Source organism: Pseudoxanthomonas sp. 134C1 (assembly GCF_057773065.1).
On record NZ_JBYMTH010000005.1, the window covers coordinates 114,850 to 171,010 of the forward strand.

Annotated in this window: 53 protein-coding genes (2 of these 53 running past the window's edge); 26 read left to right on the forward strand and 27 right to left on the reverse strand. The window is 67.4% G+C overall.

The genetic code is table 11. The features are described 5' to 3' along the window. The 3 genes in view from AC3DEZ_RS11790 to AC3DEZ_RS11800 are tightly spaced (each overlapping or abutting the next) and all read right to left on the reverse strand, a layout consistent with a single transcriptional unit that may run on beyond the window. Positions 1-145, reverse strand: the 5' portion of a protein-coding gene (locus AC3DEZ_RS11790; protein ID WP_447102032.1) for a chaperone modulator CbpM. The gene continues 131 nt to the left of window position 1, outside the view; the window shows 145 of its 276 coding nt (coding positions 1-145); its start codon is at positions 143-145; its stop codon lies beyond the left edge, outside the window. Next, positions 142-1,056, reverse strand: a complete 915-nt coding sequence (locus AC3DEZ_RS11795; RefSeq protein WP_488388375.1) for a DnaJ C-terminal domain-containing protein — start codon at positions 1,054-1,056, stop codon at positions 142-144. Before AC3DEZ_RS11795 ends, AC3DEZ_RS11790 begins: the two co-directional genes overlap by 4 nt. Next, the gene (locus AC3DEZ_RS11800) at positions 1,053-3,356 is read right to left on the reverse strand and encodes an FdhF/YdeP family oxidoreductase (RefSeq protein ID WP_488388376.1); all 2,304 of its coding nucleotides are present in this window, start codon (positions 3,354-3,356) and stop codon (positions 1,053-1,055) included. Before AC3DEZ_RS11800 ends, AC3DEZ_RS11795 begins: the two co-directional genes overlap by 4 nt. 187 nt (positions 3,357-3,543) lie before the next feature. Here AC3DEZ_RS11800 and fdhD point away from each other — a divergent pair, with 187 nt between their 5' ends. From fdhD to AC3DEZ_RS11815, 3 genes are read left to right on the forward strand one after another with little or no spacing between them, the layout of a single operon-like run. Continuing rightward, positions 3,544-4,383: a formate dehydrogenase accessory sulfurtransferase FdhD gene (fdhD, locus tag AC3DEZ_RS11805; protein WP_488388377.1), complete on the forward strand. Its 840-nt coding sequence runs from the start codon at positions 3,544-3,546 to the stop codon at positions 4,381-4,383. Between the two features lie 33 nt (positions 4,384-4,416). Further along, a complete protein-coding gene (locus tag AC3DEZ_RS11810) occupies positions 4,417-5,352 on the forward strand; it encodes a Dyp-type peroxidase (RefSeq protein ID WP_488388378.1) in 936 nt (311 codons plus the stop codon). 47 nt (positions 5,353-5,399) lie between these two features. Beyond that, positions 5,400-6,566 carry a M23 family metallopeptidase gene (locus AC3DEZ_RS11815; protein ID WP_488388379.1) on the forward strand — a complete coding sequence of 389 codons (1,167 nt, stop codon included), beginning with the start codon at positions 5,400-5,402 and terminating at the stop codon, positions 6,564-6,566. Positions 6,567-6,710: 144 nt separating this feature from the next. Here AC3DEZ_RS11815 and AC3DEZ_RS11820 read toward each other — a convergent pair whose 3' ends face one another. Then, positions 6,711-7,151, reverse strand: coding sequence for a cupin domain-containing protein (locus tag AC3DEZ_RS11820; protein WP_488388380.1), 441 nt, complete (start codon positions 7,149-7,151; stop codon positions 6,711-6,713). A gap of 78 nt (positions 7,152-7,229) precedes the next feature. Between AC3DEZ_RS11820 and AC3DEZ_RS11825 the strand changes: the two genes are divergently transcribed. Then, positions 7,230-7,859 (forward strand): TetR family transcriptional regulator, encoded by a 630-nt coding sequence (locus AC3DEZ_RS11825; RefSeq protein ID WP_488388381.1) that lies wholly within the window; start codon positions 7,230-7,232, stop codon positions 7,857-7,859. A gap of 3 nt (positions 7,860-7,862) precedes the next feature. On the opposite strand, the gene AC3DEZ_RS11830 is transcribed toward AC3DEZ_RS11825, so the two are convergent. From AC3DEZ_RS11830 to AC3DEZ_RS11865, 8 genes are all read right to left on the reverse strand, one after another. Then, positions 7,863-8,399, reverse strand: coding sequence for a DUF4199 domain-containing protein (locus AC3DEZ_RS11830; protein WP_488388382.1), 537 nt, complete (start codon positions 8,397-8,399; stop codon positions 7,863-7,865). A gap of 116 nt (positions 8,400-8,515) precedes the next feature. Next, positions 8,516-8,965, reverse strand: coding sequence for a response regulator transcription factor (locus AC3DEZ_RS11835; protein ID WP_488388383.1), 450 nt, complete (start codon positions 8,963-8,965; stop codon positions 8,516-8,518). Between the two features lie 48 nt (positions 8,966-9,013). Continuing rightward, complete coding sequence (locus tag AC3DEZ_RS11840; RefSeq protein WP_488388384.1) at positions 9,014-9,580, reverse strand: alpha-ketoglutarate-dependent dioxygenase AlkB; 567 nt, start codon at positions 9,578-9,580, stop codon at positions 9,014-9,016. A 1-nt stretch (position 9,581) separates the two neighbouring features. Next, complete coding sequence (locus AC3DEZ_RS11845; RefSeq protein ID WP_488388385.1) at positions 9,582-12,818, reverse strand: error-prone DNA polymerase; 3,237 nt, start codon at positions 12,816-12,818, stop codon at positions 9,582-9,584. Then, positions 12,815-14,236, reverse strand: coding sequence for a Y-family DNA polymerase (locus tag AC3DEZ_RS11850; protein ID WP_488388386.1), 1,422 nt, complete (start codon positions 14,234-14,236; stop codon positions 12,815-12,817). Before AC3DEZ_RS11850 ends, AC3DEZ_RS11845 begins: the two co-directional genes overlap by 4 nt. A gap of 9 nt (positions 14,237-14,245) precedes the next feature. After that, entirely contained in the window at positions 14,246-14,875 is a 630-nt protein-coding gene (gene imuA, locus AC3DEZ_RS11855; protein WP_488388387.1) for a translesion DNA synthesis-associated protein ImuA, read from the reverse strand. Next, positions 14,875-15,486, reverse strand: coding sequence for a transcriptional repressor LexA (lexA, locus tag AC3DEZ_RS11860; RefSeq protein ID WP_488388503.1), 612 nt, complete (start codon positions 15,484-15,486; stop codon positions 14,875-14,877). The genes imuA and lexA overlap by 1 nt, the downstream gene beginning before the upstream one ends. Positions 15,487-15,562: 76 nt before the next feature. Continuing rightward, complete coding sequence (locus AC3DEZ_RS11865) at positions 15,563-16,489, reverse strand: LysR family transcriptional regulator (RefSeq protein ID WP_488388388.1); 927 nt, start codon at positions 16,487-16,489, stop codon at positions 15,563-15,565. A 104-nt stretch (positions 16,490-16,593) separates the two neighbouring features. On the opposite strand from AC3DEZ_RS11865, the gene AC3DEZ_RS11870 reads away from it, so the two are divergent. Then, positions 16,594-17,229, forward strand: coding sequence for an NAD(P)-dependent oxidoreductase (locus tag AC3DEZ_RS11870; RefSeq protein WP_488388389.1), 636 nt, complete (start codon positions 16,594-16,596; stop codon positions 17,227-17,229). Positions 17,230-17,282: 53 nt separating this feature from the next. Then, a complete protein-coding gene (locus tag AC3DEZ_RS11875; protein ID WP_488388390.1) occupies positions 17,283-18,218 on the forward strand; it encodes an MBL fold metallo-hydrolase in 936 nt (311 codons plus the stop codon). Between the two features lie 718 nt (positions 18,219-18,936). On the opposite strand, the gene AC3DEZ_RS11880 is transcribed toward AC3DEZ_RS11875, so the two are convergent. Beyond that, positions 18,937-21,312 (reverse strand): Tex family protein, encoded by a 2,376-nt coding sequence (locus AC3DEZ_RS11880; RefSeq protein WP_488388391.1) that lies wholly within the window; start codon positions 21,310-21,312, stop codon positions 18,937-18,939. 160 nt (positions 21,313-21,472) lie between these two features. Here AC3DEZ_RS11880 and pip point away from each other — a divergent pair, with 160 nt between their 5' ends. Together pip and AC3DEZ_RS11890 are read left to right on the forward strand one after the other, a co-directional pair. After that, positions 21,473-22,426, forward strand: coding sequence for a prolyl aminopeptidase (gene pip, locus AC3DEZ_RS11885; RefSeq protein WP_488388504.1), 954 nt, complete (start codon positions 21,473-21,475; stop codon positions 22,424-22,426). Positions 22,427-22,432: 6 nt separating this feature from the next. Then, the gene (locus AC3DEZ_RS11890) at positions 22,433-22,918 is read left to right on the forward strand and encodes a DUF7004 family protein (protein WP_488388392.1); all 486 of its coding nucleotides are present in this window, start codon (positions 22,433-22,435) and stop codon (positions 22,916-22,918) included. A 94-nt stretch (positions 22,919-23,012) separates the two neighbouring features. Here the strand turns inward: AC3DEZ_RS11890 and AC3DEZ_RS11895 are convergent, their stop codons facing one another. From AC3DEZ_RS11895 to AC3DEZ_RS11935, 9 genes are all read right to left on the reverse strand, one after another. Then, positions 23,013-23,690, reverse strand: coding sequence for a YiaD family glycine zipper/OmpA-like lipoprotein (locus tag AC3DEZ_RS11895; protein ID WP_447102011.1), 678 nt, complete (start codon positions 23,688-23,690; stop codon positions 23,013-23,015). A gap of 123 nt (positions 23,691-23,813) precedes the next feature. Continuing rightward, positions 23,814-25,292, reverse strand: coding sequence for a WS/DGAT/MGAT family O-acyltransferase (locus AC3DEZ_RS11900; protein WP_488388393.1), 1,479 nt, complete (start codon positions 25,290-25,292; stop codon positions 23,814-23,816). 60 nt (positions 25,293-25,352) lie between these two features. Then, positions 25,353-26,771: a cryptochrome/photolyase family protein gene (locus tag AC3DEZ_RS11905; RefSeq protein ID WP_488388394.1), complete on the reverse strand. Its 1,419-nt coding sequence runs from the start codon at positions 26,769-26,771 to the stop codon at positions 25,353-25,355. An 8-nt stretch (positions 26,772-26,779) separates the two neighbouring features. Next, positions 26,780-28,177 carry a replicative DNA helicase gene (locus AC3DEZ_RS11910; protein WP_447102008.1) on the reverse strand — a complete coding sequence of 466 codons (1,398 nt, stop codon included), beginning with the start codon at positions 28,175-28,177 and terminating at the stop codon, positions 26,780-26,782. Positions 28,178-28,428: 251 nt separating this feature from the next. After that, the gene (gene rplI, locus AC3DEZ_RS11915; RefSeq protein ID WP_447102007.1) at positions 28,429-28,878 is read right to left on the reverse strand and encodes a 50S ribosomal protein L9; all 450 of its coding nucleotides are present in this window, start codon (positions 28,876-28,878) and stop codon (positions 28,429-28,431) included. Positions 28,879-29,005: 127 nt separating this feature from the next. Then, a complete protein-coding gene (rpsR, locus tag AC3DEZ_RS11920; protein WP_079726029.1) occupies positions 29,006-29,236 on the reverse strand; it encodes a 30S ribosomal protein S18 in 231 nt (76 codons plus the stop codon). Between the two features lie 11 nt (positions 29,237-29,247). Then, the gene (gene rpsF, locus AC3DEZ_RS11925; protein WP_488388395.1) at positions 29,248-29,676 is read right to left on the reverse strand and encodes a 30S ribosomal protein S6; all 429 of its coding nucleotides are present in this window, start codon (positions 29,674-29,676) and stop codon (positions 29,248-29,250) included. 553 nt (positions 29,677-30,229) lie between these two features. After that, positions 30,230-31,993 (reverse strand): DUF885 domain-containing protein, encoded by a 1,764-nt coding sequence (locus AC3DEZ_RS11930; protein WP_488388396.1) that lies wholly within the window; start codon positions 31,991-31,993, stop codon positions 30,230-30,232. A gap of 77 nt (positions 31,994-32,070) precedes the next feature. Next, the gene (locus AC3DEZ_RS11935) at positions 32,071-32,409 is read right to left on the reverse strand and encodes a HesB/IscA family protein (protein ID WP_488388397.1); all 339 of its coding nucleotides are present in this window, start codon (positions 32,407-32,409) and stop codon (positions 32,071-32,073) included. A gap of 111 nt (positions 32,410-32,520) precedes the next feature. Here AC3DEZ_RS11935 and asnS point away from each other — a divergent pair, with 111 nt between their 5' ends. The 16 genes from asnS (at position 32,521) to AC3DEZ_RS12015 (ending at position 46,197) form a co-directional block, all read left to right on the forward strand. Continuing rightward, positions 32,521-33,921 (forward strand): asparagine--tRNA ligase, encoded by a 1,401-nt coding sequence (gene asnS, locus AC3DEZ_RS11940; protein ID WP_488388398.1) that lies wholly within the window; start codon positions 32,521-32,523, stop codon positions 33,919-33,921. A 19-nt stretch (positions 33,922-33,940) separates the two neighbouring features. Continuing rightward, positions 33,941-34,246, forward strand: coding sequence for a hypothetical protein (locus AC3DEZ_RS11945; RefSeq protein ID WP_183641680.1), 306 nt, complete (start codon positions 33,941-33,943; stop codon positions 34,244-34,246). Continuing rightward, positions 34,243-34,551, forward strand: coding sequence for a hypothetical protein (locus tag AC3DEZ_RS11950; protein ID WP_488388399.1), 309 nt, complete (start codon positions 34,243-34,245; stop codon positions 34,549-34,551). The genes AC3DEZ_RS11945 and AC3DEZ_RS11950 overlap by 4 nt, the downstream gene beginning before the upstream one ends. A 15-nt stretch (positions 34,552-34,566) precedes the next feature. Next, the gene (locus AC3DEZ_RS11955) at positions 34,567-35,199 is read left to right on the forward strand and encodes an FMN-binding negative transcriptional regulator (protein ID WP_488388400.1); all 633 of its coding nucleotides are present in this window, start codon (positions 34,567-34,569) and stop codon (positions 35,197-35,199) included. Between the two features lie 246 nt (positions 35,200-35,445). Further along, complete coding sequence (locus tag AC3DEZ_RS11960) at positions 35,446-36,234, forward strand: SDR family oxidoreductase (RefSeq protein WP_488388401.1); 789 nt, start codon at positions 35,446-35,448, stop codon at positions 36,232-36,234. A 70-nt stretch (positions 36,235-36,304) separates the two neighbouring features. After that, the gene (locus AC3DEZ_RS11965) at positions 36,305-37,732 is read left to right on the forward strand and encodes an aldehyde dehydrogenase (RefSeq protein ID WP_488388402.1); all 1,428 of its coding nucleotides are present in this window, start codon (positions 36,305-36,307) and stop codon (positions 37,730-37,732) included. A 120-nt stretch (positions 37,733-37,852) separates the two neighbouring features. Further along, a complete protein-coding gene (gene can, locus AC3DEZ_RS11970; protein WP_447101998.1) occupies positions 37,853-38,527 on the forward strand; it encodes a carbonate dehydratase in 675 nt (224 codons plus the stop codon). Beyond that, the gene (locus tag AC3DEZ_RS11975) at positions 38,520-38,951 is read left to right on the forward strand and encodes a RidA family protein (protein WP_488388403.1); all 432 of its coding nucleotides are present in this window, start codon (positions 38,520-38,522) and stop codon (positions 38,949-38,951) included. The genes can and AC3DEZ_RS11975 overlap by 8 nt, the downstream gene beginning before the upstream one ends. A 1-nt stretch (position 38,952) precedes the next feature. After that, positions 38,953-39,483: a 3-hydroxyanthranilate 3,4-dioxygenase gene (locus AC3DEZ_RS11980; protein WP_488388404.1), complete on the forward strand. Its 531-nt coding sequence runs from the start codon at positions 38,953-38,955 to the stop codon at positions 39,481-39,483. 7 nt (positions 39,484-39,490) lie between these two features. Further along, positions 39,491-40,501: an amidohydrolase family protein gene (locus AC3DEZ_RS11985; protein WP_447101995.1), complete on the forward strand. Its 1,011-nt coding sequence runs from the start codon at positions 39,491-39,493 to the stop codon at positions 40,499-40,501. 2 nt (positions 40,502-40,503) lie between these two features. Further along, positions 40,504-40,881 carry a 5-carboxymethyl-2-hydroxymuconate Delta-isomerase gene (locus AC3DEZ_RS11990; protein ID WP_488388405.1) on the forward strand — a complete coding sequence of 126 codons (378 nt, stop codon included), beginning with the start codon at positions 40,504-40,506 and terminating at the stop codon, positions 40,879-40,881. Next, complete coding sequence (gene kynU, locus AC3DEZ_RS11995; RefSeq protein WP_488388406.1) at positions 40,878-42,152, forward strand: kynureninase; 1,275 nt, start codon at positions 40,878-40,880, stop codon at positions 42,150-42,152. Before AC3DEZ_RS11990 ends, kynU begins: the two co-directional genes overlap by 4 nt. Positions 42,153-42,165: 13 nt before the next feature. Continuing rightward, positions 42,166-43,536: an FAD-dependent oxidoreductase gene (locus tag AC3DEZ_RS12000; RefSeq protein WP_488388407.1), complete on the forward strand. Its 1,371-nt coding sequence runs from the start codon at positions 42,166-42,168 to the stop codon at positions 43,534-43,536. Further along, entirely contained in the window at positions 43,533-44,972 is a 1,440-nt protein-coding gene (gene sbcB, locus AC3DEZ_RS12005; protein ID WP_488388408.1) for an exodeoxyribonuclease I, read from the forward strand. Before AC3DEZ_RS12000 ends, sbcB begins: the two co-directional genes overlap by 4 nt. After that, positions 44,969-45,655, forward strand: coding sequence for a DUF2461 domain-containing protein (locus AC3DEZ_RS12010; protein WP_447101990.1), 687 nt, complete (start codon positions 44,969-44,971; stop codon positions 45,653-45,655). The genes sbcB and AC3DEZ_RS12010 overlap by 4 nt, the downstream gene beginning before the upstream one ends. Positions 45,656-45,657: 2 nt before the next feature. Next, positions 45,658-46,197 (forward strand): DUF2939 domain-containing protein, encoded by a 540-nt coding sequence (locus AC3DEZ_RS12015; protein ID WP_488388409.1) that lies wholly within the window; start codon positions 45,658-45,660, stop codon positions 46,195-46,197. Positions 46,198-46,290: 93 nt separating this feature from the next. Here the strand turns inward: AC3DEZ_RS12015 and AC3DEZ_RS12020 are convergent, their stop codons facing one another. The 5 genes from AC3DEZ_RS12020 to AC3DEZ_RS12040 form a co-directional block, all read right to left on the reverse strand. Beyond that, on the reverse strand, positions 46,291-47,019 hold the full coding sequence (locus AC3DEZ_RS12020; RefSeq protein ID WP_488388410.1) for a spermine/spermidine synthase domain-containing protein: 729 nt from the start codon (positions 47,017-47,019) through the stop codon (positions 46,291-46,293). Further along, positions 47,016-47,933 (reverse strand): 5'-nucleotidase, encoded by a 918-nt coding sequence (locus AC3DEZ_RS12025; protein WP_488388411.1) that lies wholly within the window; start codon positions 47,931-47,933, stop codon positions 47,016-47,018. Before AC3DEZ_RS12025 ends, AC3DEZ_RS12020 begins: the two co-directional genes overlap by 4 nt. A gap of 62 nt (positions 47,934-47,995) precedes the next feature. Then, positions 47,996-48,490 (reverse strand): hypothetical protein, encoded by a 495-nt coding sequence (locus tag AC3DEZ_RS12030; RefSeq protein WP_488388412.1) that lies wholly within the window; start codon positions 48,488-48,490, stop codon positions 47,996-47,998. A 127-nt stretch (positions 48,491-48,617) separates the two neighbouring features. Beyond that, positions 48,618-49,388, reverse strand: a complete 771-nt coding sequence (locus AC3DEZ_RS12035) for an NAD kinase (RefSeq protein ID WP_488388413.1) — start codon at positions 49,386-49,388, stop codon at positions 48,618-48,620. 205 nt (positions 49,389-49,593) lie between these two features. Then, positions 49,594-54,705, reverse strand: coding sequence for an NAD-glutamate dehydrogenase (locus AC3DEZ_RS12040; protein ID WP_488388414.1), 5,112 nt, complete (start codon positions 54,703-54,705; stop codon positions 49,594-49,596). A gap of 316 nt (positions 54,706-55,021) precedes the next feature. Here AC3DEZ_RS12040 and AC3DEZ_RS12045 point away from each other — a divergent pair, with 316 nt between their 5' ends. Together AC3DEZ_RS12045 and AC3DEZ_RS12050 are read left to right on the forward strand one after the other, a co-directional pair. Continuing rightward, positions 55,022-55,693, forward strand: coding sequence for a TetR/AcrR family transcriptional regulator (locus AC3DEZ_RS12045; RefSeq protein ID WP_488388415.1), 672 nt, complete (start codon positions 55,022-55,024; stop codon positions 55,691-55,693). Between the two features lie 15 nt (positions 55,694-55,708). Then, positions 55,709-56,161: the 5' portion of an efflux RND transporter periplasmic adaptor subunit gene (locus AC3DEZ_RS12050; protein WP_488388416.1), read on the forward strand. It continues 750 nt past the right edge of the window; the window shows 453 of its 1,203 coding nt (coding positions 1-453); it begins with the start codon at positions 55,709-55,711; the stop codon falls past the right edge of the window.

Genomic DNA, 56,161 nt, shown 5'->3' on the forward strand with positions numbered 1-56,161 from the left:
GATAGGCGCGGGCCACATCCACTTCGGTCAATTCGACATGCGCCGCGCCCTGCGCCGGCGTGATCCATGCTTTCTCGATCCAGACGGTCAGGGTTTCGCGCCGGATGCCGGATTGGACCAGGAAGTCTTCGATATCGACGTTCATGCCGGATGCTCCTCGCGCGGCGTGTGGGTCCGGCCCGCGCTCCATTGCGAAACGAAATCCTTCAACTCGGCATCGCCGCCCTTGGGCAGCACGATGCGCAGGCGGACATACTCGTCGCCACGGCCTCCGCCGCGACGCGGCATACCGTGGCCCTTCACCCGCAGCCGGCTGCTGCCGTCCGAGCCGGGCGGCACGGTCAGTTCGACATGGCCGGTCGGCGTGGGCACGCGCACCGGTCCGCCCAGCACCGCTTCGCGCAGCGAAATGGGCAACTCCAGGCCCAGATCCTCGCCATTCTGGCTGAAACGCGGATCCGGCAGCACCTCCAGTTCGATCAGCGCGTCGCCGGCCCGCCCCTGCTCGCCGCCTGGCGTCCCCTTGCCGCGCAACCGCAACGTCTGTCCAGGCACGACACCTGCCGGCACGGTGACGTCCAGGGTTTCCCCGCTCGGCAGCGTCAATCGCGTGCGGGTGCCGCTGATGGCGTCGGCGAGGCTGATCGGCAACCGGTAGTGCATGTCCTGGCCGCGCCGGTGCGCACGCGCCTGTGCGCTCCTGCGCAGCAGTTCGGCGAACGGATCGTCGCCTTCGGCGAAATCCGCGTAGCCGGCATAGTCGGCGTCATCTCCGTAGGACGCACCGTGATCGGCGCCGGCATAGTCGCGGTAGTAACGGTGCCGTGGTCGCTCGGCGCCGGTTTCGTCGATCTCGCCGGCGTCGTAGCGTTTGCGCTGTTCGGAATCCCCTAGCAGGCGATAGGCGACCGCCACATCCTTGAAACGTTCCTCGGCGGCCTTGTCGCCGGGATTGAGATCGGGGTGCAGTTTGCGCGCCAGCCGGCGATAGGCCTTCTTGATGTCATCGGCCGAGGCGGACGGATCCACGCCCAGCACTTCATAGGGATTGCTCACAGGTCCGCCTCCGTGGACGCCGCGATGGATTCCATCGCGATCACCCGGACCGGAATCGACTTGGCGGCGGGCGTGCCGCTGATGCGGTCGTAATGGTCCAGCGGCAGCAGCGGATTCAGTTCCGGGTAGTAGCCGGCCACCGCGCCGCGCGGCATCGGGTAGTCCAGTACGGTCAGTCCTTCCACCCGGCGCGTGTGGCCGTCGTTGCTGAAGGTTTCCAGCGCCACGCGCGCTTCCTTCGCCAGCCCGCGGGCGCGTCGGTCTTGCATGTTCATGAACAGCACCATGCGATCGTTGTACACGCCGCGATAGCGATCGTTGTAGCTGTAGATGCTGGTGTTGAATTGATCGTGCGAACGCACGGTCGCCAGCCTCAGCATCGATGGGTCGTCGATGGGATCGTTGACCTCCAGCCCTTCCAGCAACAGGAAGTTGGCCTTACCGTTGGGTGTCAGCCAGACCCGCCGGCGCGGCGCGACATCCAGGTGGAATCCCTTCGGATCGCGGATCCGCTCGGCGAACCCGCTGTAGATCGCGGGATACACCGCCGCGATCCGATCCCGGATGAGTCCGTAGTCCATGCTGTATTCCTCCCACGCAATCCGGCTGTCCAGCAGCGTCGCCCGCGCCATCCGGCAGACGATCTCCACTTCCGGCAGCACGTCCGCGCTGACCGGTTCCAGTACCCCGCGCGAAGCGGTGATGTTGGACATCGAATCCTCGATGGTGACGAACTGTTCGCCTGCCGAGGTCCGGATGTATTCCGAACGCGCCACCACCGGCAGGATCAGCGCATCCCTGCCATGCACCAGGTGGCCCCGGTTCAATTTGGTGGCGATGCCGACCGTCAGGTCGAGCTTGCGCATGGCCGCATAGGTGCGGTCCGTGTCCGGTACCGCCCGCACGAAATTTCCGCCCAGGCCGATGAACACCTTGGCGCTGCCATCCATCATTGCCTCGATGGACTCGATCGTGTGGTGGCCATGCCCACGCGGCGGTTCGAAGCCGAACACCTCGCGCACCTTGTCCAGATACGCAGGCGAAGGCTTCTCGTCGATACCGACCGTGCGGTCGCCCTGCACGTTGGAATGCCCGCGGATCGGCGAGATGCCCGCGCCCGGCCGGCCGAAATTGCCGCGCAGGAACAGCAGGTTGGCGACCTGCTGGACCAGTCGCGAACCCTGCTGGTGCTGGGTCAACCCCATGCCGTAGCAGATGATGGTCGCCCTGGCGCGGATGTAGATTTCGGCACAGCGGCGGATCTGTTCCTCCGATACGCCGGAGACCCGGACGATGTCGTCCCAGTCCTGCGCCAGCGTGTCGGCGCGGACGGCCTCCAGCCCTTCGGTGTGCTCGCGCAGGAACTCGTGATCGAGCACCGTCTCGCCGGCCGCCTCCCGTTCGAACACGACCTTCATCATCCCCTTCAGCAGGGCCAGATCGCCGCCGATCCGGATATGCACGAACTCGCTGGCGATCTCGGTGGACCCCAGCGTCGCCATCTGCACCACGTCCTGCGGCTCGGTGAACCGGATCAGGGCGCGCTCGGGCATGGGGTTGACCGCGACGATGGGAATGCCGCGTTTCCGCGCCTCGACCAGATGGGTCATCATCCGCGGCGAGTTGGTGCCGGTGTTCTGGCCCATCACGAAGATCGCGTCGGCGTGTTCGAAATCCTCCAGCACCACCGTGCCCTTGCCCACCCCGATGGCCGGCGGCAGGCCGCGGCTGGTCGGCTCGTGGCACATGTTGGAGCAGTCCGGGAAATTGTTGGTGCCGAACTGGCGGACGAAGATGGCGTACAGGAACGCCGCCTCGTTCGGCGTGCGGCCGGAAGTGTAGAACTCCGCCTGGTGCGGGCTTTCCAGCGCCCGCAGATGACGGCCAATCAAGGCGAACGCGCTGTTCCAGTCGCAGGGCACGTAGTGATCCGTCGCGGCGTCGTAGCGCATCGGTTCGGTCAGCCGGCCCTGCATCTCCAGCCAGTAATCCGACTGCTCCATCAGTTCGGACACGCTGTGCCGGGCGAAGAACTCGCGGGTGACGCGCGCCTTGGTGGCCTCGAAGGCGAGCGCCTTCACCCCGTTTTCGCAGAACTCCAGCTTCTTGGTGTGGTCGGCATCGGGGAAGGCGCAACTGGGACACTTGAAGCCGCCGGGCTGGTTCATCGCCAGCAGCGCACGCGATCCCTTGGCGACGACGCTCTGTTCCAGCAGCACCTTGGCGGTGGCCGCCGCCGCGCCCCAGCCACCGGCGGGCTGTTCGTAGGGCTTGTAGCGGGGAGGCTTCTGCTCGCTCATGACCGGAGGCTCCCTTCATGCACTGACGCGACCAGTTAAGCACTTTAGGGCGTCGCGCTCCACCTCGCCGTGAGGGTCGATGGAATCGCCAGTGGCCTCGCAGGCGCGGTGGCGGATGAGCTACGCTGCCGCACGCCCACCAGCCGTGGCGCCGCGCCCACCCACCATCCACCGGAGATGGAGAGCCATGCCCGATCCTGGCGAATCCCAGCCGCCGTCCGCGCCCGGAGGCGTGGCCCGGCGCATCCAGCGCCGGCACGGTGAAATCGCGGAAACGGTGATCGACCAGGTGGCCGAGGAAGTGCCCGTCGCCATGCTTTACAACGGGCGCGCGTTCGCGGTGATGATGGCCACGCCTTGCGATCTGGAGGACTTCGCGCTGGGGTTCTCGCTTGGTGAAGGACTCATCGCGCATGCCGGCGACTTGCTGGATGTGGACGTGCACACAAGGGTGGAAGGCATCGAACTGGCGATGACGGTGTCCGCGGATGCGGCCGGCGCCCGTTTCCGCGACGAATCGGTCCGCGAGCTGCCGGGACGCGGCGGCTGCGGACTGTGCGGCACCCGCGAACTGGAAAACCTCCTCCACTCCCCTGCCCCGATCGCCAACGCGACCAGGTTCGACGCCGACGCCCTGCGGCGTGCGCTGGCCGCGCTGGCGCGCCACCAGCCCCTGAACGCGGCCACCGGCGCCACCCATGCCGCCGCCTGGGCCGACGCCGAAGGCCGGATACACCGGGTCCGCGAAGATGTGGGCCGACACAACGCGCTGGACAAGCTGATCGGCGCAATGACGCGCGCGGGCGACGATCCGGCCGCGGGCATGCTGCTGATTTCCAGCCGGGCCAGTTACGAGATGGTGGTCAAGGCGGCCCGCGCCGGCATCGGTTTCATCGCCGCCGTCTCCGCGCCCACGGCCCTGGCCATCGAGCTGGCGCGCGGCGCCAATCTCTGCCTGGTTGGCTTTGCCCGCGCGGACGGCTACAACGTCTATACCTTTCCGGAGCGATTGCGGGCATCCCCGTGACGCTCGCTTCCATCCCTTCACCCAGGAGATTCCGTGCAAGCCGTTCTCGCCCAGTCCGTGGCCGCCCCCGTGACCCGTGCGGCCATCTTCCTCGTCGTCACCCTGGCGCGTGGGCCGCAACACGCGCAGGCCTGCCGCGCGCTGTGCGGCGACATGGCGGGGTTGGTGCGCGCCATCGGTTCGCGCGCGCCGGAGGCCGGCCTGTCGTGCGTGATGGGGTTCGGCTCGGACATCTGGGATGACCTGTTCGGCACGTCCCGTCCGCGCGAACTGCACCCTTTCCGCGAGATCCACGGTCAGCATCACGCCATCGCCACACCGGGTGATCTGCTGCTGCACATCCGCGCCGCGCGCCAGGATCTGTGCTTCGAACTGGCGACCCAGGTCATGCGGCGGCTGGGCGATACCGTCACCGGCGCGGACGAGGTGCATGGCTTCAGCTATTTCGACAACAGGGATCTGATTGGCTTCGTCGACGGCACCGAGAATCCCGTTGGCCAGGCCGCGCTGGACGCCACCCTGGTCGGCGTCGAGGATCCCGCCTTCGCCGGCGGCAGCTACGTCATCGTGCAGAAGTATCTGCACGATCTGCGCGGCTGGGATGCGATCCCGGTGTCCGAACAGGAGAAGATCGTCGGCCGCACCAAGCTGTCGAACATCGAACTGGACGACGCGACCAAGCCCGGCTACGCCCACAACGCCCTGACCTCGCTGGTCGAGGACGGCCGGGAGCTGGAAATCCTGCGCGACAACATGTCTTTCGGCGATGCCGCCAAGGGCGAGTTCGGCACGTACTTCATCGGCTACGCATGCTCGCCCTCACGCATCGAGAAGATGCTGGAGAACATGTTCATCGGCAATCCGCCGGGCAACTACGACCACCTGCTGGATTTCAGCCGGGCGGTGACGGGATCACTGTTCTTCGCACCTTCGGCCGGGTTTCTGGAGGAGGCGGCGGGAGCCGACTGAATGAAGGACGTTTGCTTCCGTTGCACAACCTTCGACAGGAACATCGCATGAAACGCTGGATCATCGCTTCGCTCGCGCTTCTTTGGTTTGGCATTTGCGTGCATGCACAGGCCCGGGAAGCGCTGGCGCCGGTGGAAGTCCGCGTCCCCTTTGCGCCCAACCCCGTCGCCGGGAGCGACGGCAAGGTTCATCTGGCCTATGAACTTCATGTCACCAACTTCTATGCCGATGCCGGAGCGCTGCGGCCGCTGGGATTGAAGGTGTTTGGCGACGATGCCGCCACGCCACTGCTCGACGCGGGAACCGCGGTGCTGCCGGAGATGACGAAACCCATGCCCGCCGATGGCGCCACGGTTTCCATTCCTCCCGGCAAACGTGTCGTCATGCTGGTCTGGCTGACGTTGCCGGCTGGCGCCGCACCCCCTCACCAGTTGCATCACCGGATGGAGTTTTCGACCGAAAAGAACGCCCTCCAGGTGCTCGATGGCGCGACCGTTGATGTGGGTTCTGCAACCGCGATCACGCTCGGCGCGCCGCTGTCCGGCGGTCGCTGGTTGGCCCATGAGGGTCCGGGAAGGATGCAGTCGCATCACTGGGGAAGTCTGGTGGCGGTGAATGGCGCATTGACCATTCCGCAACGCTATGCCATCGACTTCGTTGGCGTGGATGACAAAGGCCACGTCCTGCGTTCGAACGGGAAGAACATCCAGGAATCGACCTATGCGGACTGGTTCGGCTACGGGAAAGACGTGCTTGCCGTGGCCGACGGCGTGGTGCGCGACACACGTGACGGCGAGATGGAACATCGCCCGCTGAGTCCCCAGCCGGAGCCCCCGTCACTGACCGCCAACGGCCTGTTCGGCAACTACGTCGTCCTGGAGCTGAAGCCCGGCGTGTTCGCCAGCTATGCCCACCTGCAACGTGACAGCGTCAGGGTCAAGCCGGGAGACCACGTGCGTCGGGGCGACGTGCTGGGGCGTGTGGGCCAGTCCGGGAACTCGGCGGCGCCGCACCTGCATTTCCAGCTTTCCAATCGCGCCACTTTCGAAGGCTCGGAGGGCGTTCCCTATGTATTCAACCGTTTCGATACGTTCGGCACGGAGACCGAAGGGCAACTTTTTGGGCAAGGGGAACCCTGGAAAGCCGCCCCCGTTGAACACCATCGGGCACGACTGCCGCTGAATGATGTCGTGGTCCAGTTTTCCGACCGCTGATCCGGTTTCGGACGGCTCCGTCGGCTGACCGCCGTGAAGCCCTCCGCGTGATTGCCCACCCGGGCGACCCGAAAAGAATGGAATGCGAGGCTGGACCATGCTCGCCCTGTACCCGGCTGCGCGCATGGCCTGTGCCCCGAAGCTTCAGGATGCGGGATGGAAAACCCGGCCCCCGGACTGTTCATCCTCTCGATGGTGGGCGGCAGGTCCATGTCGCTGGTCTTCCGTACCGATTCTCGGCGTCACGCTCAGCATCCGCCCCGGCGCGATCACCTGCAAGCGATGCCAGGTGCCTTTCGGGATGACGCAGGCGCCGGGCGCGGTCACTCTGGCTGTGGTTTCTTCCGCACTTTCCAGGGCCGGGGCCAGCGTCACCGCGATCCCGCCTTCCAGCACGTAGAGGATCTTGTCTCCGCCCGGGTGGCGTTCCCAGAACCCCGCGTCCACCGAGTGGTCGTCGACGGTGTCGATCAACGCCACCAGCCATTCGGGATCGGCCCGGCTCAGCTGGTCCAGCGGGAGGTCGGACGCGCGACGGGCAGCGTCGAAACCGACCACGCGCTCCTGTGGGTCAAACGTCAGCATGGTTTGTGCGCCTGGTGAAAGCATGCATAGAATGTGAGCCATCGCTCGCCTTGTCTACTCGCTTTCCCCTCCATCGCCATGGCCCGGAAACCCGCGACGAAACCGCGTAAAACCGCGACCCAGGAGCGTTCGCGCGCGACCGTGGACGCGCTGCTGGAGGCCACCGCTCGCATTCTGGTCAAGGAAGGCTACGACCGCGCCAGCACCAACCGCATCGCCCAGGCCGCCGGAGTGAGCATCGGCTCGCTGTACCAGTACTACCCGAGCAAGGAAGCACTGGTGGCCGGCGTGATCGGCCAGCACATGCAGGAAATGATGCAGCGCATCCGCGATGCTTTGGCCCGGGTGGCGCGGGAACCGCTGGAACCGGCCACCCGCGAGCTGGTGCGGGTGATGATCGACGCGCATCGCATCAATCCCCGCCTGCACCGGGTACTGGTCGAACAGACCCCGCGCATCGGATTGCTGGAGAACATCGAAGCCATCGATCGCGAGGTCTACGCGCTGGTCCGCCTGTATCTGGAAAGCCACCGGCAGGAACTGCGCATCCAGGATCTGGACACGGCGACCTTCATCGCCGTGTCCACGGTGGAAGCACTGACCCACGCCGCGGTGGTGCTGCGGCCGGAAATGGTGTCCGGCGATCGCGCGGACGCCTATATCGACGAGGTCACCGCCCTGCTGGTCCGCTACCTGCGCAAGGCGTGAGCTTCACGCCTGCCGCGCCGGCAGCACGCGCGGATTGCGCAGGATCGCGGCCGAGATCAGCGAGACCAGCAGGCCGACCGGGAAGATTTCGATGAAAGTCATCGGCAGCCGGATCAGCGGATTGGCGTACTGCACCTTGAATGCCTCCATGTCGGCGGCCAGTTTCGCCAGCGCCTCGGGGCTCGCGCCCTTGACCTTCTGCGCCTCGATCGTCGCTCTGGCATAGGTGCCGGCGAAATCCAGGCCGCTGATCGCCAGCGCCGCCTCCCAGGACAGCATGTAGATCACGCTGGCGACGAAGCTCACGCCCAGCCCCAGGCCGAACCCCGGCCAGAACCGGATCACCCCGCCCAGTTCGCGATCGCGGTGGCGCTTGATCGCCAGGAACACCAGGCTCAGCGCGACCAGCATGGTGAGGTAGCCGATCGCCATGCTGTAGCCGGACGGGGCGGCGTCCTGCACGGTCAGCACGATGAGGGACAGAACGCCGCCGGCAATCAGGCCGGCGAGCAGACCGTAGGACAGGATCCTGCGCAACATGGGGCACCTCTCGGGTCGGAGTTGGCGTCATTGGGCGGCCCGGCCCGGTCTGCGGCAATCGGCCAAACGGGTGATTCGGCCCGTTTCCGCCCAAGGATGGCACGCACTCCGCCTGTTCAGGGAACCAGCCCCAGTTCGCGTCCGCGTCGTACCGCCTCGGTGCGCCGGCGCGCGCCCAGCTTTTCGTACAGCCGCGCCACATGGGTCTTCACCGTGCTGGGCGCGATGTGCAGTTCGCGGGCGATTTCCTTGTTGGAGCGTCCCGCCGCCAGTTCCAGCAGCACCGCCCGCTCGCGATCGCTGATGCCCAGGCTTTCCTGCGCCCTCGGGTTGCCGTCGAAGGCCGGCGGGCGATGGCGACCGGCGAACAGGCGGGCGCCGACGAACACGCCCAGCGCGAGGAAGGCCAGCGCGATCAGGCCGATGTAGAAATCGTCCCAGTGGGTGCGCGCCAGCCGCTGGTAGTCCAGCCATTGCAGGCCGAGCGCGGCCAGCGCCAGGGCGACGCCGTATACGGCGGTCCGTTTCCCGTTCGGCGATGGAGTCCTGGCGTATCGGCGGCCCATGCCGGCGGATTCTCCGGCAATGCCGGCCCCGGCGAAAGGCGGCATGGGCTAGGGCCGGACCCGGAACACCGCGCTGATGCGCGGCGCCTGCGGGCGGCGGGTCTTGGGAATGCCGTGTTCGTGGGTGAGCTGGGAGGCGTGGCTCATGCTGAGCAGGCTGCCCGGCAGCAGGTCGATGGCGATGGCCTTGTGGCCCTCTCCCTTGCGCCTGATCAGCATGCGGCGCGGCGCGCCCAGCGAGACCAGGGTGATCGGATGCCCTTCGCGCAGGATATGCAGCTTGTCGCTGTGCATGGCGACGCTGTCGTGCCCGTCGCGGTAGAGATTCATGCCCACCCGGCTGTAGGGCGCGGGCACCACCATCCTCACCCGCGCCAGCATCTCGGCCAGCGGCAGATCCGCAGGCAGGTCGTCCAGATCGTAGCTGGCGAGCAGGCGCGGCACGTCCACCACCTTCTCGTACATGGGCCGCTGGAGACGGGTCCAGCCGGCGCCCGCCTGCAGGGCCTGGAACCAGCGCCACGCCCGCGCTTCATCGATGAAATCCGGCCAGTAGCGGATGCCACCCTGGGCGTCTTCGACCAGTTGCTGCATGGGCGTGGCGAACAGGTCCATCTCAATGGAAGTCCCGCGAGGTGGTGACCAGATCGCCCAGCCAGTCACTCCTGTCGGAAAGATGGGCCGCGATCAGATGCTGCACGCCGTCCACATGCTCCCAGCGCCCACGCACCGACAGCAGGCGCGCGCCCAGCAGCGCTTTGCGCTGGCGCGCGGCCAGATGCGGCCAGACCACCACGTTGACCACGCCGTGCTCGTCTTCCAGGGTCACGAAGATGACCCCGCTGGCGGTGCCCGGCCGCTGGCGCTGGGTGACGATGCCGGCGGCGTGCACGCCGCGGCCATGCGGCATGTCCTGCAACTGGCGCGAATCCAGCACGCGCTCGCCCTGCAACCGCGGACGCAGCAGCGCCAGCGGATGCGTGCGCAGGGTCAATCCCAATGCGCGGTAATCCGACAACACGTCCTCGCCGGTGCGTGGCGCGGGCAGCACGATGGCGTCCTCGTCCGGACTGCCGGGCAGCAGTGGCCGCTGGCGCTCGATGCCGGCCACCGCCCAGCGCGCGGCATGGCGGTTTCCGGCCAGCGCTTCCAGCGCGCCGGCTTCGGCCAGCGCATGCCGGGCCTTCTCGTCCAGCCCCGCGCGCAGGCACAGATCGCGCACATCGCGGAACGGCTGCCGCGTGCGGGCCGCGACGATCGCATTCGCCATCGCCTCCGACAACCCGCTGATCTGGCGCATGCCCAGCCGGATCGCCGGCTGGCCGGCGTCATCCTCGTCGCCCATGCGGAAACGCCCGCCTTCCAGCGTGCAGTCCCGGTCGCTGTGCAGCACGTCGACCGGCCGCACCTCGACCGGCAGGCGCCCGCCCCGCCCGCGTCGCGCGTCCTGCACGATCTGGCTGGGTGAATAGAAACCCATCGGCTGCGCATTGAGCAGCGCGCAGGTGAACGCGGCCGGCTCGTGCCGCTTCAACCAGCTGCTGATGTAGACCAGTTTGGCGAACGAGGCCGCGTGGCTCTGCGGGAAGCCGTAGGAACCGAAGCCCTTGATCTGTTCGAAGATCTGGTCGATGAATTCGGAGGAGTAGTTCTTCTTTTCCATCCGTTCGCGGATTTTCGCTCGGTGCGGCTCCATGTCTCCCCCCCGTCCCCAGGCCGCCATCGAACGGCGTAATTCGTCCGCTTCGGCTTCGGAATAACCCGCATGGATCATCATTTCCATCACCTGTTCCTGGAACAGGGGGATGCCCAAGGTCGGCCCGAGAATCTCTTCGATGCCCTCGGAGGGATAAACCACAAGTTCCTTTTCCTGCCGTCGTCGCAGATAGGGATGCACCATGTCGCCCTGGATCGGGCCGGGCCGGACGATGGCGACCTCGATGACCAGATCGTAGAAATTCTCCGGTTTCAGCCGCGGCAACATGCTCATCTGCGCACGCGATTCGATCTGGAATACGCCGACGGTATCGGCGGCCTGGATGAGGTCGTAGGTGCCGGCGTCGTCGCCAGGTATCCGAGCCAGGTCAATGACGCGACCACGATGTTTCTCGATCAGCTTCACCGCCTTTTGGATGCAGGTCAGCATGCCCAGCGCCAGGCAATCGACCTTCAGCAGCCCCATGGTTTCCAGATCATCCTTGTCCCACTGGATGATGGTGCGTTCAGCCATGGCCGCGTTCTCCACCGGCACCAGCGTGGACAGCGGCGTGTCTCCGATCACGAAACCGCCAACGTGCTGGGACAGATGGCGCGGATGCCCGCGCAACAGCGCGGTTACCGCCAGCACCCGCGCGATCAGCGGATTGTCCGGATCGAAACCGGCCTCGCGCAGGCGCTGCTCCATCGGCGTGTCGCCGTTTCCCCAGCCGTAGCAGTCGGCCAGCAGCGCAATCTGATCCGGTGGCAGGCCGAATGCCTTGGCCACATCGCGCACCGCGCTCTTGCCGCGATAGCGGATCACGGTGGCTGCGATGGCGGCGCGCTCGCGACCATACTTGTTGTAGACGTACTGAATCACCTCTTCACGCCGCGCGTGCTCGAAGTCCACGTCGATATCGGGTGGCTCGTTGCGTTTCTCCGACAGGAAGCGCGCCATCAGCAGGCGGGTCTCGTCGGGATTGACCACGGTGATGCCCAGCGCGAAGCAGACCGCCGAATTGGCCGAGGATCCACGTCCCTGGCAGAGGATGTCCTCCGATTTTGCAAAACGGACGATATCCTCGACGGTCAGGAAAAAAGCCTCGTAATTTTTACTGGTGATCAGTGCCAGCTCTTTCTCGATATCTTCCCTGACCTTTCCCGGCACGCCTTTCGGCCAGTGTTCGCGTATCCCACGCTCGGTCAGCTCGCGCAGCCAACTGGCTGGCGTGTGACCATCCGGCACGAGTTCGTTTGGGTAGCTGTATTTCACTTCCCTCATGCCGAAGATGCAGCGCCGCGCCAGTTGCACGGCCGCCTCCAGCAAGGCAGCCGGATGGATGTTCCCCAGCGCCCTGCGCGTGCGCAGATGGCGCTCGCCATTGCGGAACAGATGCTCGCCGCACTCACTCAAAGGAAGCCCGTGACGGATCGCGGTCATGGTGTCCTGCAGGGCGCGTCGGCGGCGCACGTCCATGTGCACGTCGCCGGCCGCCACCGGCGTCATGCCCTGTGCCGTCGCCAATGCCAGCAGTTGTTGCAGGCGGGCATCGTCGTCCTCGTCGCGGTGCAGTTCCACCGCCAGGAAGGCGCGTTCGCCGAATACCCGTTGCAGCCACCTTCCCTGTTCCGGCTCCGGCGCGCGTGCCGGCAGCCACAGCGCGAACAGGCCGCACGCCCCTTCGGCCAGCACGCTTTCCACGTCCTGGCGGGTGAGCCGGTAGCGTCCCTTGGTGGTGGCGCGGCGGCCCACGGTGATCAGCCGGCACAACTGCATGTAGCCGCGATGGTTTTCCACCAGCAGCACCAGCCGCAGGCCGTCGAGCAACTGGAACTCGCTACCCACCACCAGTTTCAAATCGGTGGCCTCCGAGGCTTCCAGCGCCCGCACGATGCCGGCCAGCGAGCATTCATCGGTGATCGCCAGTGCCTGGTAGCCGCATTGCCTGGCACGTGCGAACAAGGCCTCCGCACTGGCCGCGCCACGCAGGAAGGAGAAATCCGACAGGCAATGCAGTTCGGCATAGGCTGGCAAGCCGTCGTCGCTGACGGTGTCGTCGTTGGCCGCCGCCAGTCCCAGCCGTTGCGCGACCTCCCACGCACGCGGCGGACGGCCACCGGGCGAATCGGTGTCGCGTTCCTGCTCGCGGCTCATGCGAACCACCCGTGCAGCATCCAGTGATCGCGCTCACCCGGCGCCGCGAACGCCCAGGCGCGCTGGCCCTGCGAGGTTTCCAGCACGTAATAATCGCGGCGGGCATCGTCGCCATCCCACCAGCCGCTTTCCAGCCGTTCCGGTCCGGACAGGATGCGCGGACGCGGATCCCGCAATGGGATCGGCTGCGGCAGCAACCAGGCCGGGCGCGGTGGACGCGCGGGCGCCGGCGCGATATCCACGCGCTCGTCTCCACGCAGTCGCCGCCACGCCCGCTCCGGACGCGGATCGCCGGTGGGCGTCACCTGGTGGACCGCGTCGTCGCCCAGCCGCGCGCGCAGGCGTTCGCGCAGTTGCGGCCAGGGCAATGCCTGCTGCGCGCGCAGGTCGAACAGATCCCGGGTCGCCGGCACGAACGGCGGCAGTTCGCGCGCCAGCAGACGCATTGCCACCACCGGCACGGGAATGGACACGCGTTCGAGCCGGTTGCGGGTCAATTCGAACAGCATCGCCGGCTCGCGTTCGGCCGACAGCAGCCCCACCTCCACGTCGGTGTGGCCTTGTTCGTACTCCAGCCGCAGCAGGAACCGCTGCACGCCGCCGTCGCGGATGGACAGGTAGGTGCACAGATCGCCGATCAGGCGACGCAGCGGGAACAGCAGCGCGGTGTGGCTCTCCACTTCGTAACCCAGTTCCACCCGCTCGTCGAAATGGTCCGGCGGCGCGTAGTACGACAGCGGTTCGTCCGCCTCGCCGTACAGGCGATCCAGGTGTTCCAGCACGGACAGGCCGAAGCGTCGACGCAGGCTGTCGCGCGGCAGTCCGCGCAGTCCGCGCAGATCGCGGATGCCCATGCGATGCAGGCGCTCGCCGGCATCCCCGGGCAGCACGGCGCGCCGGATCGGCACCCGGTCCAGCACTTCGCCCATGGCCGGCGCCTGCATCAGCGCCAGGCCGTCGCGCAGGCCGGCGAACACGCGCGCCGCGCGCGGCGTCGGCGCCAGCGCGATGCGATGGCCGAATCCGAGTCCATGCAGTTCCTCGCGCAGGCGCGCCTCAAACCGCGGCCAGGGTCCCAGCAGGCGGAAACTCGCGCGCACTTCCATGACCAGGCAACCGGGCCACTGCGCGCTCACCAGCGAACTGTGGCGGTAGGCCCACGCGGCGAGGAAACGATGCCAGCGCGCTTCCGCCTGCGGGTCGTATTCGGCCAGCGCCAGATCCGGCGCCAGCGCGTGCGCGGCGGTCAGGCGCATGCCTGCCCGCAGGCCCGCCCGCGCGGCGGCGGTGTTGACGGCATGCAGCGTGCGCAACTGCGACGGCCCGGTCACCAGCGCCAGCGGCGCATCCGGATCCGGCGAACGGCGGAGGACGGCGTCCAGCGCCAGTTGCGGCAACAGCAGGCAGGCCCAGAGCATGCGCGCGCCTCAATGGCCCGTCCACGCGAACGCCTGCGCGGGCGGATGCCCGCCACGGCACTTGCGCACCTGCCAGGCGCCCGCCCGGCCGCCGCGCTCGCACGTGTATTCCAGCCGCAGCGCCGCTGGCGAGGGATTGAGCGCATGCCGGCGATCCCGCAGCGCGAAGCCCAGGCAATCGCCACTGCCGGCCGCCACCTGCAGGCGCCGCAAGGCGCGTCCATCGGCGGTCGGCGGCCAACCGATCACCGCGGCGCAGGCGCCGCTGCGCAGGCATTGTTCGAAGGCCCACAAGGCATCGCGCGGCATGGCCTCGACCAGGTGCAGATGCGCCAGCGCCACGCCTCCCGTCTGCCAGGCCGGCGCATAGGCAAGATAAGGCGGTGCGATCAGCACCACTTCGCCTCCCGCCTGCGTCATCCGCGCCAGCGTGGGCATCAGCAAACCGATTTCCCCCACGCCGTCGGCCGGCAGCAGCAGTTCGGTGAGCGCGCCACGCGGCCAGCCGCCCTGCGGCAGCAGGCGATCCAGTTCGTGGTGGCCGGTGCTCTCGCTGTCGGCGGGAGCGACGGCGCTGCGGCCCGCGTGCCACAGGGTCTGCGCGGCCAGCAGGGACTCCAGGGCGACGACACTGCCCATCAGTCCCGCCGGATCAAACCGCAGTACAGCCCCTCGATGGCGAAATCCTCGTCCGGATCCGGATCGATCGGCGCATGATCGGCGCTGCGTGGCAGCAGCCGCAGTTCGGTGGCGGTGCGGTGCAGCCGCTTGATGGTGATGCCGGCGTCGCCGAGCCTCGCCACCACTGTCTGCCCGTGGTGCGCGTCGGGCGTGATGCGCACGCCGACCAGATCACCGTCGAGGATGCCGTCGTCGCGCATCGAATCGCCCTGCACGCGCAGCAGGTAATCCGGACGCATGCGGAACAGCGCCGCGTCCAGGTGCAGGATCGTTTCGGTCTCGCCGTCGTTGAGGATCGGCTGGCCGGCCGCGACCCGCCCCACCAGCGGCAGGCTGATCACGTCGTCGCGATCCGGACGCGCCTCGACCAGCCGGATGCCGCGCGGCCGGCTGGGATCGCGGATCAGGTAGCCCTTCTTCTCCAGCGCTTCCAGATGCTTGAACACCGCGCTGACATGGCCGATGCCGACCGCCGCGCCGATTTCCTGCAAGGTCGGCGCGCTGCCGGTCTCGGCCAGGTGCAGGCGCACGGCGTCCAGGATGGCGGCTTGGCGATGGGTCAGGGTCAGGCTCACACAAGAATCTTTTCACCTAATCAGGTGAAAGCCAATAGTGAAAACCTGAACCGGCCTCCGGCGCCCTTCCTCAGGCGGCCCCGGCCGGGAACAGCGCCTGGTCCCACTCCGGTTCCTCGCCGAAGCGCCCGGCCAGGAAGTCCAGGAAGGAGCGCACCAGCGGCGGCATCAGCCGGCGGGTGGCGTAGACGCCGAAGATGCCCATCGGCGGAATGGCGTAGTCCGGCAGCACCGCGACCAGCTCGCCGCGCGCCAGATAACCGGCCGCCTGGTAGGTCGGCAGCATGGCGATGCCGCCGCCGCTGCGCACCGCCTGCAGCAGCACGCTGGCCTCGTTGGCGCTGATGCCGCCGCCCACGGCCACCGCCACGTCGCGGCCTTCACGGCGCAGGTGCCAGAGGCTCTTGCCGACGAAGTGATGGGTCAGGCAATCGTGCGCCGCCAGTTCCTCCGCGCGCACCGGCGTGCCGCGCCGGGCCAGGTAATCCGGCGAGGCGCACAACAGCGAGCGGCAGGTGGTCAGCCGGCGGGCGATCAGGTTCGGGTCCAGTTCGTGGGTGATGCGGATGGCCAGATCCACCCGCTCCTCGATCAGGTTGACCGTGCGATCCAGCAGCAGCATGTCGATGCGCACGCCCGGGTGCTGGCCGACGTAGTCCACCACCGCCGATGCCATCTGGCTCTGCCCGAACGAGGTGCTGCAGGTCAGGCGCAATTGCCCGTGCAGCGGCGTATCGGTGTCGCTGGCGACCGCGGCCTGCAGATCGGCGCCGAGTTCGAGCAGCTTGCGGCAGCGTTCCAGCGCCTGCTCGCCCGGCGTGGTCAGGCTGATCCGGCGGGTGGTGCGGTGGAACAGGCGCACGCCCAGCCACTCCTCCAGTTCGGCCAGATAGCGGGTGACCATCGCCCGCGACATGTCCAGCGCCTCGGCCGCCGCCGTCAGGCTGCCGCGCTCGGCGACCTCGACGAACACCCCCATTGCGCTCATCCGGTCCATGACTTGCTCGATTCATGCAACAAACAAGTGCCTTATACGCGGTTTTTCGTCCGCTTTCAGCGCCTTAGAGTGGCTCCACTTTCCCACCGGACCCGGAGTCCTCCATGAAAATCGCCCTCGCCGCCGCCACCGGCAAAATCGGCCGCCAGATTGCCGCGCATGCCATCGCCCGCGGTCATGACGTCACCGCCATCGTCCGCCGTGACACCGATCTGCCGCCGGAACTGGACGGCGCCCGCATCGTCATCGCCGCGCTGGACGACCACGACGCCCTGGTCGCCGCCGTGCGCGGCCACGACGTCCTGGCCAGCGCCTACGGTCCGCAAGCCGGTGCCGAATCCACCCTGGTGGACGTCGGCGACGCACTGATCGCCGCCGCCCGTGAAGCCGGCATCCCGCGCGTGGTGGTGGTCGGCGGCGCCGGCAGCCTGGAAGTGGCGCCGGGCGTGCAGCTGGTCGACGTGCCGGATTTCCCGGCCGCCTACAAGCCGGTCGCGCTGGCGCACCGCGACGCGCTCAAGCGCTACCAGGCCGCCGACGATCTGGCCTGGACGTTCTTCTCGCCCGCCGCTGAAATCGGTCCGGGCGAAGCGCGCGGGCAGTTCCGCACCCAGATCGGCGCGCTGCTGGCCGATGCCGATGGCAAGAGCGCGATCAGCCATGCCGACTACGCCGACGCCTTCGTCGCCGAACTCGAGCAGGCGCGTCATCCACGCCAAATCATCACCGCCGCCTACTGATCCCTGTGCGAAATGTCCTTCATCCGCGGCCAACGACCAGGAGACGAATCCCCATGCCATCCGTACTGAAACCCTTGAGCGCACTGGCGCTCGCCCTGTCGCTGGCGGCCTGCGGCGGCCAGGCGCCATCGAGCGCCGACACTCCCGTTTCTGAAGCGCCCAAGGCCGCCGAACCGGTCGCCGAACCGCTGAAACTGGAGATCTACAACCCCGGTCCGGCCGGCGTCTTCGCGGTGTCCTCGGTGCTGGTGACCGGCCGCGAGGACGCGGTGCTGATCGATGCGCAGTTCTCCACCGTCGACGCGGCGAAGCTGGTCGATCGGATCAAGGCATCCGGCAAGCGCCTGACCATGATCTACATCAGCCACGGTGATCCCGATTTCTATTTCGGCCTGGAAACGCTGAAAGCCGCTTTCCCGGACGCGAAGATCCTGGCTACCCCGCAGACCATCGCCCACATCCGGGAAACCGGTGCGGGCAAGCTGGCGCATTGGGGCCCGATCCTGGGCGCGGGCGCGCCGAAGCAGATCGTCATGCCCGAGCCGCTGGCCGGCGATCGCCTGGATCTGGAAGGCCGGGAATTGCAGATCATCGGCCTGGACGGCCCCACACCGGATCGCAGCGTCGTCTGGATTCCCTCGATTCGCGCGGTGGTCGGCGGCATCCCGGTGATCGCGGGCGAACATGTCTGGATGGCCGATACGCAGACGCCGCAATCGCACGCCGACTGGCTGGCCACGCTGGATCGGATCGCCGCGTTGAAGCCGGAGACGGTGATCCCCGGCCACTTCGAACCGGGTGCGCCGCAGGGTCCGGACGCGGTGCGCTTCACCGGCGACTACATCCGCGCCTACGACGAGGAAGCGGCGAAAGCGAAGGATTCGGCCGCATTGATCACGGCGATGAAGGCGCGCTATCCGCAACTGGGCGGCGTGTCCTCGCTGGAACTGAGCGCCAAGGTCAGCAAGGGCGAGATGCGCTGGCCTTGAACGGCGGCGCTCTTCTCCCGGTTGCGGAAGAAAGTGGCGCGAAGCGCTGGATAGGTGCCTTTCACGCAATGCCGCTTCGCCCGTTTGCCCCCATCCGCCTTCGGCACCTTCCCCCGCATGCGGGGGAAGGGAGCATCCAGCACTTGGTCGCAAGACCATCTGATTGCGGACGCACGCGGATCGCGTCAGGCATATCCACGCAACATGGCAATCCAGCTCTTCCCTCGCTTGCGGGGGAAGGGAGCATCCAGCACTTGGTCGCAAGACCATCTGATTGCGGACGCACGCGGATCGCGTCAGGCATATCCACGCAACATGGCAATCCAGCTCTTCCCTCGCTTGCGGGGGAAGGGAGCATCCAGCGCTTGGTCGCAAGACCATCTGATTGCGGACGCAGGCGGATAGCGTCAGGCATATCCATGCAACATGGCAATCCAACTCTTCCCTCGCTTGCGGGGGAAGGGAGCATCCAGCGCTTGGTCGCAAGACCATCTGATTGCGGATGCACGCGGATAACGTCAGGCATATCCATGCAACATGGCAATCCAACTCTTCCCTCGCTTGCGGGGGAAGGTGGCGCGAAGCGCCGGATGGGGGCGCTTTTCGCGCGGTGCCACCTCCATTGGCTTGTCCCATCCGCCTTCGGCGCCCGTATCAGGTGCGGGGCAGGCTCCTCCGTCGCAAGCAGGGGAAGGATTCATCTGTCCCCATCGCGGGTTCAGTCCTTCCCGCGTGCCCGTGCGAAAGCCGCTGCCAATGCGTTGTCGGCCGGAGGTGCGGACGGACGCGCTGCGCCGCCCTGCCCGCGCCCGCCACCGTCGCGGCCGTTGCGCGGACCATTTCCCCCCCCGCTGTTCCCGCGCGGTCCCTGGGCGCCGCGCGGCTCCTCGCGCACGGGTGGCGGCGTGTCGTCCAGCCGACGGGTCAACGCGATGCGCTTGCGCGGGATGTCCACTTCCAGTACCCGCACCTTGACGATGTCGCCGGCCTTGACCACTTCGCGCGGATCCTTGACGTAGCGATCGGCCAGCGCGGAGATGTGGATCAGGCCGTCCTGGTGCACGCCGATGTCGACGAAGGCGCCGAACGCGGCCACGTTGCTGATCACGCCTTCCAGGATCATGCCCGGCTTGAGGTCCTTGATGTCCTCCACGCCGTCGGCGAAGCGCGCGGCCTTGAACTCCGGACGCGGGTCGCGGCCGGGCTTTTCCAGTTCCCTGAGGATGTCGCGCACGGTCGGCACGCCGAACTTATCGTCGGTGTACTCCTCGGCGCGAACGCCGCGCAGGAAGCCGGCGTCGCCGATGATCTGCTTCACCTCCCGGCCGCATTTGGCCAGGATGCGCTCGACCACCGGATAGGCTTCCGGATGCACCGAGGACGCATCCAGCGGCTGGTCGCCGTCGGCGATGCGCAGGAAGCCGGCGCATTGCTCGAAAGTCTTCTCGCCCAGGCGCGGCACCTTCAGCAGGTCCTTGCGCGACTTGAACGCGCCGTTGGCGTCGCGATAGACCACGATGTTGTCGGCCACGCTGGAGGACAGGCCCGACACGCGGGTCAGCAGCGCCGCCGAGGCGGTGTTCACGTCCACGCCGACCGCGTTCACGCAGTCCTCGACCCTGGCGTCCAGCGCGCGCGCCAGGCGGAACTGGTCGACGTCGTGCTGGTACTGGCCCACGCCGATCGCCTTGGGTTCGATCTTCACCAGTTCGGCCAGCGGATCCTGCAACCGCCGCGCGATCGATACCGCGCCACGCAGGCTCACGTCCAGGCCGGGAAATTCGCGGGCGGCGAATTCGGAAGCCGAGTAGACCGAGGCGCCGGCCTCGCTGACCACGATCTTCTGCATCTTCAATTCCGGCGCCAGTTTGATCAGATCGCCGGCCAGCTTGTCGGTCTCGCGACTGGCGGTGCCGTTGCCGATCGAGATCAGATCGACCTGATGCTTCGCGCACAGCGCGCGCAGCACATGCAGCGACTGATCCCACTGGCGCCTGGGTTCATGCGGATAGATGGTCGCGGTATCGACCAGCTTGCCGGTGCGATCCACCACCGCCACCTTCACGCCGGTACGCAGGCCCGGATCCAGGCCCAGCACCGCTTTGGGGCCGGCCGGCGCGGCCAGCAGCAGATCCTTGAGGTTGTCGCCAAACACCGCGATGGCCTCGGCCTCGGCCCGCTCGCGCGCCTGATTGAAGAGGTCCAGCAGCAGATGCATATGCAGCTTGGCGCGCCAGGTCAACCGGCACGCATCCAGCAGCCACTTGTCGGCCGGGCGGCCCTGCGCGGCGACGCCGGCATGTCTGGCCACCCGCCCTTCGGCCAGCAGATGACCGGCCTCGGCCTCGTTGCCCGGGTCCAGATCCAGCAGCAGGATCTCCTCGCGGCGCGCGCGGAACAGTGCCAGCAGCCGGTGCGAGGGAATCTTCGCCAGCGATTCGGCGTGATCGAAATAGTCGCGGTACTTCGCGCCCTCGGTTTCCTTGCCGTCGGCCACGCGCGCGCGGATCACGCCGATTTCATGCATCCAGTCGCGCAGCTCACCCACCAGCGCGGCGTTCTCGCCCCAGCGTTCCATCAGGATGGCGCGCGCGCCTTCCAGCGCAGCCTTGGTATCGGCCACGCCCTTCTCCGCATCCACATAGGCGGTGGCGGCGGTTTCCGGCACCTGCGAAGGATCCGTCAGCAGGCCGTCGGCCAGCGGCTCCAGCCCGGCCTCGCGCGCGACCTGCGCGCGGGTGCGACGCTTGGGCTTGTACGGCAGGTACAGATCCTCCAGCCGCGCCTTGCTGTCGGCGGCCTCGATATCGCCGCGCAGCTCGTCGGTCAGCTTGCCCTGTTCCTCGATGCTCGCCAGCACCGCGGCACGGCGATCCTCCAGTTCGCGCAGATAGGTCAGTCGCGTTTCCAGGTTGCGTAGCTGCGTGTCATCCAGCCCGCCGGTGACTTCCTTGCGGTAACGCGCGATGAAGGGGACGGTGGCGCCTTCGTCGAGCAGGGCGATGGCGGCCCGCGCCTGCGCGGTCTGGGCGCCGATCTCGGCGGCGATGGTCTGGGCGATCTGCAGGGCCAGCTTCGGATTCTTGTCTTGCATTGCTTCCGTCGGAAAAGACCCGGAGGTCCGGGTGGGATGCCGATTGTGGCAACCCCGGACCGCGCGCGAAACGGGTTGACAGGCGTGGAAATTCAGCTAATGCACGCGGCCGATGACACGCCTGCGCTATCCTTCTCGCAAACGGAAAAGGATGACGCACGTGCGCGAGCTGTACCCGGAGATCGAGCCCTACCGTACCCGGCGGCTGGCCGTGGATGACCTGCATGCGCTGTACATCGAGGAATGCGGCAATCCCGACGGCCTGCCGGTGCTGTTCCTGCACGGCGGTCCCGGTGCCGGCCTGTCGACCTACCATCGACGCTTCTTCGACCCGACGCGTTACCGCATCGTCCTGTTCGATCAACGCGGCGCCGGCCGTTCGACCCCGCCGGCCGAACTGCGCGACAACACCACCTGGCACCTGGTCGCCGATATCGAACGGATTCGGGAGCATCTGGGCATCGAACGCTGGGTCGTGTTCGGCGGCTCCTGGGGTTCCACGCTGTCGCTGGCCTATGCGCAGGCGCATCCGGATCGCGTGCTCGGCCTGGTCTTGCGCGGCATCTTCCTCGGTCGCCCGGGTGAGCTGCGCTGGTTCAACGAACTGGACGGCGGCGCGCGCTGGATTTTCCCGGAGCGCTGGGAACGCTATCTGGCCTACATCCCCGAATCCGAACGCGACGAAATGGTCGAAGCCTACTGGCGGCGTCTGGACGGCCCGGACCCGGCGATCCGGCTCGAGGCCGCGCAGGCCTGGAGCGACTGGGAAGGCGGCAGCACCACCCTGCTCCACGATCCCGCCGAAGCCGGCAATTTCGAGGATCCGAAGGTCGCCGTCAGCGTCGCCCGCGCCGAGGCCCACTACTTCCGCCACAACGTGTTCCTGGAACCGGATCAGCTGCTGCGCGACATCGACCGCATCCGCCACATCCCGGGCACCATCGTGCATGGCCGCTACGACATCATCTGCCCCATGAAGAGCGCGCACGATCTGGCGCAGGCCTGGCCGGAGGCCGATCTGCGGGTGGTGCTGGCCGGGCACAGCGCCGCGGATCCGGCCATCGCCGATGCGCTGGTGCAGGCCACCGACGCGCTGGCCGATCGCTTCGCCTGAGGTCGCATGCGCCGGCATTTCAAGACACTCGCCGACGGTTCGCTGATCGAATTCGATCGCGGCCAGTTCGATGACTGGTGCGTCTACCTGACGCCGCCGGGCGCCTCCCGCTTCGCGCCGCGCGACGCCTGGTACTTCGATGAACTGCAGTCGCTGGCGGCGCGCCATGGCGCGTATCGCCTGTACGAGGATTTCGTCCGCGTCTACGACCGCACCAGCGCCGAGGCCAGCCCCGCCGTGCTGGCCTGGATCACTGGCCTGTCCGCCGCCTATGGCGAGGATGCGCTGCTGGTGGATCAGCTCTTCACCATCCTCTACGCCGGCATGGTGGCGGAGGAAAACAAGGTCCATGGCCCGCTGGGCCGGCGCATCAAGCGACTGGGGATGTACCAGGCATTGATCGAAGGCATGCCCGCCATCGAGGCGGCCAACTACAGCCGCAATGTCGACGCCAAACGGTTGGATGGCGAATGCCGGCGGCGGGGATTCTGATCCTCCGATGTGACGCACCGTTCGCATCGGACGACGCAAAAAAAGAAGGGCCGCTAACGCGGCCCTTCCTTTCACTCCACGGCTGTCGCGATGCTCAGGAACGCACCGGCAGCACCCGGATCTCGACGCGGCGGTTGAGAGCACGGCCCGAATCGGTGTCGTTGCTGGCAATCGGGTAGCGCTTGCCCATGCCGACAATCTCGAAGCGCTCGCGCAGCACGCCCTGGCCGATCAGGTAGTTGCCAACCGACGCGGCGCGCTGTTCGGACAGACGCTGGTTGACTGCGTCGCTGCCGACGCTGTCGGTGTGGCCGGTCACTTCCACGATGGTCTGGTTGTACTCGGACAGGGTCCGGGCGACGTTGTTGAGTGCCGGATAGAACTGCGGCTTCAGGTCGGCCTTGCCGAAATCGAAGGTCACGCCGTCCGGCAGGTTCAACTTGATCACATCGCCATCACGGCTGACATCGATGCCGGTGCCGGCGGTCTGCCGACGCAGTTCGGCTTCCTGGCGATCCTGATAGGCACCGATCGAGCCGCCGGCGAGACCGCCGACACCCGCGCCAATCAACGCACGCTGGCGGCGATCCGTGGCGTCCTTGCCGCTCAGCAGGCCGACCGCCGCGCCGATGCCGGCACCGATCAGCGCGCCGGTGCGGGTGCGGTTGGGATCATTGGGATCGTTGGTCTGGCCAGTGTAGCTGGCGCAGGAACTCAGCATCACCGCCGCGCCCAGCGCGATGAGCGTGGTCTTGATGGCGTAATTCTTCATGGACATCTCCTCGTCGTATGGGAACGCATCCCGGCAATCATCCAGCGCCGGCAAAAATACCGGCTCCGTTCTGTCTGATAGCTAAAGCGCCGTGAAGATCCGGAAAAGCATGCGTCTTCCTGTTCAGCTTGCTTGCGCCGTGTCTTCCAGCAGCGACACGGCGGCACCCGCATCGAGGGTGTAATCCCAGTTCCCCATCAACGCCAGATACAGCAGCTTCTCGAACTCCGGCGCGAAACGGCGAATCACCGCGTCGGGATCCGGCACCAGTTTGGCGTCGGCGATCAGACCGAAATGCACGCGGCCGTTGTAGCTGAGGATGGATACCCCGATGCCGATCGAACCAGTCTGCGGCACCCAGAACATCATGTCGCGGACCCGGCTGCCGCCCATGTAGAGCGGTTGCTGCGGCCCGGGCACATTGGTCGCCACCGCGGTGGCCTTGCGGCTGAAGAGTTCCAAGGCCACCCCCTGCAAGGCGGCGGGCGCCATTCCAAGCGCGGCAAGAAGTCCAAATGCAACAATAGCTTGCCGAGAATTCTTCAAGTCATTCATGCACCCGGCTACGCGTTCCAGCCGGCGGATCGGATTGGCCTCGCCTACCGGGAGATCCAGGAACACCAGTCCGAAATGGTTGCCCAGTTTGCGGGCATGCTCCAGCGGCCGCAGGTTGACCGGCACGGTCGCGCGCAGGGTCACGCCATCGACCTGTTCGCCGCGTTCGAGCAGATAGCTGCGCAGTGCGCCGGCCGCGGTGGCCATCAGCACGTCGTTGACCGTGCAATCGCACGCGCGCCCGACCGCCTTCACCTCTTCCAGATCCAGCGGCTCGGCCCAGGCCACCCGCTTGCTGACCCCCAGCGGGCCACGCAGCAGCGTGGGCGGATCATCGGACAGCGCCAATGCGGCGAGCAGTTCGCGGCCGATCTCGCCGCCCTCCCTCGCCAGCATCGTGGCCAGGGTCGGATCCCGATACATCTCCATGCCCTTGCCGAGCATCTTGCCGCCGAGCTTGACATAGCGATCAATCGCACCGACCCGGCGCACCACTTCCACGCCATCCTGCTTCAGCCAGGCCGCGCGCAGGTCGCTGCTGCTATCCGGCTTGCGGGTGGTATCGGTCAGCGAGAGCAGCACCTGCACCAGCGCGATGCCGTCGGCGTAGCTGTGGTGGATGCGCGCCACCAGCGCCGAACCGCCGCGGTAGCGCTCGACCAGATGGAATTGCCAGAGCGGCTTGGTCTTGTCCAGCGGCGTGGACGCCATCTGGCTGACGAAACGCTCCAATGCGCGCTTCTCGGAATCCGGATCGCTGCGGCCGGGCAGTGCCGACAGCCGGACGTGCCAATCGATGTCGAAATCGGGGTCTTCCACCCAGGCCGCGCCGGCCGCGGTGTCGACCGCCTTCTGGAGGAAGCGCGGATAGGCCAGGAAGCGCTTGCGCACGACATCCTTGAGCCGCTCCAGCGTGAGCGGCTCGTCGAACATGAGCACTCCGGTGATCATCATCGGATTGGTCGGCCGGCACATCCGCAGCCAGGCGGTATCGACCCGCGACATCGGTTCGCGCCGTGGCTTGCCCGGCCCCTTCTTCGTCGCCATGCTGCCCTCCGTTCCCTGCATCGAGTGAAGCACGCGGCCGCGAAAGGCGTCAACGCGATCTCAGCCCGCGCTGGCCCGATACGCGGCCAGCGCCGCTTCGCGGCCTGCGGCCAGATCCACCAGCGGGTTGGCGGGATAGTCCGGCGCCAGCCGCGCGGCCATCGCCGGCGACTCCCACGGCGCGAATCGCAGCGCAGGCGGCAGTTCGCGCAGTTCCGGCACCCAGCGGGCGATGTACTCGCCCCGCGGATCGAACCGGCGCGCCTGGGTCACCGGATTGAACACGCGGAAATACGGTGCCGCGTCGGCGCCGGTGCCCGCCGTCCATTGCCAGCCCAGCGTGTTGTTGGCCAGGTCGGCATCGACCAGGGTGTCCCAGAACCAGCGCGCACCGTGCGACCAGTGCAGGCGCAGATGCTTGGTCAGAAAGCTGGCGGCGATCATCCGTACCCGGTTGTGCATGTAGCCGGTCGCCCACAGCTCGCGCATGCCGGCGTCGACGATGGGCACCCCGGTCCGTCCGCGCTGCCAGGCTTCCAGTACGCCAACGCCCGGCGCCGCCCAGGCGAATCCGTCGAAGCGCGGATTGAGGTTCCGGTCCGCGGTATGCGGGAAGTGGTGCAGCAGGTGCCAGGCAAACTCGCGCCAGCCGAGTTCGCGCAGGAAGGCCTCCACCTCGGCGGCATTGGCTGCCGTCCGCGCCTGCTCCAATGCGGCGGCGATGCGCCAGGGTGCGATTTCGCCGAAATGCAGATGCGGGGACAACCGCGACGTCCCCACGCGATCCGGGCGGTCCCGATCCTCGCGATAGCCACGCAGCGCGCCGTCGACGAATACTTCCAGTGCTTCCCGCGCGCCGATCTCGCCAGGTTGCCAGTCGTCCCAGAAGCCGCGGTCCCACGGGGTGGACGGCGCCAGGCCCAGCGAATCCAGCGGCACACCGTCCCCGATGGCGCATGACGGCGGCAACCGGTCCGGCGCCTTCCAGGGCGCCGGCGGATTCCAGCGCGCCCGCGCCGTGCGCCAGAAGGGGGTGAACACCCGATACGGCGTGCCCTGCCCGGTCGCCAGATCCCAGGGTTCGAACAGCAGGCCGCCGTTCGCGCTTTCCACCCGCAGTCCCTGCTCACGCAGCTGCTTCTTCAGCGCGGCGTCGCGCGGCTGGGTGGCCGGTTCGTACTTGCGGTTCCAGAACACCGCCCTGGCACCGCTGTCGCGCAGGAGCGCCCGCAGGGCCGCACCGGTCGGGCCCCTGCGCACATGCAGCGCGGACCCACGCGCGCGCAGATCGGCGTCCAGTACACGCAGGGACCGATGGCGCCACGCATCGGAAGCGGCACCCGGCATCCAGCCGCCCTCTTCTTCCGGGGCGTGGATGTATACCGGCAAAGGGGTATATCCCTCGTCCAACGCCATCCGCAGCGCCGGGTTGTCGTCCAGGCGCAGATCGTTGCGGAACCAGACGAGGGCGACCGGCATCGCGACGCCTACTCGAAACTTCCGATGGAATCGTGCGCCAGGTTGTCGAAACGGGTGTATTCGCCGAAGAACTTCAGCTTGCACGACCCCGTCGGGCCGCTACGCTGCTTGCCGATGATGATTTCGGCCAGGCCCTTGTCCGGTGAATTTTCCTTGTTGTAGTAGTCATCGCGGTAGATGAACACGATCATGTCCGCGTCCTGCTCGATGGCGCCGGATTCGCGCAGGTCGGCCATCACCGGGCGCTTGTCGGTTCGTGTTTCCAGCGAACGGTTGAGCTGCGACAGCGCGATCACCGGCACGTTGAGTTCCTTGGCCAGGCCCTTGAGCGAGCGCGAAATCTCGGAGATTTCGGTGGCGCGGTTCTCGCTGTTGCCGGGGACCGACATCAGCTGCAGGTAGTCGATGACCACCAGGCCCAGATCATGTTCGCGCTTGAGCCGGCGGGACTTGGAGCGGAGCACTTCCGGCGACAGGCCAGGCGTGTCGTCGATGAAGATCTTGGTTTCCTTGAGCATCCGGATCGCGCTGGTGACGCGGCTCCAGTCCTCGTCTTCCAGCTGGCCGGTACGCAGGCGGGTCGCGTTGATGCGGCCGTTGGAGGAAATCAGGCGCAGCGCCAGCTGCGCGGCGGACATTTCCATCGAGAACACCGCCACCGCCTTCTTCGATTTGATGGCGGCGAATTCGGCGATGTTGAGGGCGAAGGTGGTCTTGCCCATGGCCGGACGCGCGGCCAGGATGATCAGGTCGGTCGGCTGCAGGCCGGCGGTCATCTGATCGAACTCCGTATAGCCGGTCGGCAGGCCGGTGACGTTGCCGCCATTCTCGAAGCGGCTCTGCAGGACCTCGAAAGCATCCTTCAGCGCCGAGTTCATGCCGACGAAGTCGGTGCGCCCGCGCGCGCCGGCTTCGGCAATGGCGAACACCTTCTGTTCGGCCACCGCCAGCAATTCGTTGCTCTCCCTGCCCTCGGGCTGGAAGGCGTCGTTGACGATGCCGGTGCCGACATCGATGAGCTGGCGCATCACCGCCTTGTCGCGGACGATTTCCGCGTAGGCGACGATGTTGGCGGCGGACGGGGTGCTGCTGGCCAGCTCGATCAGGTAGGCGCCACCGGCGACCTGTTCCAGATGGCCCTGCGACTCGAACCATTCGCCCAGGGTTACTGCGTCGTAGGGCCGGTTCCGTTCCGCCAGCTCGCTGATGGCGCGGTAGATCAGCTGGTGGTCGCGGCGATAGAAGTCGTTGTCGGTGAGCTTGTCGTTGATCCGATCGTAGGCTTCCGGCGCCAGCATCAGGCCGCCCAGGACGGCCTGTTCCGCCTCGATGGAGTGCGGCGGCACCCGCAACTGTTCGATACGCGCATCCTGCGGGTCGTTGCGGAAACCTGGGCGTGCGGACATGGGGGCGACGGACTCCTGTGGCCGATGCGGGGCGAACGGAACGGGATTGGCCATGGTAGTCGCTCCACCGGCGGGTGGTTGCAGATAACCATGTGGATAACCGGTGGGCATCTCAGCGGTTGAGACACCCGCGATTGGCTACGGTGATATGCCGACGGACGGCAACGCGTCCGCCGATTGACGCCCCGGGAAGGCAAAAACGGAAACGGGCGCCGCGAGGCGCCCGTTCCGGTGCGGCACGGCCCGGGTTATCAGGCTTCGGCTTCGACGACCACCTTGATGGCGGTTTCGACGTCGGCGTGCAGCTTGGCGATCACTTCGAACTCGCCGATGTTGCGGATCGGGCCTTCGCCCATCACCACTTCGCTCTTTTCCAGCGGCAGGCCGATGGCGGTGAACGCGTCGGCGATGTCGCGCGGGCCGACCGAACCGAACAGCTTGCCTTCGGTCGAAGCGTTGGCCTTGATGGTCACGCTGGCGCCTTCCAGCTTGGCGCGGCGGCTTTCGGCGTCGTCATGCACGGACTTGGCCTTGGCTTCGTACTCGGCGCGCTTGGCTTCGAACTCGGCCAGGTTGGCGGCGGTCGCCGGCACGGCCTTGCCCTGCGGCACCAGGTAGTTGCGGCCGTAGCCCGGCTTCACATTGACCTTGTCACCGAGAACGCCGAGGTTGGTCACTTTCTGCAGAAGAATCAGTTCCATCGTATTGCTCCGTATTCGTTAGCGGGCCTGGCCCGCAGCGTGGGCTGTCCGAATGACAGTGAAGAAAGAACCTCCCCTTGCGGGGAGGCCGGTTCGCCGGGGGCCTTGGCCCCCGGCGGTTCCACGATTACACGTCGTGGTTGTCCGTGTACGGGATCAGCGCCAGGAAACGCGCGCGCTTGACCGCCGTGGCCAGCTGACGCTGGTAGCGGGACTTGGTGCCGGTGACGCGGCTCGGGACGATCTTGCCGGTCTCGGTCAGGTACTGGCGCAGGGTGTTGAGATCCTTGTAGTCGATCTCCTTCACACCTTCGGCCGTGAACTTGCAGAACTTGCGGCGACGGAAGAACTTGGACATGGGTGTGCTCCTTAAGCGGCTTCAGCGTTGTCGGAGGATTCGGCGGGCGCTTCGGTGCTCTCGCCCTCGTCGTCGTCGCGACGGCGACGCTCGCCACGCTCCGACTTCTCACCCTTCTCGTCCTTGTTCTTCATGATCAGGGACTGTTCGGTGTCGGCGCCATCGCGCTTGACCACCAGGTGACGCAGGATCGCGTCGTTGAAACGGAAGGTTTCCACCAGCTCGTTCAGCACGGTCTGGTCAGCCTCGATGTTGAGCAGCACGTAGTGGGCCTTCACCAGGTTCTGGATCGGGTAGGCCAGCTGACGGCGGCCCCAGTCTTCCAGGCGGTGGATCTTGCCGTTGCCGTTCTCGATCAAGCCCTTGTAGCGCTCGATCATCGCCGGCACCTGCTCGCTCTGGTCCGGATGGACCAGGAACACGACTTCATAGTGACGCATCGTTTTTACCTTTCGGATGTAGGCCCGGCGGCCTCGCGGCGCCGGGCGGGACAGCCCCCCGTCGCCCGGATGGACGCGGTGGAGCAAGGACCCTGCCGCCCGCATGGGCGTCAGGGAGCTGGAAATTATGGCAGGTCAAGGACTTGCAGGCAAATGGGATGAAGGCGGACGGTGATGGCGGGAAGCTGCCGGGGCCGGGGGGCGCCGTCCGGCATGGACACCGGCTTCTGGGCAATCCGCCGAAGAACATCCGGTTACCCTTTGATTTTCTTTGGTTTCCGTCCATTCCGCATGGATTTGGGCATGGTCATGAAAATGGTTCCCGGCGATCGCTGGAACGACAGAGGGTGTTCCTTTCTTATCCTCTCGCCCTGCCGACCACCCTGCCCACCCGGCTCCCGACCGCTCCCGGAAACTTTGTGGAATCGTCACCCCGGCGAACGCCGGGGTCCCTTTCTACTCTGGCGGACCCCACACCCCCGGCGCCGACTGCGCAGGGCACGACTCCGAGCCTTCATCGGAGCAACAACCGGGGGCGCGCGTAATTCCAGCCTCAGCGGCCCTTCTGCTCCAGAATCCAGGCGTCGATGCGCTTCTCCAGCGCCTCCAGCGGAACCGAGCCGGTATTGAGGACTTCATCGTTGAACGCGCGGAGGTCGAACTCCGGTCCCAACGCCCGCGCCGACCGCTCGCGCAGCTCGGAAATCTTCAGCTGGCCGATCTTGTAGGCCAGGGCCTGTCCCGGCCAGGCGATGTAGCGGTCGATCTCGTTGACGATGTCCTGGTCGGTCTTGGCGGCGTTGTCCTTGAAGTAGGCGATGGCCTTCTCGCGGCTCCAGCCCATCGAGTGCATGCCGGTGTCCACCACCAGGCGCACCGCCCGCCACATGTCGTAGGTGAGCTGGCCGAAACGATCGTACGGATCGTCGTACAGGCCCATGTCGTAACCCAGGCGCTCGGCGTACAGGCCCCAGCCCTCGCCGTAGGCGACGAAGTAGGCGGTCTTGCGGAACATCGGCAGGTCCGGCAGTTCGATGCCGCGCGCCATCTGGAAATGGTGCCCGGGCACCGCCTCGTGCAGCGAGAGCGCCATCATTTCCCACTTCGGCCGGGTCCCGGGCTTGTACAGGTTGACGTAGTAATAGCCCGCGCGGCTGCCGTCGGCGGCACCTGGCTGGTAATAGGCGGTGGTGGTGTCGGGCGCGGCGTTGTCCGGGATGGGCCGCACGCCGTAGGGCAGCCGGGGAATGGTGTGGAACGCCTTCACCAGTTCCGGATCGATGCGCTTGGACAGGGCCTGGTAGGCCTCCAGCAGTTCGGCCGGGGTCTTGTAGAAGTACTTCGGATCGCTGCGCAGGTGATCGAAGAAGGCATGCAGATCCCCCTGGAAACCGACCTGCGCCTTGATCTTCTCCATCTCGGCGCGGATGCGCGCGACCTCCTTCAGCCCGATGGCGTGGATCTGCTGCGGGGTCAGCGGCGTGGTCGTGTAATAGGCGGCCATCGCCACATAGAAGTCCTGCCCGTCCGGCAGATCGGTGGCGGCGATGCTGGCACGGCTGGCCGGCAGGTAGGTTTGGTTGAAGTAGGCCTGCAGCTTGCGATACGCCGGCACCACCCGATCGCGGATCACCTGCTGCGCATCCTTCCGCAGCCCGGCGCGGTCGGCTTCCGGCACGCTGTCGGCGAACTTCAGGAACGGCCGGTAGAACGGACTCTTCGACGGGTCCTCGACGATCTGCGCGGCGATCTGCGCCGGCACCCGCTGCATCAACACCTTCGGCGGCAGGTAACCTTCGGCCACGCCACGTTGCATCAACACCAGGTTCTGCTCGATCACCGTGTCCAGCCCGCGCAGGCGGGCGATCCAGTTGCGATAGTCCTGCGTGCTGGCGAACGGCACCACCTCGGCCATGCCGTCGGCCAGCTGCACGCCGCCCTGATGGCCAATCGGCTGCAGGTATTCCTTGAAGCGCTGGCGGGCGACGGCCTGCTTCAGGTTCCACTCGAAGGTGTCGTAGTTGAGCTGGTCCGCCGGCGACAGGCCGTCGCGGCCGATGGCATGCAGTTTCTCCAGCGCCGCCCGGTCGCTGGCCTCGCTCCGGGCGATGGCGTCCAGGCTGCGGTCGCTCCAGCGGTCGTTGAAGCGGTTGTCGCCGTTGTAGCTGGCATTCTCCGGACTCTCCCGCAGGCCCCGCTCCCATTCGGCGGCGAACAGCGCTTCCAGCGCCGCATGCCTGTCGGTGACGATCTGCGCGCGCAGCGGCGCGCATACGGTGGCGGCCACCAGCGCGGCCAGCATCAGTGAACGGAACATCGAGGCTCCCCGGTGCGGAAAGCCTGGAAGCTTAACGTCTGCCCCGGTCGACCGGCAGTGCAGGACGGGCGCGGGCGTCAGGCGGCGTCGGCCTGGGTGGTGAAGCTCTCGCCGCAGCCGCACTCGGCGGTGGCGTTGGGATTGCGGAACAGGAAAGTCTCGCCCAGGCCCTGCTTGGCGAAGTCGATTTCGGTGCCGTCCACCAGCGCCAGGCTCTGCGCGTCGACATAGATGCGCACGCCCTCGAATTCGAACACGGTGTCGCCCTCGCGCTCCTCGCGGGCCAGATCGGCGACATGGCCCCAGCCGGAGCAACCGGTGCGGGCGACGCCGAAACGCAGGCCCAGCGTGCCTGGCGTCTGCTCGACGAAACGCTGCACGCGCTCCAGGGCGACGGGGGTCAGGGTGATGGCCATGCATTCCTCCAGGCGGGACGTCGATTATAGGCCGTGGGCGAGCCGCTGGGCCCGTCGCTCCGGTAAACTCCACCGTTCCATAAATAGTCCTGTTACGGAAGGATTCAAGTCATGACGGTGGTGAGCGTCGAACATGCGCTGGCGGGCAAGATCCCGGCTGGCGGCGAGGTCACGGTACGCGGCTGGGTGCGCACGCGGCGCGATTCCAAGGCGGGCCTGTCCTTCGTGAATGTCAGCGACGGCTCCTGCTTCGCGCCCATCCAGGTAGTGGCGCCCAGCGAACTGGACAACTACGAATCCGAGATCAAGCGCCTGACCGCCGGCTGCGCGGTGGTCGCCACCGGCACCCTGGTGCCCTCGCAGGGCCAGGGCCAGAGTTTCGAAATCCAGGCCAGCCGGATTGAAGTGGTCGGCTGGGTCGAGGATCCGGAAACCTATCCGATCCAGCCCAAGGCGCACTCGCTGGAATTCCTCCGCGAAGTCGCCCACCTGCGTCCGCGCACCAACCTGTTCGGCTCGGTCACCCGCATCCGCAACTGCCTGGCCCAGGCCGTGCACCGCTTCTTCCACGAGCGCGGCTTCTACTGGATCAGCACGCCGATCGTCACCACCTCCGACGCGGAAGGCGCCGGCCAGATGTTCCGCGTATCCACCCTGGACATGGCCAACCTGCCGCGCGACGGCAAGGGCGCGGTGGATTTCTCGCGCGACTTCTTCGGCAAGGAAACCTTCCTGACCGTGTCCGGCCAGCTCAACGTCGAGGCCTACTGCCTGTCGCTGAGCAAGGTCTACACCTTTGGCCCGACCTTTCGCGCCGAGAACAGCAACACCACCCGCCATCTGGCCGAGTTCTGGATGATCGAGCCGGAGATCGCGTTCGCCGATCTGGCCGCCGATGCGGACCTGGCCGAGGACTTCCTCAAGTACCTGTTCCGCGCGGTGCTGGACGAGCGTGGCGACGACATGGCGTTCATCGCCGAGCGCGTGCAGCCGGACGCGATCACGCGCCTGGAAACCTTCATCAACGCGCCGTTCGAGCGCATCGACTACACCGATGCGATCGGCCTGCTGCAGAAGTCCGGCAAGAAGTTCGACTTCCCGGTCGAATGGGGCCTGGACCTGCAGACCGAGCACGAGCGCTGGCTGACCGAACAGCACGTCGGCCGTCCGGTGGTGGTGATGAACTACCCCGAGCACATCAAGGCCTTCTACATGCGTCTGAACGACGACGGCAAGACCGTCGCGGCGATGGACGTGCTGGCCCCGGGCATCGGCGAGATCATCGGCGGCAGCCAGCGCGAGGAGCGTCTGGACGTGCTGGACGCGCGCATGGCCCAGTTCGGCCTGGATCCGGCCCACTATGGCTGGTATCGCGACTTCCGCCGCTACGGCACCGTGCCGCACGCCGGCTTCGGCCTGGGCTTCGAGCGGCTGGTGGTGTACGTGTGCGGACTGACCAACATCCGCGACGCCATCCCCTACCCGCGTGCGCCCGGCAGCGCCGAGTTCTGAGCAGGAGCGGATTGCAACGATGCTGCTGTTCTTCGCCCTGTGCTTCGTCGGCGTCGCCATCGCCGGTTTCTGCGCGTTCGTGATCTTCTGGCCGCTCACGCTGGTGCACATCCGCGATCGCCATGCCGCGCTCGGTGGCCAGTGGGGCGAAGGCGCCTTCCTCAAGCCGATCGCGCTGCGCTGGTTGCTGGCCCGCGGCTATCTGCCGCTGCGCGACAGTTCGCTCAGCGGCCTGGCCGCGCCGGCGCGGATCTCGCTGCTGGTGATCTTCGTCGCCCTGGTGTCGTCGGGGTTGCTGACCGTGTTCTCGCTGGTACTCAAATGAATGACCCCATCCATGACGCCTGGTACGTGGCCTCGCTCGGCCGGACCCTGATCTGGGCCCGTCTGCGGGTGCTGGAGGCCGGCACCGCGCAGGTCCTGGACAGCGACGGCAACACCCTGACCTACGACAGCGAGGACAGCGCCCGTGGCGCGCTGTTCGACGCCGAGTTCGTCGCCTACGACGGACTGGACGAGGAAGACGCGTTGCAGCGCGGTTTCTCGCTGCACGAAATCAGCCCGCCGCGCGCCGTCGACGACGACGCCCTTCCGGCGCTGATGGTGCAGCAGCTTGGCGGCCGCGCCTGAGTCCGCGGGCCATCCGTGTACACGCCGCGCGCCTTCGCCGAAACCGATCTTTGCGAACTGGATCGGCTGATCGCGCGTGATGCGTTCGTCACCCTGATCACGATCGGCACCGATGGCGCCCCCGCCGTCAGCCACCTGCCGGTGCTGTACGCGCGCGATGGCGACCGCGTCGTCATCGAAGGTCACTGGGCCCGGCCGAATCCGCAGGCGCGGCATGCCGGTCCGGCCCTGCTGATCGTTCACGGACCGCATGCGTATCTTTCCCCCGGCTGGTACCCGGACAAGGAGAGCGCCGCGCGCGTGCCGACCTGGAACTATGCGGTCGCCCATCTGCACGGGACGCTGGAACCCACCGAGGATCCCGCCACGCTCGCCGGCATCGTCGACCGCCTGAGCCAGCTCAACGAGCCACGGGTGGGCAACGACTGGCGGTTCGAGCCGGATCGCCCGGATCATGCCGGCCAGTTGCGCGGCATCATCGGTTTCCGCTTCCAGGCCGAGCGGGTTGAACTGAAGTTCAAGCTCAGCCAGAACCATCCCGAGGCCAATGTCCGCGGCGCCGCGGCCGGCCTGCGCGAACAGGACGAGGCGAACGCGCATGAAATCGCCACGTTGATGCTGGAGCGGCTGGAACGTCGCGACAGCTGAACGCGCCGCCGCGCCCTCCCTGCGGGAGCGACGTCAGTCGCGAACTCTTGATGGGGAAGAAAGAGAAAGTCGATGACACGATTCCGGTCCGGGATTTCCGTTTCCTTCATCGCGACTGACGTCGCTCCCACAGGGGGATCCGACGGGATTAACCATGGCGCTGCCTCTTGCGTGACGGTCGCGATTGACGTCGCTCCCACAAGGGGTAGCCGGTAGACTGCGGGTCCGGCATCTCGAGGAGTTCCGATGGATCTGAACCTGTCCGGTCGCCACGCGCTGGTCTGCGGCGCGTCCGAAGGCATCGGCCGCGCGGCGGCGCGCGAACTGGCGCTGCTCGGCGCCAGCGTCACCCTGCTCGCGCGACGGGCCGAGGTGCTGGCGGAAGTCGCCGCGGGCCTGCCGACGATCACGCCGGGCCAATCGCATGGCTGGCTCGCGGCGGATCTGGCCGAGCCCGCCGCGCTGCAGGCGGGCGTCGGGGCGCTGGTGGCCAAATCGCCCGTGCACATCCTGATCAACAACACGGGCGGTCCGCCGGGAGGACGTGCCATCGACGCCGGGGCCGCGGCCTACCTCGATGCGTTCCAGCGCCATCTGCTGGCGAACCAGCTGCTGGCGGGCCTCGTGGTTCCCGGCATGCGGGACGCCGGCTGGGGACGCATCGTCAACGTGATCTCCACCTCGGTGAAGGAGCCCATTCCCAACCTGGGCGTGTCCAACACCATCCGCGGTGCGGTGGCGTCCTGGGCCAAGACCCTGTCGCGCGAACTCGGGGCCGACGGCATCACCGTCAACAATGTACTGCCGGGCTACACCCGCACCCGGCGCCTGCAGCAGATCCTCGATGATCGCAGCGCCGCCAGCGGCAAGGACGAAGCCACGATCGCCGCCGGCATGCTGACCACGGTGCCGGCGGGCCGCTTCGCCGATCCGGGTGAAGTCGCCGCCGCCATCGCCTTCCTCGCCTCGCCCGCCGCCGGCTACATCAGCGGGGTCAGCCTGGCGGTGGATGGCGGCCGCATGCAATCCATCTGACCGGAACGCGCCGCGGCGGCGAGACCGCAATGCAGCAGGCGACCGGCGCGCGCCGGGTTAAGCTGGCGCCATGCAATCACTGACCCACTGGATCGATGGCCAGCCGCAGGCGGCCCGCAATGGCAACTGGCGGGTGGTGCACGCGCCGGCCGATACCCGGCCGTACGCCCAGGTCGCGGACGGAAACGCCGACGACGTGACCGTCGCCATCGATGCGGCCGTGCGCGCGGCGCCCGGCTGGGCGGCGCTGCGCAACAGCGAACGCGCCGCCTGGCTGGAACGGCTGGCCGCCGCACTGGAAGCACGCGTGGATGATTTCGCCGACGCCGAATCCCGCGATGGCGGCAAGCCGATCCGGTTGGCGCGCGAGGTCGAAATTCCGCGCGCCGCCGCCAACCTGCGCTTCTTCGCCCAGGCGGCGGGCCAGTCCGCCAGCGAATCCCACCACGGGGAAGCGGGCCTCAACTACACCCTGCGCCAGCCGCTGGGCGCGGTGGCGACCATCTCGCCGTGGAACCTGCCGCTCTACCTGTTCACCTGGAAAATCGCCCCCGCGCTGGCGGCAGGCAACACCGTGGTCGCCAAACCCTCGGAGGTCACGCCGCTGACCGCCACGATGCTGGCGGAACTGGCGGCCGGGATCGGTTTTCCGCCAGGCGTGTTCAACCTGGTCCATGGAACCGGCCCGCAGGTGGGCGAACCGCTGGTGGCCGACCCGCGGATCAAGGCGGTGTCCTTCACCGGCAGCACCCGCGTCGGCCAGCGCATCGCGGCGCTGGCCGCACCGCAATTGAAGAAGATTTCGCTCGAACTCGGCGGCAAGAACCCGACCCTGGTGTTCGCCGACAGCGACTGGCGCGGCCAGCTCGATACCCTGGTGCGTTCAGCGTTCCAGAATTCCGGGCAGATCTGCCTGTGCGGCTCGCGCCTGCTGGTTGAACGCGCGATCCACGACGAATTCCGCGAGGCGTTCGTCGCCCGCGCCAAGGCCCTGAAGGTGGGCAATCCCGCCGACCCGTCGACCGATCTCGGACCGCTGGTCTCGCAGGCCCATTACGACAAGGTGGTCGCGTGCATCGCCCGCGCCCGTGCCGAGGGCGGACGGTTCCTGCTGGGGGGCGACGCCTGCCCCCGGGGCGGCTGGTTCATCGAGCCGACCCTCATCGAAGGACTGGGTCCCGATTCGGCGAGCAACCTGGAGGAGATCTTCGGTCCGGTGGCGACCCTGCAGGCGTTCGACGACGAGGAACATGCATTGGCCCTGGCCAACGCCGGCGACTACGGGCTGGCGGCGATGATCTGGACCCGAGACCTCGGCCGCGCACACCGCCTGGCCGCGCGGGTCCACGCCGGCATCGTCTGGATCAACACGTGGCTGATGCGCGACCTGCGCACGCCGTTCGGCGGCATGGGCCACTCGGGGCTGGGACGCGAGGGTGGCCTGGAGGCGATGCGCTTCTTCACCGAGGCCAGGAATGTCTGCATCGATCTGCGCTGACCGGAGGCCGCCGTACCGCCCCGCATCCATCCGATGGCTGACGATCCACGCCGATCGGCGCAAACTACGTGGTGGACCGCCCAGCGCTCCCCCTCCCCCCGCCCGAACCGGATACCGCCGATGAGTGATAGCGAACTCGAGAACCTGTTGCGCAACAACCGTGAATGGGCCGAACGGATCAAGCACGAGGATCCCGGCTTCTTCAAGCGCCTGTCGCAGCAGCAATCGCCGCGCTATCTGTGGATCGGCTGTTCCGACTCGCGCGTGCCCGCCAACCAGATCCTGGGCCTGGATCCGGGCGAGGTGTTCGTCCACCGCAACATCGCCAACGTCATGTCGCACGGCGACCTCAATTGCCTGTCGGTCATCCAGTTCGCGGTCGACATCCTCAAGGTCGAGCACATCCTGCTGGTGGGCCACTATGGCTGCGGCGGCGTGCATGCGGCGATGACCGGCGCCCGGGTCGGACTGGCCGACAACTGGTTGCGCCACGTGGCCGACGTGGCGACCAAGCATGCCGTCCGCCTCGCCGAGGAGGACACCGAATCGCTGCGCCACGCCCGCCTGTGCGAACTGAACGTCATCGAGCAGGTATTCAACGTCTGCCAGACCACGGTGGTGCAGGATGCCTGGGCGCGCAACCAGCCCTTGACCGTGCACGGTTGGGTCTACAGCCTGTTCGACGGCCGTGTGCGTGAACTGGGCATGGACGTGGATGCCGCCGAGCGCCTGCACCCGACCTACGAACAGGCGCTGGCGCGGATGCCGGCGCGCGGGGATCGGCGCGATGGGTGAAGGCATCCGGACTACGGCGGCACCGGTGCCGGTCGGCGCGTATCCGCACGCGCGCCGGGTCGGCCAGTTGCTGTTCCTGTCCGGAATCGGTCCGCGGGATCCGGCCACCGATGCCATTCCCGGCAACGACTATTTCGCCGACGGCCGCGTCCGCGGCTACGACATCCAGGCGCAGGCGCGCGCGGTGTTCGCCAACGTGCGCACGGTGCTGGAAGCCAGCGGCGCGCGCTGGGAGGATCTGGTCGACGTGACCGTCTATCTCACCGACATGGCTCGCGACTTCAAGGTCTACAACCAGGTCTGGGCCGAGCATTTCCCGGACCCTGCGCGCGCGCCGTGCCGCACCACCCTGGGTATCACCGCGCTGCCCACGCCCATCGCCATCGAACTCAAGTGCGTCGCCGCCTTGCCCGAGGAACGCTGACATGCTGCCCGGACCGCTCAACCTGCAGGCCTGGATCGAGGAACACCGCCATCTGCTGAAGCCGCCGGTCGGCAACAAGGTGATCTACGCGGGCGACTTCATCGTCATGGTGGTCGGCGGTCCCAACCAGCGCACCGACTTCCACTACGACGAAGGCCCGGAGTGGTTCTACCAGCTCGAGGGCGAGATGGTGCTGAAGATCCAGGAAGATGGCGCGGTGCGCGACATCCCGCTGCGCGCCGGCGAGATCTTCCTGCTGCCGCCGCGCGTGCCGCATTCGCCGCAGCGGATGCCCGACTCGGTCGGACTGGTGATCGAGCGCCGGCGCCTGCCGCACGAGCAGGACGGGCTGCTCTGGTATTGCGAGCGCTGCAACCACAAGCTGTACGAGGAGTATTTCACCCTGAAGAACATCGAGACCGATTTCCCGCCGGTGTTCGACCGCTTCTACTCCTCGCCCGGGCACCGGACCTGCGCGCAGTGCGGACACCTGAACCCGGCACCCGGCAAGTATGTGATGGCGGATACCTGAGCGCTCCATGCTGAAGATCGATACACACGCCCATTTCCTCCCGCGCGACTGGCCCGATCTGGCCGGCAAGTACGGCGACAACCGCTTCCCGGTGATTCATCACGGCGACGACGGCCGCCACCGCATCTACAAGGACGGGCGTTTCTTCCGCGAGATCTGGCCCAAGACCTGGGATCCGGTGGAACGGATTGCCGACTACGCCAAGTTCGGCGTGCAGGTGCAGGTGATCAGCACGGTGCCGGTGATGTTCAGCTACTGGGCCAAGCCGCACCAGGCGCTGGAACTGCACCAGGCGCTCAACGATCACACCGCCGCCGCCTGCCGCGACTATCCGCGCCACTACGCCGGTATCGGCACGGTGCCGCTGCAGTCGCCGCGGCTGGCGGTGCAGGAGCTGGAGCGCTGCATGGATCAGCTGGGCCTGCAGGGCGTGCAGATCGGCAGCCATGTCAATGACTGGAACCTGGATGCGCCGGAGCTGTTCGAATTCTTCCAGGCCGCCAGCGAACTGGGCGCCGCGATACTGGTGCATCCCTGGGACATGATGGGCGCGGCGTCCATGCCCAAGTACTGGCTGCCCTGGCTGGTCGGCATGCCGGCCGAGCAGTCGCGCGCGGCCTGCTGCCTGATATTCGGTGGCGTGCTGGAGCGCCTGCCCGGCCTGAAGGTCTGCTTCGCCCACGGCGGCGGCAGCTTCCCCTACACCATCGGTCGCATCGAGCACGGCTTCAACATGCGTCCCGATCTGGTCGCCACCGACAATCACCGCAATCCGCGTGAGTATCTGGATCGGGTCTACTTCGATTCCTGGGTGGCCGATCCACGCGCGCTGCGCTACCTGCTGGACACCGTCGGCACCGAACGGGTGATGCTGGGCACCGACTATCCGTTCCCGCTGGGCGAACAGGAACCGGGCGCCGGCATCGCCGCGCTTGGCCTGGACGAACCCGGCCAGGCCCGCCTCTATCACGGCACCGCGCTGGAATGGCTCGGCCTTTCGCGGCAACGGTTCGACTGACCATGCCGCACCTGACCCTGCAATACACCGCCAATCTCGCCCTCGATGCGGAACCGCTGCTGCAACGTCTCAACGAGGCGCTTGTGGCCAGCGGCCATTTCGACGAGGAGGCGATCAAGAGTCGCGTGGTCGCGCTGGATCACTTCCGCGTCGGCACCGACGGACAGGCGCCACGCGCGTTCGCGCACGCCCGCCTGCGCATCCTGCCCGGCCGCGATGAGACCGTCTGCGCGGCGCTTTCCGAGATCCTGTCGCGAGCACTTCAGGCGCATCTGCCGGCGGGCCCGTACACCCTGCAGATCTGCACGGAAGTCAGCGAGCTTCCCGCCAGCTACCGCAAGACCACCCTCCTTCCCACCTTTTCTCCTGCCTCTTCATGACCGACGCGCTGTCCCGTACCCACGCCATCGCCCTCGACGCCGCCGATCCGCTGCGCGCCCTGCGCAACGAGTTCCTGATTCCGAAGCACAAGCACAACGAGCAACTGTATTTCTGCGGCAACTCGCTGGGCCTGCAACCGCGCGGCGCACGCAAGTACGTGCAGGAAGTGCTGGACAAGTGGGCCAACGAGGCGGTGGAAGGCCATTTCACCGAACCGGCCCAGTGGATGACCTATCACGAACTGGTCCGCGACGGACTGGCCGACGTGGTCGGCGCGCAGCCGGCCGAGGTGGTGGCGATGAATTCGCTGACCGCCAACCTGCACCTGATGATGGTCAGCTTCTACCGGCCCACCGCCGAGCGCCCGGCGATCCTGATGGAAGCCGGCGCCTTTCCGTCGGACCGTTACGCGCTGGAGTCGCAGGTGCGTTTCCATGGCTTCGACCCGGCGCGCGACCTGATCGAACTGGCACCCGATCAGGCCGACGGCACCGTGTCGATGCAGGCCATCGAACGCGCCATCGCCGAGCATGGGCCGCGACTGGCGCTGGTGCTGTGGCCGGGCATCCAGTACCGCACCGGGCAGGCTTTCGATCTGGCTGAAATCACCCGGCTCGGCCACGCGCAGGGCGCCGTGGTCGGTTTTGACCTGGCCCACGCGGTCGGCAACCTGCCGGTGCGGTTGCACGACAGCGGCGCCGATTTCGCGGTGTGGTGCCATTACAAGTACCTCAACGCCGGTCCCGGCGCGGTCGCGGGCGCGTTCGTGCACGCGCGCCATGCCGATACGGACCGGCCGCGTTTTGCCGGCTGGTGGGGACACCGCAAGGACACCCGCTTCCGGATGGGTCCGGAATTCGCGCCCACCTCCGGCGCCGACGGCTGGCAGCTCAGCAACCCGCCGATCCTGGGGTTGGCGCCGCTGCGCGCCTCGCTGGAGGTGATCGCGCAGGCCGGCGGCATGCGCGCGCTGCGGACCAAGTCGGAGAAGCTGACCGGCTTCCTGGAAGCGCTGATCCGCGCACGGGTCGGCGACGCGCTGGAGATCGTCACGCCGTCCGACCCCGCGCAGCGCGGTGCGCAGTTGTCGCTGCGTGTCGTCGGCGGCCGCGAGCGCGGACGCGATCTGTTCGAATACCTGGCATCGGTCGGCACGATCGGCGACTGGCGCGAGCCGGATGTCATCCGCATCTCGCCGGCCCCGCTGTACAACCGTTTCATGGATGTCTACCGCTTCGTCGAGGAAGTGGAGACCTGGCGCGGCGTCTGATCCGGAGCAACCTGTGAGCACACCCAACGACCGTTCCCTCACCATCATCGGCGCCGGCCTGGCCGGGGCCCTGCTGGCCACCCTGCTGGCCCGCAAGGGTTGGCGGGTGGACGTGTACGAAAAGCGCGGCGACCCGCGCCTCAAGGGCTACGCCGGCGGGCGGTCGATCAACCTGGCGCTGGCCGAACGCGGCCGGCATGCGCTGCGCCAGGCCGACGCCGACGAGGCGGTGATGAAGCAGGCGGTGATGATGCGCGGGCGCATGGTCCACCCGCGCGAGGGCCAGCCGCAGTTGCAGCGCTACGGCCGTGACGACTCGGAGGTGATCTGGTCGGTGCATCGCGGCGACCTCAACATCACCCTGCTCGACCTGGCCGAACAGGCCGGCGCCTCGCTGCATTTCCATCGCCAGCTGGACACGGTCGATTTCCAGGATCGCGTCGCCACGTTCATCGATGAACGCGACGGCGGCCGGCACCCGATCGATTTCGTGTCGCTGGTCGGCGCCGACGGCGCCGGTTCGTCGCTGCGCGCGGCGATGCGGCTGCGCACCGACCTTGGTGAGCGGACCGACTTCCTCGATCATTCGTACAAGGAACTGGAAATCCCGCCGACCGCCGATGGCGGCTTCCAGATCGAAGCCAACGCCCTGCACATCTGGCCCCGAGGCCACTACATGTGCATCGCCCTGCCCAACGACGAAAAGACCTTCACCGTCACCCTGTTCCTGCCCAACCATGGTGATCCCGGCTTCGATACCGTGCACACGCCGGCCCAGGCCCGCGCGCTGTTCGAGCGCGACTTCCCGGACGCGATCCCGCTGATTCCACATCTGGAGGAAGACTGGCATCGCAATCCGGTCGGCCTGCTCGCCACGCTGTATCTGGACCGTTGGCACATCGATGAACGCGCCGTGCTGCTGGGGGATGCGGCCCACGCGATGGTGCCGTTCCACGGCCAGGGCATGAACTGCGCATTCGAGGACTGCGTGGCGCTGGCCGAGCAACTGGAGCGGCACGAGGATCGCGCCGAAGCCTTCGCCGCCTTCGAGCGCGAACGCCAGCCCGATGCGCGCGCGATCCAGGAAATGGCGCTGGAAAACTACGTCGAGATGCGCGACAAGGTCGACGACCAGGCCTTCCTGCTCCAGCGCGAGCTGGAGCGCGCGCTGCAGGAGCGGCATCCGGGCCGGTTCGTGCCGCACTACACCATGGTCACCTTCATGCGCATTCCCTACCGGGTCGCGCTGGAGCGCAGCATCGTGCAGCGCGACCTGCTGGTCGAAGCCACCCGTGGCCGCGAACGGCTGGATCAGCTCGACTGGGCGCAGGTCGATGCCGAGGTGCTGCGCCGGCTGCCGCCGCTGGAGGCGGACGCGCGGTGAGCGCCAGCTTCCTGTTCTACGATCTGGAAACCTTCGGCGCGGATCCGCGCCGCACCCGGATCGCCCAGTTCGCGGCCCAGCGCACCGACGCGGAACTGAATCCGATCGAGGAACCGATCAGCTTCTTCGTCCAGCCCGCCGACGACCTGCTGCCCTCGCCAACCGCCACCCTGATCACCGGCATCGCGCCACAGCAGGCCTGGCGGGACGGCGTCAACGAAGCGGCCGCTTTCGCCCGCATCGCCGAGGAAATGTCGCGCCCGCAGACCTGCACGCTGGGCTACAACTCGCTGCGCTTCGACGACGAGTTCGTCCGCCACGGCCTGTTCCGCAACTTCCATGATCCCTACGAACGCGAATGGCGCAACGGCAATTCGCGCTGGGATCTGCTGGATGTCATGCGGCTGACCCATGCGCTGCGGCCGGACGGGATCACCTGGCCGCAGCGCGAGGACGGCGTCGCCTCGTTCCGGCTGGAGCATCTGGCCCTGGCCAACGACGTGCGCCAGGGCGACGCCCACGAAGCGTTGTCGGACGTGCGCGCCACCATCGGCATGGCCCGGCGGATGCGCGAGGCTCAACCGCGGCTGTGGGAGTACGCACTGAAGCTGCGCGACAAACGCTTCGCCGCCAGCCTGCTGGACACCGTTGCGATGACGCCGGTGCTGCACATCTCCCAGCGCTACCCGGCCAGCCGGATGTGCGCGGCGCTGGTGCTGCCGCTGGCCCGTCATCCCCAATATGACAACCGCATCATCGTGTTCGATCTGGACGCCGATCCGGAACCGCTGCTGCACCTGGCTCCGGAAGCCATCGCCGATCGCCTGTATACGCCGGCGGCCGACCTGCCGCCGGGTGAGTCGCGGATCCCGTTGAAGGAAATCCACCTGAACAAGGCGCCGGTGCTGGTCGCGCTGGCGCATCTGCGCGACGCCGACTTCGAACGGCTGCGCATCGACCCGCTGATCGCCGAAGCCAACTCCACCCGAGTACGCGCGGCCGGACCCGCATTGGCCGAGAAGGTCCGTCGCGTGTTCGCCGGCGAGCGCGAGTTCGCCGTGCCCGACGCGGATGCGTCGTTGTATGGAGGCTTCCTGGGGGACGGCGACCGCCGCCGGTTCCCGGAACTGCGCGCCACCCCGCCCGAACAACTGGGCCAGCATGATTTCGGCTTCCGCGACCCTCGCCTGCCGGAACTGCTGTTCCGCTACCGCGCACGCAACTGGCCAGGCACCTTGACCGCCGACGAACGCCTGCGCTGGGACGATTACCGCCGCCGGCGCCTGATCGGCGACAGTGGATTGTCGGAGTACGGCTTCGAGGGTTTCCACGCCGAAATCGCCGTGCTGCGCGCGGCCCCCACCACCGACGGCCCCAGGCAGGCCCTGCTCGATCAGTTGCAGGCCTGGGGCCGGGATCTGGAGCAGAGTCTGTGAGCAGTTATTTTTCCGACGCCAGTTTCAAGTTTCTGCGCGGACTGGCGCGGCACAACGACAAGACCTGGTTCGCCGCGAACAAGGCGAAGTACGAGGAACACGTCAAGGAACCATTCCTGCGCCTGCTGACCGATCTGCAGCCGGATCTGGCGCAGATCAGCGAACACTTCCGCTCGGATCCGAAAACGGTCGGCGGCTCGCTGTTCCGCATCTACCGCGATGCCCGCTTCTCCACCGACAAGTCGCCCTACAAGCCCTGGCAGGGCGCGCGCCTGTACCACGAGCGGCGCAAGCAGGTCGCGGCGCCTTCGTTCTACATCCACCTGCAGCCCGGCGAATGCTTCGTCGGCGCCGGTCTCTGGCATCCGGAACCGGACACCCAGCGCCGGGTCCGGCAGTTCATCTTCGACAATCCCGGCAGTTGGAAGGCGGCCGCGCATGCGCCGAAATTCCGCCGGCGTTTCGAGTTCGAGGAAAGCGAGATGCTGACGCGGCCGCCGCGCGGCTTCCCGGCCGATTTCGAGTTCATCGACGATCTGAAGCACAAGAACTTCGTGTTCTGGCGCTCGCTGGAGGACAGCGTGATGACCGGGCCGAAGCTGCGCCAGGTGGTGGCCGCCGATCTGGCCGTCCTGGCGCCGTTCGTCGACTACCTGTGCGCGGCCCTGGACCTGGAGTTCTAGCCATGAAGAAGTGGATCGCCCTGGTTGTCCTGCTGCTCGCCGGCTTCGTCGGCTACCTCGCCGCCGGCCCCTATCTGGCGATCCACGGCATCCGCCAGGCGTTGGCCGAACAGGACACCGCCAGGCTGGAACGCCACGTGGACTTTCCCGCTCTGCGGGTCAATCTGCGCGCGCAGGTGGAGGATCAGCTGGCCCGTCGCGCCGGTCCCGAATTCCAGTCCAGCCTGCTCGGCTCGTTCGCGCTTTCGGTCGCCAACAACCTGATCGGCAGCGGCGTCGACACGATGGTGACGCCACTGGGCATCGGCGCGATCCTGCAGGGCCGCTCGATGTGGAAGAAGGCGGTCGGCGATACCGTCGGCGGCGATACCCACGCGCCGGCGGTGCCCGCGGATCCACTGAAGAACGCCGAGCACCACTTCGAATCGCTGTCGCGCTTCACCGCGACCATCCACGACGAGAACGGCCGCCCGGTGGTCTGCGTGTTCACCCGCCAGGGACTGCGCTGGCGCCTGACCGACATCCGCCTGCCGCTGGACTGACGTCCCGCAGGGCGGGGCCCGCGCCGCTTTCACGGCTGCCGGGGATGTCCGAGTGCTCATGCCGCCCCAGTCGGGCAAGGTCGGCTTTACGGGTCAGCGCTCGCGCGGCCGCCAATCCTGGCGCGCGCGTGCCAGGCGCAGGAATCGCGCGGCCAGTTGCCAGCGTGCGGCGCGCGGCAGGCGCATCAGGGCTTCGCGCGGATCGGCCGGCTCGCCGCCGGGCTGCCAGGCGAAGGCGATCCGGTTGCCCATCCGGGGTTCCTCCAGCGCCAATGCGCGGCCGTCGAAGGCGCGACGCAAACGCACCAGGTGGCGCCGCGCATCGGTGGCGTACAGATTGATCGCCATCGCCCCGCCCTCGGCCAGCGCCTCGCGGCAATCGTGGTAGAAGGCCTGGGTCGATACCGCCGGGGAAATGCCTTCGGGCTCGTACGCATCCACCAGCAACAGGTCGTAGGCGCCGCGCCGCTGCCGCAGCATCGCGGCGCCATCGCCAAGGCGGGCCTGGAAGCGAGCGCCGTTGGCGGGAATGCGGAAGGTCTCGCGCAGACCCAGCACGCCTGCATGGCTTTCGAACGCCTCGATGTCGGCGTCCGGCAGATGCCGGTGGCAGAACTTGGCCTGCGAGCCTCCGCCCAGGCCGATGATGCCAATCCGGCGGGGCTGCGGTCGCAACAGCAACACCGCCAACATGGTGCGCGTATATCCGACCTGGAGTACGTCCGGCCACCAGGTCAGCATCCGGCTCTGGGTCACGTCACGGGTGAACTGGAGCGTGGTGTACCACCAGCCGCGATGAACCCGGGGCGCGCCGTCCTTCACGGCGCGGGATCGTTGGCGACCCCGTGGGGGACGTGGCCGGCAGCGACATGCGGACGCGCGCTGTCGATGTTGTGCTGCGAGTCGTCGAAGAAGATGTCGGCGCCGAACGCATCCAGGAACGGCCCCTTGTGGCGTCCGCCCAGGAACAGCGCCTCGTCCAGGCGCACGCCCCACTCGCGCAGTGTGCGGATGACCCGTTCGTGGGCCGGCGCCGATCGGGCGGTGACCAGCGCGGTGCGGATCGGCGAGTGCTCGCCGGCCGGAAACACCTGCTGCAACTGGTGCAGCGCCGACAGGAAGCCCTTGAACGGCCCGCCCGACAGCGGCGCGCGCGCGTTCTCGCGCTCGTGCCGGCCGAAAGCCTCCACGCCCTGTTCGCGCGAAATGCGCTCGCTCTCGTCGCCGAAGATCACCGCGTCGCCGTCGAAGGCGATCCGCAGTTGCCCGTCGTGGCGCTGCTGGTGGGCCTGCGCCGGCAGGATGGTGGCCGCGGCGATGCCGTGCTCCAGCGAGCGCCGGACCGAATCCGGGTTCGCGGACAGGAACAGGTCGGCGCCGAACGGCCGGATGTAGGGCCAGGTCGGCTCGCCGGACGTGAACACCGCGCGCACGATGCCCAGATCGTGATGCTGGATGGAATTGAAGATGCGCAGACCGGTATCGGCGGAGTTGCGCGACAGCAGGATGACTTCCACCCGCGGCGTGTCGGCGGACGCGCCGGCGTTGAGCGCCAGCAGCTTGCGCACCACCGGAAACGCGACGCCGGGCGCGAGTACATCGTCCTCGTGCTTGCGCTGGTAGTCGCTGTAGGCGTCAACGCCCTGCCGCTCGAACAGCGTGTGGCTGTCCTCGAGATCGAACAGGGCGCGCGAGGTCACCGCGACGGTCAACAGGCGGGGGGTGTTGTCGGCCATGCGCACAGTATCCGCCATATCCGCCATCACCGGGCCGTTTCGCGGCCCACGGCTTCGCCGCATCAGTCCTCGGTCGAATCCACGCTGAAACGCGCGGCTGGACCGCGCCGGTAGTCGCGGGTGACCGCCCGCACCTCGACTTCGATCCGCAGCGGCTTCTGCTGCCCCGGCGCATCATCGGGCCACAGGAACAGCAACTCGGCCCGGCGGCTGTCGCTGATCACCCGCACCGGTTCCGCCGGGAACAGCGCATACGGCGAATCGGCGGAGACGACCCGGAACTCGAAACCGATGTCTTCCAGCTTGTAGTCGCCACGCGGCCACTCCAGGCGCACCCCCAGCAGGCCCGAACCATCGCACGTGCCGGGTGCTCCGCCCAATCCGCGGGTTATCTCGGTGACCTTCAATTCGGGCGCGCGCAGGCTGTCTTCCGACGCATCCGAGGGCGTGGCCCCGGCCTGCAATTCGAACGGCGTCATGTGCGTGTTCAGACCACACGCTTCCACCGCCTGCGCGGGCAACAGCGCGCACAGTCCCCACAACCACCAGCGTTTCATCCCCTGACTCCTGTTCGGCATCGGACTACCCGCCCCGCACTCCTCCCGGTGCCGGACGGCCCTGACGTTGCTTGCTGCATGACGGCGTCCCCACGCCGCTTTCCCGCATCCGCCTTACAGCACGGCCTTACACCACGAACTGTTCGCTGAGGATACGTTCCTCCAGATTGTGTTCCGGGTCAAACAACAACGTCACGGTCCGGTCCTGCGATTCGCGAATGGTCACTTCCACCACATCGCGGACTTCGTGCGAGTCGGCGGTGGCGCTGACCGGTCGCTTGTACGGATCCAGTACCCGGAACCGGACCTCGGTGTTCGCCCGCAGGATCGCCCCGCGCCAGCGCCGCGGCCGGAACGGCGCGATCGGGGTCAGCGCGATCGTGCTGGAGCCCAGCGGCAGGATCGGGCCGTGCGCGGAGAAGTTGTAGGCGGTGCTGCCGGCCGGCGTGGCCGTCAGCACGCCGTCGCAGATCAGCTCGTCCAGCCGGGTCTGCCCGTTCAGGTCGATGCGGATATGCGCGGCCTGGCGGGTCTGGCGCAGCAGCGAGACCTCGTTGTAGGCCAGGGAACCGGTGCTGGCGCCGGATTCGGTCAGCGCCAGCATTTCCAGCGGACGCAGCTTGGCCGGCTCGGCCTGGGCGATCCGGTCGAGCAGATCGTCGCTGCGATACTGGTTCATCAGGAACCCGACCGTTCCCAGCTTCATGCCGAACACCGGTTTGCCCAGGCTGCCGTGCCGATGCAGGGTCTGCAACATGAAACCGTCGCCCCCCAGCGCGCACAGCACGTCGGCTTCGTGGGGATCGTGGCTGCCATGCAGGGCGGTCAGTTCGACCAGCGCCTGCTGCGCTTCGGCAGCCGGACTGGCGAGAAAGGCGATGCGGGGTGTCTGGCTCATCCCGGGTTCCTGGTGACTTGCCGGAGAGGATAACGGCAGAACGCCCGGATGGGATGACCGAAGCCGGCACGTCCCCCGTTCCGGGGCGGGGAAGCCGCCACGCGCGCGTGGCATGCCGCGGTCAAACCATCCGGCATCTTTCCGAAAACAAAAAGCGACAGGCCGGGTTTCCCCGGCCTGTCGTTGTCCTCACCTGCGATGTCGCTCAGCCCTGCGCGGCCAATTGGCCCAGTCGCTGCACCGCGACCGAGGCGGTCGGGTAGTCCAGCGTCTTCTGCGCGGCCAGCTCGTTGAGCATGGTCAGGGTGAACCGCAGGCCCGCATCACCGCGCTGCAGCCAGGCCTGGACCTTGGCGTCGGCATTGCCGCCCGGCATCGACAGCACCTGCGCGGTCAGGGTGCGCTGGTGGTTGGTCAGCTCGTCACGCAGCACGCCACGCGCCACCGCATGCCAGCGGCCATCCACCTTCAGGGCGTCGACCTGATCCACCAGCCAGGGCAGGTGAAGCGCTTCGCCCAGGCGATAGTGGACCTTCGACACCTCGACCGGCTTGAGCTTGCGGGCGCGCGCCAGTTCGATGATGTCGCAGGACGGCTCCAGATAGGGCAGCGCCGCCAGCTGGCCGGCCAACGCGACCGGCAGGCCCTTGTCCTTCCAGGTCTGCAGGCTGGCGTTGTACGCCGGGCGCAGCGAGTCCGGCAGCACGCCGTCGGCGGCCCGGATTTCGTTGAAGCCGTCGTAGTAGCGCTCCACCGCGGTCGCGATCGCCGGGATCGGTCCCTGCCGGGTCAGCAGCCAGCGGGTGAAGGTGCGCTGCACCGACCAGATCACCTGCAGCGCATCGATCTGCACCGACTCCGGCACCTTGCCGTCGAGCGCGTCGATCTGGTTCCACAGTTCGCGGGCGTCCAGGGTCTCGCGGGTGATGGTGAAGGCCTTGGCGACCTCCGCCGGGCTGCGGCCGGTGTCTTCCTGCATGCGCAGCAGGAAGGTCGCACCCATCCGGTTGATGGTGGTGTTGGTCACCGCGGTGGCGATGATTTCACGCTTCAGGCGGTGCTTCTCCATGTCCGCGGCGTACTTCTTCTGCAACGGCTTGGGGAAGTAGCGCTGCAGTTCCTTGGACAGGTACGGATCTTCCGGGATGTCGGAATCCAGCAACTGCTGGAACGCCACCAGCTTGGAGTACGACAGCAGCACCGCCAGCTCCGGCCGGGTCATGCCCTGCCCGCGCGCCTTGCGCTCGGACAGTTCCGCATCCGACGGGAGGTATTCGATCTGGCGGTCCAGCAGCCCCTGAGATTCCAGGGTCTGGATGAAGTGCTGCTTGGAACCCAGGCGCGCGGCGCTCATCCGCTCCATCAGGCTGAGCGCCTGGTTCTGCCGGTAGTTGTCCCACAGCACCAGCTGCGCGACTTCGTCGGTCATGTCCGCCAGCAGCTTGTTGCGGGCGTCCATGCGCAACTTCTTCTCCTGCACCACGCCGTTGAGCAGGATCTTGATGTTGACCTCGTGGTCGGAGGTGTCCACGCCGGCGGAGTTGTCGATGAAGTCGGTGTTGAGCAGGGTGCCGTGCTGGGCGGCCTCGATGCGGCCCAGCTGGGTCAGGCCCAGGTTGCCGCCCTCGCCCACCACCTTGCAGCGCAGATCGCGGCCGTCCACGCGCAGGCCGTTGTTGGCGCGGTCGCCGACATCGGCGTTGGTCTCGCTGCTGGCCTTGACGTAGGTGCCGATGCCGCCGTTCCACAACAGATCAACCGGCGACTTCAGGATCGCGCTCATCAGTTCGTTCGGTGACAGCGACTTCACGCCATCGGCCAGGCCCAGCACCTCGCGCACCTGCGGGGTGATCTCGATCGACTTGGCGGAACGCGGGTGCACGCCGCCGCCCTTGGAGATCAGCTTGGTGTCGTAGTCGGCCCAACTGGAACGCGGCAGCTTGAACAGGCGCTGGCGCTCCTGGAAGCTGCGCGCCGCTTCCGGCGACGGATCCAGGAAGATGTGGCGGTGGTCGAACGCCGCCACCAGGCGGATGTGCGGTGACAGCAGCATGCCGTTGCCGAACACATCGCCGGACATGTCGCCGATGCCCACGCAGGTGAAGTCCTGGGTCTGCGAATCGCGGCCCAGCGCGCGGAAATGGCGCTTGACCGATTCCCAGGCGCCACGCGCGGTGATGCCCATGCCCTTGTGGTCGTAACCGACCGAACCGCCGGAGGCGAACGCATCGCCCAGCCAGAAGTTATGGGCGATGGCCAGGCCGTTGGCGATGTCGGAGAAGGTCGCCGTGCCCTTGTCGGCGGCGACCACCAGGTACGGATCATCCAGATCGTGGCGGACCACGTTCACCGGCGGGATGATCTTGCCGCCGACGATGTTGTCGGTGATGTCCAGCAGGCCCTGGATGAACATCTTGTAGCAGGCAATGCCTTCGGCCAGCACCGCGTCGCGATCGCCTCCCACCGGCGGACGCTTGACGAAGAAACCGCCCTTGGCGCCGACCGGCACGATGACGGTGTTCTTCACCATCTGCGCCTTGACCAGGCCCAGCACCTCGGTACGGAAGTCCTCGCGGCGATCCGACCAGCGCAGGCCGCCACGGGCGACCGGGCCGAAACGCAGGTGCACGCCTTCCACGCGCGGGCCATACACGAAGATTTCCCGATATGGACGCGGCTTGGGCAGATCCGGCACCTTGGCCGAATCGAACTTGAAGGCGATCGTGTGCGCCGGCTGACCATCCGCGCCCACCTGGTAGTAACTGGTGCGCAGGGTCGCCTCGATGGCGCCGATGAAGCCGCGCAGGATGCGATCCTCGTCCAGGCTGGACACGCGATCCATCAGCTTCAGCAACGCCTTGTGGGTCGCCTCGACCTGCTCCTCGCGCTTGCCGCCGCGGGCGGCGAGCACCGGCTGCAGCGCCGACAGCGTGGCCTCGTCACCCTGCGCCAGCGCTCCCAGTTGGGCGGCGAAGCGATCCTGGCCGGCCTTGATGTCGGCCTTGCTCTCGCGGCCCACCGCCGGATCGAAGCGCGCCTCGAACAGCTCGACCAGCAGGCGCGCCAGCAGCGGATAGCGGTTGAGCGTCTCTTCGACATAACTCTGCGAGAACGGCACGCCGGTCTGCAGCAGGTACTTGCAGTAGCCGCGCAGCATCGCGATCTGGCGCCACGCCAGGCTCGCGCCCAGCACCAGCCGGTTGAAGCCGTCGTTCTCGGCGTCGCCGTGCCAGACCCGGGCGAAGGCTTCCTCGAACTGGGTGTGCAGGCGGTCGATGTCGATCGCGCCGCCCACGGCTTCCACCTCGAACTCCTGGATGTAGACCGGTTCGGCGGCCTCCAGGCGGAACGGGTGTTCGGAGATGACCCGCAGGCCCATGTTCTCCATCAGCGGCAGCGCGTCGGAGAGCGGGATGTCGGTCTGCTGGCGATACAGGTTCAGGCGCAGCTGGCCTTCGCCGGCGCGCGCGCGGCGCGAGCGGTGCAGGCTCAGGCGCAGGGCGTCCGGACCGTCGAGCGCGGCCAGGTTCTCGACGTCGCTGGCGGCGAACTCGGGCGACACCACTTCGATGTAGCCCGCCGGCAGCGAACGACCGAAGCGGCTCATCAGCTTCAGGCCTTCGGCTTCGCCGTGGCGCGCGATCAGCTTCTCGCGCAGGTCATCCTGCCAGTTGCGCAGCAGGTGGGCGATGTCGGCTTCCAGCGCGGCGGTGTCGACATCGATGTGCTCGCCGGCCTTGGGACGGATGGTGAGGTGAAGCTGCGCCAGCGGCGACTCGCCCAACTGGACGTTCGTATCGACGTACTCGCCGTGCAGGGCCTGCTTCAGCAACGCCTCGATGCGCAGGCGCACGTCGGTGTTGAAGCGATCGCGCGGGATGTACACCAGCGCCGAGAAGAAACGGCCATAACGATCGCGACGCAGGAACAGCTTGCTGCGCACGCGTTCCTGCAGGCCCAGGATGCCCATCGCGGTGCGATTGAGCTCCTCCTCGCTGGACTGGAACAGTTCCTCGCGCGGCAGGGTTTCCAGGATGTGGCGCAGAGCCTTGCCGCTGTGGCTGCTCGGCGACAGGCCGGAGTTGCGCATCACGAAGTCGTGGCGCTCGCGCACCAGCGGGATTTCCCACGGGCGGCGGTTGTAGGCGCTGGAGGTGTACAGGCCGATGAAGCGCTGTTCGGCGATCGGCGTGCCCTTGGCATCGAACTCCAGCACGCCGATGTAGTCCATGTTGCCCGGACGGTGCACGTTCGAACGGCGATTGGTCTTGGTCAGGATCAGCGCGTCGACCGAGCCGGACTGCGGCATGTAATGCGCAGCCAGGGTCTTGACGTTGCGCGGGGTCGAGGCGTCGTCGCCGCGCAGCAGGCCCAGCCCGCTGTCTTCCACCGCGCGCAGGGTGCCGTCGCCGTCGCCCTTCTCCACCCGGTATTCGCGATAGCCGAAGAAGGTGAAATGATCATTGGCCGCCCAGCGCAGGAATTCCTGCGCCTCGTGCCGGCCGGCATCGCTGATCGGCAGGCGGCGGGTGGCCAGGTCGTCGGCCAGCGAAAGCATCTTCTCGCGCATCACGCCCCAGTCGCGGACGATGGCGCGCACTTCTTCCAGCACGTGGCGGATGCGCTGCTCGATGCGCGGCATGTCGCCGGCCTGCTGGCGATCGATTTCCAGCACCATCAGCGATTCCGGCTTGCCCTCGCCCACCGCGGTCGCCTTGCCGGCCTTGTCGCGGGTGAAGCGCACCAGCGGATGGCCGAGGACATGCACGCCCACGCCCATCTCGGCCAGCGCCATGCTGACCGAGTCGACCAGGAAAGGCATATCGTCGTTGACGATCTGCAGCATCGTGTGCGGCGCTTCCCAGCCATTGGCCTTGGCCGTCGCGTTGAACACGCGCACGTTGGCGGTGCCGGGCTTGCGCGCGCGCGCGAAATCCAGCATGTCGGCGGCGATGGCCGCCCAAATGTCCGGGCCGTGATGCGGATACTCGTCATCGGCCATGCGCTTGTAGAACGCTTCGGCGAAAGCCTGCGCCTCGGCCTGGCGCCCGCCCGGCACGCGCTTGCGGATCGCGGCGTAGATCGGTTCGAGCGAGAACACCGCCGGGGTGGTCTTGCTGGTCTTGCTGGTCCTGGTACTGCTGCTGGCCGCGGCCTTGCCCGCTGCCCCCGCGGCCTTGGCCGCGCCGGTCTCCGGTCGGGCAGCCACCTTCTTGGTCGGGGTCTTCTTCGGCGTCACCGCCTTGGCGGACTTGGCCGCGGCCGGTTTGGGCTTCTGTTTCTTCGGGGCTTTTCTGGAGCTGCGCACAGCGTTCATGCAGATGGAGACTCTACGATTGGTAGTCGAATGGTTATTGTATCCCCCGTCGCCATGACAAAACTTGTTGCGCGGCGTCATAAGACGGGCTTGCAAAGTACGGGACGAACGACTAGGCGATTCACCTCATCGCGATCCTTTCCGCGGGTTTCACGCGGTCCGCGATCCGCGCCCGCGCCGCCCATGCGTCGGCCAATGGACAGGGCCATAGGCGAGCCATTGCGGCCCCGAGCATGAACGCTCCCCGCTGCCCACGTTTCCCACCGATTCGAAAGGCTGTTCAAATTCTGAACTGGACGGTATAGTCCAGCGCCTTATGTCGTCCGTTCTCCCCTCCTTCGCCGCGGTCCAGCGTCGACAGCGCGTGCATGCGGCTGTCCGCGAGCTGCTTGCGGAACAGGGATTCCGCATCAGCATGGACGCGGTCGCGGCCAGGGCGGGCTGCTCCAAGCAGACCCTGTACGCGCAGTTCGGCAGCAAGCAAGCGCTGCTGCGCAGCATGATCGACGAGCACCTGGACCTGACCACGGTGCGCCTGGAAGCCGATCCCGGCACCGGCAACGACGCCCGCGGAACCCTGCTCGCCTTCGCCATGGAGCATCTGGCCCACCTGTGCGATCCTTCGGTGGTCGCAACCAGCCAGTTGCTCACCGCGGAGGCCCACCAGTTTCCCGAAGAAGCGAAAGCGCTGTACCGGGACGGTTGCGAGCGGCTGACGGAACGGCTTGCCCGCTGGCTCGCCTCGGCCATGGAACGCGGCCTGCTGAAGCAGGATGACCCGCACCTGGCGGCCGAGCTGTTGCTGAGCATGATTACCGGCCTTGATTTCGAACGGCAGCGTTTCGCCGTACCGCATCGACGCAGCCTCGCGGCCCGCCGCCGCTGGGCCGAGTTCGCGGTCGACGGGTTTCTCCGCGCCTTCCCGCCCGCCATCGGCATGGCGGCGGCGGATATCCCGTTCCAAAACCCCCAAGAATTCCAAATCTGACACGGAGCTCCACCGATGATCGCCCCCGTCCGTTCCGTCGCCCTGTGCTGTGCCATCACATTGGCACTGGCTGCCTGCAGCAAGAACCAGGAACAGCCGCAGATGCCGCCACCCGAAGTCGGCGTGGTCAAGGCCAACCCGCAGACCGTGCCACTGGAGCGTGACCTGGTCGGCCGCCTGTCGCCGGTCCGCAGTTCCGACGTGCGCGCCCGTGTGTCCGGCGTGTTGCTCAAGCGCGTGTACCAGGAAGGCACCGACGTGAAGGAAGGCCAGGTGCTGTTCCAGATCGATCCGGCCCCGCTGCGCGCTTCGCTGAGTGGCGCCCAGGCCAACCTGGCCTCGGCCCAGGCCACCTACGCCAACGCCAAGACCGCCGCCGATCGCGCCCGCCAGCTGGCGCCGCAGAAGTTCGTGTCCCGGTCCGACCTGGACAACGCCGAGGCCGCCGAACGCAGCGCCGCCGCCGCG

Excerpts from the sequence above, each read along its gene's own strand:
- AC3DEZ_RS11800 (WP_488388376.1), bottom strand. The coding sequence starts at position 3,356 with ATGAGCGAGCAGAAGCCTCCCCGCTACAAGCCCTACGAACAGCCCGCC.
- fdhD (WP_488388377.1), top strand. The coding sequence starts at position 3,544 with ATGCCCGATCCTGGCGAATCCCAGCCGCCGTCCGCGCCCGGAGGCGTG.
- AC3DEZ_RS11815 (WP_488388379.1), top strand. The coding sequence starts at position 5,400 with ATGAAACGCTGGATCATCGCTTCGCTCGCGCTTCTTTGGTTTGGCATT.
- AC3DEZ_RS11820 (WP_488388380.1), bottom strand. The coding sequence starts at position 7,151 with ATGCTGACGTTTGACCCACAGGAGCGCGTGGTCGGTTTCGACGCTGCC.
- AC3DEZ_RS11825 (WP_488388381.1), top strand. The coding sequence starts at position 7,230 with ATGGCCCGGAAACCCGCGACGAAACCGCGTAAAACCGCGACCCAGGAG.
- AC3DEZ_RS11830 (WP_488388382.1), bottom strand. The coding sequence starts at position 8,399 with ATGTTGCGCAGGATCCTGTCCTACGGTCTGCTCGCCGGCCTGATTGCC.
- AC3DEZ_RS11835 (WP_488388383.1), bottom strand. The coding sequence starts at position 8,965 with ATGGGCCGCCGATACGCCAGGACTCCATCGCCGAACGGGAAACGGACC.
- AC3DEZ_RS11840 (WP_488388384.1), bottom strand. The coding sequence starts at position 9,580 with ATGGACCTGTTCGCCACGCCCATGCAGCAACTGGTCGAAGACGCCCAG.
- AC3DEZ_RS11845 (WP_488388385.1), bottom strand. The coding sequence starts at position 12,818 with ATGAGCCGCGAGCAGGAACGCGACACCGATTCGCCCGGTGGCCGTCCG.
- AC3DEZ_RS11850 (WP_488388386.1), bottom strand. The coding sequence starts at position 14,236 with ATGCTCTGGGCCTGCCTGCTGTTGCCGCAACTGGCGCTGGACGCCGTC.
- imuA (WP_488388387.1), bottom strand. The coding sequence starts at position 14,875 with ATGGGCAGTGTCGTCGCCCTGGAGTCCCTGCTGGCCGCGCAGACCCTG.
- AC3DEZ_RS11865 (WP_488388388.1), bottom strand. The coding sequence starts at position 16,489 with ATGGACCGGATGAGCGCAATGGGGGTGTTCGTCGAGGTCGCCGAGCGC.
- AC3DEZ_RS11870 (WP_488388389.1), top strand. The coding sequence starts at position 16,594 with ATGAAAATCGCCCTCGCCGCCGCCACCGGCAAAATCGGCCGCCAGATT.
- AC3DEZ_RS11875 (WP_488388390.1), top strand. The coding sequence starts at position 17,283 with ATGCCATCCGTACTGAAACCCTTGAGCGCACTGGCGCTCGCCCTGTCG.
- AC3DEZ_RS11880 (WP_488388391.1), bottom strand. The coding sequence starts at position 21,312 with ATGCAAGACAAGAATCCGAAGCTGGCCCTGCAGATCGCCCAGACCATC.
- AC3DEZ_RS11890 (WP_488388392.1), top strand. The coding sequence starts at position 22,433 with ATGCGCCGGCATTTCAAGACACTCGCCGACGGTTCGCTGATCGAATTC.
- AC3DEZ_RS11895 (WP_447102011.1), bottom strand. The coding sequence starts at position 23,690 with ATGAAGAATTACGCCATCAAGACCACGCTCATCGCGCTGGGCGCGGCG.
- AC3DEZ_RS11900 (WP_488388393.1), bottom strand. The coding sequence starts at position 25,292 with ATGGCGACGAAGAAGGGGCCGGGCAAGCCACGGCGCGAACCGATGTCG.
- AC3DEZ_RS11905 (WP_488388394.1), bottom strand. The coding sequence starts at position 26,771 with ATGCCGGTCGCCCTCGTCTGGTTCCGCAACGATCTGCGCCTGGACGAC.
- AC3DEZ_RS11910 (WP_447102008.1), bottom strand. The coding sequence starts at position 28,177 with ATGTCCGCACGCCCAGGTTTCCGCAACGACCCGCAGGATGCGCGTATC.
- rplI (WP_447102007.1), bottom strand. The coding sequence starts at position 28,878 with ATGGAACTGATTCTTCTGCAGAAAGTGACCAACCTCGGCGTTCTCGGT.
- rpsR (WP_079726029.1), bottom strand. The coding sequence starts at position 29,236 with ATGTCCAAGTTCTTCCGTCGCCGCAAGTTCTGCAAGTTCACGGCCGAA.
- rpsF (WP_488388395.1), bottom strand. The coding sequence starts at position 29,676 with ATGCGTCACTATGAAGTCGTGTTCCTGGTCCATCCGGACCAGAGCGAG.
- AC3DEZ_RS11930 (WP_488388396.1), bottom strand. The coding sequence starts at position 31,993 with ATGTTCCGTTCACTGATGCTGGCCGCGCTGGTGGCCGCCACCGTATGC.
- AC3DEZ_RS11935 (WP_488388397.1), bottom strand. The coding sequence starts at position 32,409 with ATGGCCATCACCCTGACCCCCGTCGCCCTGGAGCGCGTGCAGCGTTTC.
- asnS (WP_488388398.1), top strand. The coding sequence starts at position 32,521 with ATGACGGTGGTGAGCGTCGAACATGCGCTGGCGGGCAAGATCCCGGCT.
- AC3DEZ_RS11945 (WP_183641680.1), top strand. The coding sequence starts at position 33,941 with ATGCTGCTGTTCTTCGCCCTGTGCTTCGTCGGCGTCGCCATCGCCGGT.
- AC3DEZ_RS11950 (WP_488388399.1), top strand. The coding sequence starts at position 34,243 with ATGAATGACCCCATCCATGACGCCTGGTACGTGGCCTCGCTCGGCCGG.
- AC3DEZ_RS11960 (WP_488388401.1), top strand. The coding sequence starts at position 35,446 with ATGGATCTGAACCTGTCCGGTCGCCACGCGCTGGTCTGCGGCGCGTCC.
- AC3DEZ_RS11965 (WP_488388402.1), top strand. The coding sequence starts at position 36,305 with ATGCAATCACTGACCCACTGGATCGATGGCCAGCCGCAGGCGGCCCGC.
- can (WP_447101998.1), top strand. The coding sequence starts at position 37,853 with ATGAGTGATAGCGAACTCGAGAACCTGTTGCGCAACAACCGTGAATGG.
- AC3DEZ_RS11975 (WP_488388403.1), top strand. The coding sequence starts at position 38,520 with ATGGGTGAAGGCATCCGGACTACGGCGGCACCGGTGCCGGTCGGCGCG.
- AC3DEZ_RS11980 (WP_488388404.1), top strand. The coding sequence starts at position 38,953 with ATGCTGCCCGGACCGCTCAACCTGCAGGCCTGGATCGAGGAACACCGC.
- AC3DEZ_RS11985 (WP_447101995.1), top strand. The coding sequence starts at position 39,491 with ATGCTGAAGATCGATACACACGCCCATTTCCTCCCGCGCGACTGGCCC.
- AC3DEZ_RS11990 (WP_488388405.1), top strand. The coding sequence starts at position 40,504 with ATGCCGCACCTGACCCTGCAATACACCGCCAATCTCGCCCTCGATGCG.
- kynU (WP_488388406.1), top strand. The coding sequence starts at position 40,878 with ATGACCGACGCGCTGTCCCGTACCCACGCCATCGCCCTCGACGCCGCC.
- AC3DEZ_RS12015 (WP_488388409.1), top strand. The coding sequence starts at position 45,658 with ATGAAGAAGTGGATCGCCCTGGTTGTCCTGCTGCTCGCCGGCTTCGTC.
- AC3DEZ_RS12025 (WP_488388411.1), bottom strand. The coding sequence starts at position 47,933 with ATGGCCGACAACACCCCCCGCCTGTTGACCGTCGCGGTGACCTCGCGC.
- AC3DEZ_RS12030 (WP_488388412.1), bottom strand. The coding sequence starts at position 48,490 with ATGAAACGCTGGTGGTTGTGGGGACTGTGCGCGCTGTTGCCCGCGCAG.
- AC3DEZ_RS12035 (WP_488388413.1), bottom strand. The coding sequence starts at position 49,388 with ATGAGCCAGACACCCCGCATCGCCTTTCTCGCCAGTCCGGCTGCCGAA.
- AC3DEZ_RS12040 (WP_488388414.1), bottom strand. The coding sequence starts at position 54,705 with ATGAACGCTGTGCGCAGCTCCAGAAAAGCCCCGAAGAAACAGAAGCCC.
- AC3DEZ_RS12045 (WP_488388415.1), top strand. The coding sequence starts at position 55,022 with ATGTCGTCCGTTCTCCCCTCCTTCGCCGCGGTCCAGCGTCGACAGCGC.